Source organism: Limnohabitans sp., assembly GCF_031539105.1.
GTDB lineage: Bacteria > Pseudomonadota > Gammaproteobacteria > Burkholderiales > Burkholderiaceae_C > Limnohabitans.
This window is the reverse complement of the sequence record NZ_JAVKLM010000013.1, coordinates 1-56,877: the sequence shown is the minus strand read 5'-3', so window position 1 is coordinate 56,877 and position 56,877 is coordinate 1. Positions and strand designations below refer to the sequence as shown.

The 56,877-nt window shown below is 54.2% G+C and carries 56 protein-coding genes and 1 tRNA gene (1 of these 57 only partly in view); 39 read left to right on the top strand and 18 right to left on the bottom strand.

Annotated elements, in window-relative coordinates; all coding sequences use genetic code 11:
- The 11 genes in view from RMR24_RS03625 to RMR24_RS03575 are tightly spaced (at most 14 nt apart) and all read left to right on the top strand, a layout consistent with a single transcriptional unit that may run on beyond the window.
- On the top strand, positions 1–853 hold the 3' portion of the coding sequence (locus RMR24_RS03625; RefSeq protein WP_310613731.1) for a DUF2163 domain-containing protein. Its footprint begins 50 nt before the window's first position; only the last 853 of its 903 coding nucleotides appear in the window; its start codon lies beyond the left edge, outside the window; it ends in the stop codon at positions 851–853.
- On the top strand, positions 850–1,290 hold the full coding sequence (locus tag RMR24_RS03620; protein WP_310613730.1) for a hypothetical protein: 441 nt from the start codon (positions 850–852) through the stop codon (positions 1,288–1,290). The genes RMR24_RS03625 and RMR24_RS03620 overlap by 4 nt, the downstream gene beginning before the upstream one ends.
- A gap of 2 nt (positions 1,291–1,292) precedes the next feature.
- A complete protein-coding gene (locus RMR24_RS03615; RefSeq protein ID WP_310613729.1) occupies positions 1,293–4,532 on the top strand; it encodes a phage tail protein in 3,240 nt (1,079 codons plus the stop codon).
- Positions 4,533–4,546: 14 nt separating this feature from the next.
- Positions 4,547–5,107 carry a hypothetical protein gene (locus RMR24_RS03610; RefSeq protein WP_310613728.1) on the top strand — a complete coding sequence of 187 codons (561 nt, stop codon included), beginning with the start codon at positions 4,547–4,549 and terminating at the stop codon, positions 5,105–5,107.
- Positions 5,061–6,437 carry a hypothetical protein gene (locus RMR24_RS03605; RefSeq protein ID WP_310613727.1) on the top strand — a complete coding sequence of 459 codons (1,377 nt, stop codon included), beginning with the start codon at positions 5,061–5,063 and terminating at the stop codon, positions 6,435–6,437. The genes RMR24_RS03610 and RMR24_RS03605 overlap by 47 nt, the downstream gene beginning before the upstream one ends.
- Positions 6,434–7,003 carry a hypothetical protein gene (locus RMR24_RS03600; protein ID WP_310613726.1) on the top strand — a complete coding sequence of 190 codons (570 nt, stop codon included), beginning with the start codon at positions 6,434–6,436 and terminating at the stop codon, positions 7,001–7,003. The genes RMR24_RS03605 and RMR24_RS03600 overlap by 4 nt, the downstream gene beginning before the upstream one ends.
- Before the next feature lie 11 nt (positions 7,004–7,014).
- Positions 7,015–7,320, top strand: coding sequence for a hypothetical protein (locus RMR24_RS03595; RefSeq protein WP_310613725.1), 306 nt, complete (start codon positions 7,015–7,017; stop codon positions 7,318–7,320).
- Positions 7,313–7,720, top strand: a complete 408-nt coding sequence (locus tag RMR24_RS03590; protein ID WP_310613724.1) for a hypothetical protein — start codon at positions 7,313–7,315, stop codon at positions 7,718–7,720. Before RMR24_RS03595 ends, RMR24_RS03590 begins: the two co-directional genes overlap by 8 nt.
- The gene (locus RMR24_RS03585; protein ID WP_310613723.1) at positions 7,717–8,037 is read left to right on the top strand and encodes a hypothetical protein; all 321 of its coding nucleotides are present in this window, start codon (positions 7,717–7,719) and stop codon (positions 8,035–8,037) included. Before RMR24_RS03590 ends, RMR24_RS03585 begins: the two co-directional genes overlap by 4 nt.
- A gap of 2 nt (positions 8,038–8,039) precedes the next feature.
- On the top strand, positions 8,040–8,498 hold the full coding sequence (locus RMR24_RS03580; RefSeq protein ID WP_310613722.1) for a DUF5675 family protein: 459 nt from the start codon (positions 8,040–8,042) through the stop codon (positions 8,496–8,498).
- Complete coding sequence (locus RMR24_RS03575; RefSeq protein ID WP_310613721.1) at positions 8,495–8,971, top strand: hypothetical protein; 477 nt, start codon at positions 8,495–8,497, stop codon at positions 8,969–8,971. The genes RMR24_RS03580 and RMR24_RS03575 overlap by 4 nt, the downstream gene beginning before the upstream one ends.
- 47 nt (positions 8,972–9,018) lie before the next feature.
- On the opposite strand, the gene RMR24_RS03570 is transcribed toward RMR24_RS03575, so the two are convergent.
- From RMR24_RS03570 to RMR24_RS03555, 4 genes are all read right to left on the bottom strand, one after another.
- Positions 9,019–9,318 (bottom strand): hypothetical protein, encoded by a 300-nt coding sequence (locus RMR24_RS03570; protein ID WP_310613720.1) that lies wholly within the window; start codon positions 9,316–9,318, stop codon positions 9,019–9,021.
- Positions 9,319–10,199: 881 nt separating this feature from the next.
- Positions 10,200–10,391 carry a hypothetical protein gene (locus RMR24_RS03565; protein ID WP_310613719.1) on the bottom strand — a complete coding sequence of 64 codons (192 nt, stop codon included), beginning with the start codon at positions 10,389–10,391 and terminating at the stop codon, positions 10,200–10,202.
- A 154-nt stretch (positions 10,392–10,545) separates the two neighbouring features.
- The gene (locus tag RMR24_RS03560) at positions 10,546–11,523 is read right to left on the bottom strand and encodes a site-specific integrase (protein WP_310613718.1); all 978 of its coding nucleotides are present in this window, start codon (positions 11,521–11,523) and stop codon (positions 10,546–10,548) included.
- Positions 11,524–11,650: 127 nt separating this feature from the next.
- Positions 11,651–11,735, bottom strand: a tRNA-Leu gene (locus RMR24_RS03555).
- A gap of 22 nt (positions 11,736–11,757) precedes the next feature.
- Between RMR24_RS03555 and rnr the strand changes: the two genes are divergently transcribed.
- On the top strand, positions 11,758–14,004 hold the full coding sequence (gene rnr, locus RMR24_RS03550; protein WP_310613749.1) for a ribonuclease R: 2,247 nt from the start codon (positions 11,758–11,760) through the stop codon (positions 14,002–14,004).
- A gap of 23 nt (positions 14,005–14,027) precedes the next feature.
- Here rnr and RMR24_RS03545 read toward each other — a convergent pair whose 3' ends face one another.
- Positions 14,028–15,530, bottom strand: a complete 1,503-nt coding sequence (locus RMR24_RS03545; RefSeq protein WP_310613717.1) for an NAD(P)H-hydrate dehydratase — start codon at positions 15,528–15,530, stop codon at positions 14,028–14,030.
- Positions 15,527–16,783, bottom strand: a complete 1,257-nt coding sequence (locus RMR24_RS03540) for a D-amino acid dehydrogenase (protein ID WP_310613716.1) — start codon at positions 16,781–16,783, stop codon at positions 15,527–15,529. Before RMR24_RS03540 ends, RMR24_RS03545 begins: the two co-directional genes overlap by 4 nt.
- A gap of 215 nt (positions 16,784–16,998) precedes the next feature.
- On the opposite strand from RMR24_RS03540, the gene rpsB reads away from it, so the two are divergent.
- From rpsB to RMR24_RS03445, 19 genes are all read left to right on the top strand, one after another.
- Positions 16,999–17,739, top strand: a complete 741-nt coding sequence (gene rpsB / locus RMR24_RS03535; protein WP_310613715.1) for a 30S ribosomal protein S2 — start codon at positions 16,999–17,001, stop codon at positions 17,737–17,739.
- An 83-nt stretch (positions 17,740–17,822) separates the two neighbouring features.
- Entirely contained in the window at positions 17,823–18,716 is an 894-nt protein-coding gene (gene tsf, locus RMR24_RS03530) for a translation elongation factor Ts (protein ID WP_310613714.1), read from the top strand.
- 75 nt (positions 18,717–18,791) lie between these two features.
- Positions 18,792–19,514 (top strand): UMP kinase, encoded by a 723-nt coding sequence (pyrH, locus tag RMR24_RS03525; protein WP_310613713.1) that lies wholly within the window; start codon positions 18,792–18,794, stop codon positions 19,512–19,514.
- 48 nt (positions 19,515–19,562) lie between these two features.
- Complete coding sequence (gene frr / locus RMR24_RS03520; protein ID WP_310613712.1) at positions 19,563–20,123, top strand: ribosome recycling factor; 561 nt, start codon at positions 19,563–19,565, stop codon at positions 20,121–20,123.
- 5 nt (positions 20,124–20,128) lie between these two features.
- Complete coding sequence (locus tag RMR24_RS03515; RefSeq protein ID WP_310613711.1) at positions 20,129–20,965, top strand: phosphatidate cytidylyltransferase; 837 nt, start codon at positions 20,129–20,131, stop codon at positions 20,963–20,965.
- Between the two features lie 5 nt (positions 20,966–20,970).
- Positions 20,971–22,188 (top strand): 1-deoxy-D-xylulose-5-phosphate reductoisomerase, encoded by a 1,218-nt coding sequence (gene ispC / locus RMR24_RS03510; RefSeq protein WP_310613748.1) that lies wholly within the window; start codon positions 20,971–20,973, stop codon positions 22,186–22,188.
- 3 nt (positions 22,189–22,191) lie between these two features.
- Complete coding sequence (gene rseP / locus RMR24_RS03505; protein WP_310613710.1) at positions 22,192–23,562, top strand: RIP metalloprotease RseP; 1,371 nt, start codon at positions 22,192–22,194, stop codon at positions 23,560–23,562.
- A 23-nt stretch (positions 23,563–23,585) separates the two neighbouring features.
- Positions 23,586–25,886 carry an outer membrane protein assembly factor BamA gene (bamA, locus tag RMR24_RS03500; RefSeq protein ID WP_405023303.1) on the top strand — a complete coding sequence of 767 codons (2,301 nt, stop codon included), beginning with the start codon at positions 23,586–23,588 and terminating at the stop codon, positions 25,884–25,886.
- Entirely contained in the window at positions 25,886–26,392 is a 507-nt protein-coding gene (locus tag RMR24_RS03495; protein WP_310613709.1) for an OmpH family outer membrane protein, read from the top strand. Before bamA ends, RMR24_RS03495 begins: the two co-directional genes overlap by 1 nt.
- Before the next feature lie 6 nt (positions 26,393–26,398).
- Positions 26,399–27,382, top strand: a complete 984-nt coding sequence (gene lpxD, locus RMR24_RS03490; RefSeq protein ID WP_310613708.1) for a UDP-3-O-(3-hydroxymyristoyl)glucosamine N-acyltransferase — start codon at positions 26,399–26,401, stop codon at positions 27,380–27,382.
- 2 nt (positions 27,383–27,384) lie between these two features.
- Complete coding sequence (fabZ, locus tag RMR24_RS03485) at positions 27,385–27,822, top strand: 3-hydroxyacyl-ACP dehydratase FabZ (protein WP_310613707.1); 438 nt, start codon at positions 27,385–27,387, stop codon at positions 27,820–27,822.
- 32 nt (positions 27,823–27,854) lie between these two features.
- Positions 27,855–28,649: an acyl-ACP--UDP-N-acetylglucosamine O-acyltransferase gene (lpxA, locus tag RMR24_RS03480; protein WP_310613706.1), complete on the top strand. Its 795-nt coding sequence runs from the start codon at positions 27,855–27,857 to the stop codon at positions 28,647–28,649.
- Positions 28,650–28,654: 5 nt separating this feature from the next.
- Positions 28,655–29,797 (top strand): lipid-A-disaccharide synthase, encoded by a 1,143-nt coding sequence (gene lpxB, locus RMR24_RS03475; protein ID WP_310613705.1) that lies wholly within the window; start codon positions 28,655–28,657, stop codon positions 29,795–29,797.
- Positions 29,769–30,386: a ribonuclease HII gene (gene rnhB, locus RMR24_RS03470; protein ID WP_310613704.1), complete on the top strand. Its 618-nt coding sequence runs from the start codon at positions 29,769–29,771 to the stop codon at positions 30,384–30,386. The genes lpxB and rnhB overlap by 29 nt, the downstream gene beginning before the upstream one ends.
- Positions 30,383–31,159 carry an RNA methyltransferase gene (locus tag RMR24_RS03465; protein ID WP_310613703.1) on the top strand — a complete coding sequence of 259 codons (777 nt, stop codon included), beginning with the start codon at positions 30,383–30,385 and terminating at the stop codon, positions 31,157–31,159. Before rnhB ends, RMR24_RS03465 begins: the two co-directional genes overlap by 4 nt.
- 170 nt (positions 31,160–31,329) lie before the next feature.
- The gene (carA, locus tag RMR24_RS03460) at positions 31,330–32,493 is read left to right on the top strand and encodes a glutamine-hydrolyzing carbamoyl-phosphate synthase small subunit (protein WP_310613702.1); all 1,164 of its coding nucleotides are present in this window, start codon (positions 31,330–31,332) and stop codon (positions 32,491–32,493) included.
- Between the two features lie 2 nt (positions 32,494–32,495).
- Complete coding sequence (carB, locus tag RMR24_RS03455; protein ID WP_310613701.1) at positions 32,496–35,759, top strand: carbamoyl-phosphate synthase large subunit; 3,264 nt, start codon at positions 32,496–32,498, stop codon at positions 35,757–35,759.
- 19 nt (positions 35,760–35,778) lie between these two features.
- Entirely contained in the window at positions 35,779–36,255 is a 477-nt protein-coding gene (greA, locus tag RMR24_RS03450) for a transcription elongation factor GreA (protein WP_310613700.1), read from the top strand.
- Between the two features lie 9 nt (positions 36,256–36,264).
- Positions 36,265–36,699: a DUF4149 domain-containing protein gene (locus RMR24_RS03445; RefSeq protein ID WP_310613699.1), complete on the top strand. Its 435-nt coding sequence runs from the start codon at positions 36,265–36,267 to the stop codon at positions 36,697–36,699.
- On the opposite strand, the gene RMR24_RS03440 is transcribed toward RMR24_RS03445, so the two are convergent.
- On the bottom strand, positions 36,696–37,169 hold the full coding sequence (locus RMR24_RS03440) for a YhbY family RNA-binding protein (RefSeq protein ID WP_310613698.1): 474 nt from the start codon (positions 37,167–37,169) through the stop codon (positions 36,696–36,698). The genes RMR24_RS03445 and RMR24_RS03440 overlap by 4 nt on opposite strands.
- A gap of 34 nt (positions 37,170–37,203) precedes the next feature.
- Between RMR24_RS03440 and RMR24_RS03435 the strand changes: the two genes are divergently transcribed.
- The 4 genes from RMR24_RS03435 (at position 37,204) to glmM (ending at position 42,165) form a co-directional block, all read left to right on the top strand.
- Positions 37,204–37,878, top strand: coding sequence for an RlmE family RNA methyltransferase (locus tag RMR24_RS03435; protein WP_310613697.1), 675 nt, complete (start codon positions 37,204–37,206; stop codon positions 37,876–37,878).
- A 106-nt stretch (positions 37,879–37,984) separates the two neighbouring features.
- A complete protein-coding gene (gene ftsH, locus RMR24_RS03430) occupies positions 37,985–39,898 on the top strand; it encodes an ATP-dependent zinc metalloprotease FtsH (protein ID WP_310613696.1) in 1,914 nt (637 codons plus the stop codon).
- A gap of 57 nt (positions 39,899–39,955) precedes the next feature.
- Positions 39,956–40,780: a dihydropteroate synthase gene (gene folP, locus RMR24_RS03425; RefSeq protein WP_310613695.1), complete on the top strand. Its 825-nt coding sequence runs from the start codon at positions 39,956–39,958 to the stop codon at positions 40,778–40,780.
- A gap of 53 nt (positions 40,781–40,833) precedes the next feature.
- Positions 40,834–42,165 (top strand): phosphoglucosamine mutase, encoded by a 1,332-nt coding sequence (glmM, locus tag RMR24_RS03420; protein ID WP_310613694.1) that lies wholly within the window; start codon positions 40,834–40,836, stop codon positions 42,163–42,165.
- Positions 42,166–42,173: 8 nt separating this feature from the next.
- On the opposite strand, the gene RMR24_RS03415 is transcribed toward glmM, so the two are convergent.
- From RMR24_RS03415 to RMR24_RS03400, 4 genes are all read right to left on the bottom strand, one after another.
- A complete protein-coding gene (locus RMR24_RS03415) occupies positions 42,174–43,553 on the bottom strand; it encodes an MATE family efflux transporter (protein WP_310613693.1) in 1,380 nt (459 codons plus the stop codon).
- Positions 43,554–43,560: 7 nt separating this feature from the next.
- Positions 43,561–45,291 (bottom strand): hypothetical protein, encoded by a 1,731-nt coding sequence (locus RMR24_RS03410; protein WP_310613692.1) that lies wholly within the window; start codon positions 45,289–45,291, stop codon positions 43,561–43,563.
- A gap of 63 nt (positions 45,292–45,354) precedes the next feature.
- Complete coding sequence (locus RMR24_RS03405) at positions 45,355–45,612, bottom strand: type B 50S ribosomal protein L31 (RefSeq protein ID WP_310613691.1); 258 nt, start codon at positions 45,610–45,612, stop codon at positions 45,355–45,357.
- Positions 45,613–45,703: 91 nt separating this feature from the next.
- Positions 45,704–46,609 carry an AEC family transporter gene (locus tag RMR24_RS03400; protein WP_310613690.1) on the bottom strand — a complete coding sequence of 302 codons (906 nt, stop codon included), beginning with the start codon at positions 46,607–46,609 and terminating at the stop codon, positions 45,704–45,706.
- Between the two features lie 64 nt (positions 46,610–46,673).
- Here RMR24_RS03400 and xerD point away from each other — a divergent pair, with 64 nt between their 5' ends.
- Positions 46,674–47,600, top strand: coding sequence for a site-specific tyrosine recombinase XerD (gene xerD / locus RMR24_RS03395; protein WP_310613689.1), 927 nt, complete (start codon positions 46,674–46,676; stop codon positions 47,598–47,600).
- A 7-nt stretch (positions 47,601–47,607) separates the two neighbouring features.
- Here the strand turns inward: xerD and RMR24_RS03390 are convergent, their stop codons facing one another.
- Complete coding sequence (locus tag RMR24_RS03390; protein WP_310613688.1) at positions 47,608–48,411, bottom strand: ferritin-like domain-containing protein; 804 nt, start codon at positions 48,409–48,411, stop codon at positions 47,608–47,610.
- 39 nt (positions 48,412–48,450) lie between these two features.
- On the opposite strand from RMR24_RS03390, the gene RMR24_RS03385 reads away from it, so the two are divergent.
- Together RMR24_RS03385 and RMR24_RS03380 are read left to right on the top strand one after the other, a co-directional pair.
- On the top strand, positions 48,451–48,975 hold the full coding sequence (locus RMR24_RS03385; protein WP_310613687.1) for a gamma carbonic anhydrase family protein: 525 nt from the start codon (positions 48,451–48,453) through the stop codon (positions 48,973–48,975).
- Positions 48,975–49,949, top strand: a complete 975-nt coding sequence (locus RMR24_RS03380; protein ID WP_310613686.1) for an Hsp33 family molecular chaperone HslO — start codon at positions 48,975–48,977, stop codon at positions 49,947–49,949. Before RMR24_RS03385 ends, RMR24_RS03380 begins: the two co-directional genes overlap by 1 nt.
- Positions 49,950–49,955: 6 nt before the next feature.
- On the opposite strand, the gene RMR24_RS03375 is transcribed toward RMR24_RS03380, so the two are convergent.
- The 6 genes from RMR24_RS03375 to RMR24_RS03350 are packed head-to-tail and all read right to left on the bottom strand — an operon-like array spanning position 49,956 to position 55,361.
- Positions 49,956–50,591 (bottom strand): ATP-binding protein, encoded by a 636-nt coding sequence (locus RMR24_RS03375; protein ID WP_310613685.1) that lies wholly within the window; start codon positions 50,589–50,591, stop codon positions 49,956–49,958.
- On the bottom strand, positions 50,588–51,199 hold the full coding sequence (gene pnuC, locus RMR24_RS03370) for a nicotinamide riboside transporter PnuC (RefSeq protein WP_310613684.1): 612 nt from the start codon (positions 51,197–51,199) through the stop codon (positions 50,588–50,590). Before pnuC ends, RMR24_RS03375 begins: the two co-directional genes overlap by 4 nt.
- Positions 51,196–51,468: a cell division protein FtsB gene (gene ftsB / locus RMR24_RS03365; RefSeq protein WP_108282486.1), complete on the bottom strand. Its 273-nt coding sequence runs from the start codon at positions 51,466–51,468 to the stop codon at positions 51,196–51,198. Before ftsB ends, pnuC begins: the two co-directional genes overlap by 4 nt.
- A gap of 24 nt (positions 51,469–51,492) precedes the next feature.
- Positions 51,493–52,776 carry a phosphopyruvate hydratase gene (eno, locus tag RMR24_RS03360; protein ID WP_310613683.1) on the bottom strand — a complete coding sequence of 428 codons (1,284 nt, stop codon included), beginning with the start codon at positions 52,774–52,776 and terminating at the stop codon, positions 51,493–51,495.
- Between the two features lie 55 nt (positions 52,777–52,831).
- Entirely contained in the window at positions 52,832–53,689 is an 858-nt protein-coding gene (kdsA, locus tag RMR24_RS03355; protein WP_310613682.1) for a 3-deoxy-8-phosphooctulonate synthase, read from the bottom strand.
- Positions 53,690–53,714: 25 nt separating this feature from the next.
- Entirely contained in the window at positions 53,715–55,361 is a 1,647-nt protein-coding gene (locus RMR24_RS03350; protein ID WP_310613681.1) for a CTP synthase, read from the bottom strand.
- A gap of 69 nt (positions 55,362–55,430) precedes the next feature.
- Here RMR24_RS03350 and coaBC point away from each other — a divergent pair, with 69 nt between their 5' ends.
- Positions 55,431–56,660, top strand: coding sequence for a bifunctional phosphopantothenoylcysteine decarboxylase/phosphopantothenate--cysteine ligase CoaBC (gene coaBC, locus RMR24_RS03345; RefSeq protein WP_310613680.1), 1,230 nt, complete (start codon positions 55,431–55,433; stop codon positions 56,658–56,660).
- Positions 56,661–56,877: the final 217 nt, after the last annotated feature.

The following is a 56,877-nucleotide window of genomic DNA, read 5'->3' as shown; positions in this document are numbered from 1 at the left end:
ATTGGTGGTGGTCGATTGCTACGACATTACGCTGCAAGATGGCACCGTCATTCGCTGGACCAGTGCCGATGCGCCTGTTGCAGTAGACATTGCAGGCGTGCGCACGCTGTTCAGTGTGGGCCCGCTCATCACGCGCAACAACATCAAGTTGGTCATTGGTGTGCAAGTCGACAGCCTCACGCTCACGCTGACCGCAGATGATGCAGTCACCATTGGCTCTGTGCCTCTCATCAAGGCGGCAGTATCGGGCAGGCTAGATGGTGCCACTGTGCGCTTGTACCGCGCCTATGCAGCCGACTGGACCAGCGGCTGGGTGGGCGTACTCACACGTTTTGCTGGCACCGTAGCCGATGTGTCAGGCGGTCGTTCGCAGTTGGAAATCAAGGTCAACAACCATTTGCAGCTACTTAACACGCAGCAGCCTGTGCGCTCGTATCAAGCTGGGTGCACGTGGACCTTGTATGACACTAGCTGCGCTGCTTCAAAACACACGAGTATCGGCACCGTGGTGTCGGTCGCGCAGCGGTGGGAGTTTCAAACATCTATTGACTCAGGGGCTACAAACCTTGGCACCAGCATGTTGCCTATTTCTTTAGGAGTTGTGTTGCAAGGCGGCCAACTCAAGTTTACAAGTGGAAAAAATTCTGGTTTTACTTACCCTGTGAAAACGTGGTCTGGTTCTACAGCTACGTTGCTGCGTCCTGCCGGTTTAGAGATTGCGGTGGGTGATTCTTTTCAAGTCACATGGGGCTGCAACAAGACCATTCAGGTGTGTGACTTTGTGTATGCCAACAAGGCTAATTACGGTGGTTTCCCATTCATCCCAGCCGCAGAAACGGCGGTGCCTGTATGACGCATTCCCCCGTTCATATTGCCGCCTTGCGTCAACAGATTTGTGTGGAGGCTCGCTCATGGTTAGGTACGCCTTACCACCACATGGCCCGCATCAAAGGCGTGGGTGTGGACTGCTTGCAAATTCTCATTGCTGTGTATAGCGCGGTGGGCTTAATGGAGGCATTTGACCCCGGCTACTACCCCAACGACTGGATGCTTCACCGCGATGAGGAGCGCTACTTGGCTGGCGTGCTAGAGCATGCACACCCAGTAGACACCCCCAGCGTAGGCGATATGGCGTTGTACCGATTTGGCCGCACCTACAGCCACTCGGCCATCTTGGTTGATGGGGGCTTGTCTGTGCACAGCTACATGGGTCTTGGCGTCGTGCTGACAGACCCTTGTGCGCCGCCTTTGGGTAGCCGCGTCGTTCAATATTTTTCATTCTTTAACTGACCATGGGCGGCAACTCAAGCATCACTCCCGAGGCACGCATTGGCGGTGTGCCCATTCAGCAAAGTGCCGAAGGTACACCCGTGGCTTTGCTTTATGGCCGAAACAGGCTACCTGTCAATTTGGTGTGGTACGGAGATTTCGAGTCGGTCGAAAAGAGCACTAGCCAAGGCGGTGGCAAAGGCGGTGGCGTGGACACCATCACGTATGACTACTACGCCAGCCTTATCTCGAGCATTGGGCAGGGGCCTATGTCGCTCATCAATGTGTGGCGAGGAAAAAGCAAATACAGCGCAGCCGATGCATCGAGCAAATTGGGCATTGGCTTTATGTCTGGCCAGCAAGGGCAGGCCACATGGTCACACTTGAGTGCTTTGCCGTACACCACGCAAGTTGATGAAGACGGTAACTCGTATCAAGTGTCAACTGGTCATGATCATCTTACGCAAGCTATTGGCTATAGTGGCACCAGCTACTTGTATGCCCAGCGATATGCCCTAGATCAAGGCGCTCAAATACCCAACCACAATGTTGAAGTAGAAAACACACAGTTTGGGTCTACCCCGTCGCCTATGACGATTGCGGTTGATTTGCTCAAGCGCTCTGGCGTGCCTGCTAGTGCAATAGGGGCGACAGCTGATGCATTGGCATACGCTGCGGGTGTCGGCTTGTATGCATGTCCCGTCTACACCAGCTTGTCGGCCTGTGCTGACATGGTGAATGACTTGGCCACGATTGGCAATGTGGGCTTGGTGTCAAGTGAAGGCCTGTTGAAATTCTTACCTTATGGCGCATCAGCCGTGGGTGCGTATGTTCCCAACACCACACCTGCCTACAACTTGACCGACGATGACTTCATCAGCAGTCAGGATGAAGACCCCATCAAAGTCACCCGCAAAAGCGAGGCAGACACCTACAACCACGTCAAGGTGCAATACGCGGATGCCAATCGTGAATACAACACTGCTATCAGTGAGGCCAAGGACGACGAAAGCATCGCTCGCTCGGGCCTGCGTACCAAAGATAGCATCACACTCAATGGCATCACCGATGCCAACGTGGCGCGTCTGGTAGCACAGCAAATTCTTCAACGCGAAATTGCTTTGCGCAACACCTACGAGTTCACCTTGGGCGCCCGCTACGCACGCCTTGAGCCCATGGACTACGTGACCCTCACCGACAGCTATCTTGGCCTAGACAAGTTGGTGGTGCGCATCATTGAAATTGAAGACCAAGATGATCGGTTTGTGATCAAGGCTGAAGACGCACCTATGGCGGCCTTCACACCTGCTGCCTATGCATTTCAAAAATCGGCAGGGTTTGTAGGCAACTACAACGCAGCACCTAAAAATGTAACGCCACCTATCTTTTTTCAGCGCCCTATTAAATATGAGGGGGGCATTGGGATTGTGGTGCGCATAGCCGTTACAGGCCCCGATGCCACATGGGGCGGCTGTGCTGTGTGGATGAGCGTGGATGGAAATAACTACCGGCAGCTCGGACAGACTAAAACGCGGGCTCGATATGGTCACCTTAAGACATCTATTGATACAACCAGCACCAGTCTTTCTGCGGTGTTGCATGGTGTTGGCGGGCAGTTGCTCTCAGGCTCTGCAGTAGATGCTGATAGTGGGTCTACGCTGTGCTGGGTGGGTGCCAATGGCCGTGGCGAGTATTTGAGCTACCAAGCATCTACGCTTCAGGCGGCAAATACTTACACGCTCGCCAGTCTGCGCCGGGGTCAGCTCAACAGTACAGCCAAAGCGTACGAAGCTGGAGCTGGTTTTGTCCGTGTGGACAATAACATTTTTGAGACAGAAACATTGCCGCGCGGATGGAATAGCAAGATTGTTTATTTCAAATTCACATCTCTCAATGAATATGGCGGCAGCATCCAGTCTTTAGCCGATGTCATTGCATACCCCTACGTTTTGCAGCATGAGCCCCCCAGTGATGTAAGTGGTTTGGGCATATCGGTAGCAAACAACGGTATCTTAGTGACATGGGATAAGTCGTTTGATGCAGATTACTTAGACACTGAGTTACGTATAGGTGTCTCATGGGAAGCTGGCACGTTTGTTACCCGCAAGGCTAGCGCATCGCATTTGTTAAGTTGGCAATTAGCGACTTCACCGCTCACCTTGTGGGCGCGTCACCGTGATACGTCGTTAAGCTACAGCACCACTGCTGCCACATGCAGCCTTGCCATTTCAGGTCCTTCGCCTGTGGTCATCTTGCGTTCAGATACTCAGGTCAATACCGTCGCACTCGGTTGGAATGATGCGAAGACCAGCCAGCCTATCAAGAGCTACAGCATCTATACCGGCGCCTCTGGCGCAGCGCTTGAAGACTGTGCACTTTATGGTAAGGCTGGTGCAGATTCGCGCAGCGATGTGGTGATTTTTAGAAGCGCAGGGGCTAAGCGTATTTATTTGGTGGCTGAGGATGTGGCCGGCAACTTAAGCGTTCCGACCCCTCTTGATGTCAATGTCACCCTACCTGTCAACTTTGTGCTGTCGAGTGAGTGGGATGAAAACTGGACAGGTACTAAGACTAATGCGTATGTGGATGGTGACGCAATCTATTTACCGGTACTTGACGGCGAGACATGGAGCACCCATTTTTCAACGCGTGCTTGGTCTAATACCGACGCACAAGTGGCAGCTGGCTACCCCTTGGTTTTTGAGCCATCAGCGTTGAGCGGTAGCTATGTAGAGCTTCACGATATTGGCAAGTTGATGCCGAGCGCCAAGGTGTCGGTAGCGGTGCAAAGCATGACCTTGGTTGGATCAGTGCTGCCCGCCGTTCTGATTGAATGGAGTGCAGACGCCAGTACATGGAAAGCAGGCCCTTCGGGTGTCACTGAGGTACAGGTGTCCCAAGTCCGCTATGTGCGGGTGACCTACAGCGTTACCGCTGTCGGTGGTGATGACCTTGTAAAGCTGCAGCGTGTGCATGTGGTGGTGAGCAGCGAAGAGAAAAGCGAATTCGCAGCGATCACTTTGCAAAGTACTGATGCCAGCGGCACTGCGTACACCACCACTAAAAACTTCTTTGATGTCGTTACAGCAGTGTTCTCGCCGACCCCTGCTGCGCTGGGTGGGGCGTCGCCTATTGCGAGGTGGAGCGTGTACATCGATGACAGTGCGACTCCTGCTACACCCGCCAAGGTATATGTGATGGCATGGGATGCATCTAACAACCGTGTGGGTGGAATGGGGTCGCTGCAAATTGGCGGCTATTAATATTTGGAGGGTAGATGGCAGATCAAAATGACTTAAGTAAACCGGATGGGACGAGTAGTTACCAGACTGAGGTTTGGCAGACTGTACGTGGACATATTGCGCGACTATGGTCAGGCGACTACGCAGGCATGGGCGGCCTTATTACAGGCATGCGCCGCTGGGTCATATCGAGCGGCAGCAATGTCAAGCTGCTGCAACGCAATGCGTCAGGCACAGAAGACGTATTGTTTGATAGCGCCAACAAAGTAGACACCTCTGCCATCAATAGTTTGGTGACCACGGCGACGGTGAATACGGTGACGGGCAACTCGATCGACTGCTCAAAAGGTATTTTCTTTACAAAATCCATTTCGGCTTCAACAGGGCTTTCATTCACTAATGTGCCAACCGGTACGGCCTATGGTTTTGTATTGGTTGTATCGCTAAATGGCGGTCCAGCCATCACTTGGCCCTCAAGCGTTTCATGGCCTAGCTCGGTCGCGCCCACCCTGCTGTCCAATAAGAAAAATATTTTTCAATTCCTCACGAATGATGGTGGCGCAAACTGGTTTGGCGCATCGCAAACAAACTATTGATATGCATAACATCGTCAAAAACGCCTGGCTTTGCAGCGGCGGTAAACAAAAAATTCCGCTTGGGTATCTTTGGTCCTCAACAAGCGGGACCACTTCCACCATAGATGACTATGTAGATCAATCACGTCCTATAGTGCAACTTGGTGGCCGCTGGTTTGCCTATTCGCGAGATTGCACATGGGTCAGTAATGATGGTAATACGTTTGCAAAACTAAGTTTAAATTTTGCTCGAATTGTTTACGGTAATAGCATTTATGTGGGAGTTGCCTCAGGCGCGATTTACTCAAGTTCTGATGGGTTGAGCTGGACGCTTAGAAAGTCATCGTTTGCTTATGCAGGCCTAGAGTTCAACAGTGGCGTATTTATCGCCGCAGATAGAGCTGTTGGATTATTTCGATCAATCGATGGTATTGCTTGGATTTCAGTTGGCGCTTCTGTTATTGGTGGAAATTGGGTTTTTAATACAACCAGGCAGCTTCCATTTAAAGCTATTTATTTTAAAAATGTTTGGTACGTTCAGGCTCGCGTTTCGGGTGCACCGAATGATCCTCTTGGCACTGTTGGAATCTTCTCAAGCGGTGATGGTGTGTCTTGGGTTCTTGCCTATTCTTTCAAACCTCAGTATCTCAACTTTGGTTTTTATGCAGCTGGCGACGCCTTGGTGGTGAGAAGTAAAAATACTTCTGGTATCAAAGTGGCGTCCAGCACGACCAATGGCTTTTCGTGGACTGAGGTTGCAACGACGATTACAGAAATAGACAGCACCACTTATGGCAATGGCTGTCTTATTGCTATAGGCAGCGATGGCGTCGTCTATGACTCTAGTGATGGCTCAAATTTAAGGGTGGTGCAGCGCTCCAGCTATCCATTTGGTGGGAGTGTTAATTTATCGGTAAACACTGGTGCCATCCTTCGGTTTTTGAATGGTGTATTTTTTCTGTGCAATGGCAGCAATTTGTATATCAACAGCAGTTCCAATGGGCGTGGTGATTGGTATTTGGCTGATAGTTTTGCGTCTTCAGTGCTTTCCATTTTTTATGACGACGGTCGTTATTTCTTGATGTCGGCAAGCACGTGCAACACCCTAACTTTTTCTCGGCTGACCTCTTACGATTCGACCACTGGATTCCCAAGCATCACTCAAGCACCCGTCTTTACCGAATCAAATATTTATATTGGAGCAACAGGCGATAACACAGCAGCACTAGGTGATCGTGCTGATGGCCTTGGTAAATGCTTGGTGTGCTGCGCTATTGACACAAATGCAAACTATTCCAAGCCCAGTCCGCCCTATACCGTCAACTTCACTTATAGCGAGGAAAAGAAATGATGTTTGCAAAAATTGATGTGACGCAAAACAAACTGCTGGAGTATCCATGCCTTAACTGGACAGATGCCTACAAGCACGTGAGCTTCCCGCTTGATTTAAGTTTGATGAGTGATGAAGACCTGCTGAGTTTTTCGATGGTGCATGTCGCAACGTCTGCAAAGCCTAGCATCACTGACGCGCAAATTGTGAATGAGTGCGGACCTCGATTGCAAAACGGCGTATGGACACAGCAGTGGGTGGTAAGTGATATTCCGGCCAGCGTTTTACAGCAGCGCATTGACAGTGCAAAAGCTCAGTTGAAAGAGCAAATGCTGGAGGCAATCCAACAGCGACTGGATGCTTTTGCTAAGCAGCGTGGTTACGACGGCATATTGAGCGCTTGTACATATGCCACAAGCGCAGTTGCAAAATTTAAAGTCGAAGGCCAGCGCTGCGTTGATCTGCGTGATGCTACTTGGGCTGCTTCCTATGACATTTTGGCAAAGGTACAGGCAGGTCAAAGGTCAATGCCATCGGGTTTTTCAGAAATTGAATCAGAGCTTCCAGCTTTGACTTGGCCAGCGTAGGCGGGGTAGAAATGAAAAGAATACAAACAATTTTTCTTTGCCTAGTCTGCATAGTCTTAATGCCGATTCTTCTGTCAGCCATGCTTTTGCAGGCCTTGTTTGGCAGCACACAACGTGCACACAACATGGCTATATCAGTAGATGAGCAGGGAAATAGTCTCTTCGGCGGTGAGCCAACCGACACTATCTCTGCACGCACGGGTAGAGCTTATTTAGCAGGTAAGCGATGGGGGCTTTGTCTTGCGCCTGTTATTGATTTTTTCTTTGGCAAAGGGCACTGCATTGCCAATGCACGCGAGGGGAGATTGAATGGCTGAGCCAACTTCAACAACAGCGGCGGTGGCCACCTATGCTGCTGCGGGTATTTCAGTGCCCATGCTCACCGCATTTGGCGTGCCATTAGGTCTACGCGCCGATGTGCTAGTGGCTGGTTTTTTTGGTGGACTTGTGGCCATCATCTTGCTCAACAGCGTGCCTAGCGAGGGGGACACCTGGCAACACTTGGTGGCCACCACGCTTGAGCGCATGTTTGTCGCCATCGCCAGCAGTCTTACCGCAGGCTACCTCACGCCACTGTTATTGCTGATGGCTAGCCTACCGGACGCACTCTTGCTGAGTGTGGCGTTTGGTGTGGGCGGTGGGGCCCAGCGTGTATTTGCACGCGTGATTTCAAAGCTCGGCGATGCACCAGTTGCTGACGATGGGAGTGCCAAGTGAACTCAACCATTCAAACTTTGCACTTTATCGGGGGCTTTATCGTGCTGGCCGAAGCGCTCAATAAGCTGGAGCGCACCAACCCCTGCGCATGCAGCCTAGACGCCCGAGAGCGCGTCACTGAATGGCTCAAAGCCCTTGCTTGGCTGCTGCTTGCAATAGGCGCGGGCGGTGCATTGGCCACGCCTGTGCTTTTGCTGTGTGGTGTGCAAAGTGCTGAGGCTCCGCTGCTTCGACTTGAGCCACCAACTATTGCCGAAACCGCAGTGCTTTTGGGTTTTGCGACTTTGATTGTGCGCACGCGTATTAAAGAGGGCTGACAATGAAACTTACCTTACAACGCACCCATGCCAATGAACTGCGCACATGGGGAAAATTATTTTTAGATGGCGTGTTTGTTTGCTACACCCTAGAAGACGCCATGCGAGAGGTGCGCAGCCAGTCGGTGAGTGTGTGGAAAGTGCAGGGGGCCACGGCTATCCCCAGCACCACATTCACCGAGCGGCCCTACATCGTCACGCTGGAAAACTCGCCACGCTTTGGTCCTGATACGCTGACCATCAATGATGTGCCTGGCTACTCAGGTGTGCGCATGCACGCAGGCAATACCGAGGCCGACACCGAGGGCTGCGTGCTGCTTGGCCAAGCCATCAATGCAGCAGGTATTACGGGCGGCACCAGCCGACCAGCGGTGGAGCAGGTGAAAAAAATCGTCAAGCAGGCGAGGGATTTGCACCGTGTGGTGCAACTTGAAATTTTGAATACCACGGAGGTGGCATGACGTCACTACTCACACGCATCACGATTGCACTTTTGACATGTGGTGGCATTGCGCTGGGCTTGTATCAGCTTGAGCAGCACATCGAGCAAAAAGGCTACGACCGCCGCGACCGCGAATACCAAGCCGCCGAACTCGCCGCCGAGCGAGAGGCTCGTGCTACCGAACAACGACAAGCCGAACAACTGACAGGAGCTATCAATGCACGCACGCAAACTACATCGATCAATCAAGCCTATGCTGCTGCCACTCATCTTGAGCGTGAGCGCATGCGGGACGCTTTCGCCCAGCGGGCTAGAGACTTGCCCGCGCCCAGTGCAGATGCCTGCACCGTCGACCGCGCAGCCGAGCGAGAGCTACTCACGGCAATTGGTAAAGCCGTTGACGAGCTTGCAGAAGTCGCTGAACGCATCGCCTCCGACGCAGACGGTCACGCTGCCGATTCGCTGATGTATCAACAGGCTTGGCCTAAATGAAAAGCCCACCACTCCTTCGGTAGTGGTGGCGGCTTGCACTTGTATTGCTACGCGTCTTCTTCGAGAATAGCGATTGCACCGCAAAATCCAGCGACTGCAAGAGTGATGGAGCTTGATTCGACTAGGCTGTCAAGTAGTGCGGAAGAGACTGCTGACCCGACCATGATTAGCAGAGGAAAAATGGCTACACCGCTGCCAAAATCTAAGCTGGTCTTTTTAGATATTAATTTATATCTTTTCGCATTTGGATTGAGATTTTCGCAGCGTCTTCGATAGTAGATATAGACAAATCCGGAAATGATCGAGCAAATGTCTACCCAGCTGCCATCAATAGCAGAAAAGTCCATAGCGATAAATCAGGCGATCAAATGGAATTTGACTGTGGCCCAAATTGCACCGACAGTAGCCCCGCCTATACGTGGGTCAAAAGGCAAATCCATCCAGCCAAAGATAACCCCCGCAATGGCGCATCCAGCCATCGCTGCGGCTGATATGAGTCTGAGGTTATAAATGATTTTTCTCTTCATTTTTTGATTTTATGGCTTGTTGGTTAAGTGGCGATCAGAAGATTTAATTGACCTCATAAAGTCAATTGGCTTTTGCTATATCAGCCCTATATCAAGCATGATATTTAGATCGACGCTAATTTTGGCATCTAAGTATTTAATTGATAATAACAAATAGATGCTATTTATGCAGAGTTATATAGTTTGTTTTAGGTGGTATTTAGATTTTGAAGTTGCCCGTGGTCAAATCACTTGTGCTCAATTAGGGTCGATTTCATCCTAAATAGCTCCCAAAAGGCGGGGTGCATTTGTCGATCCCCAGCCTCCCACTGTTGCCAGGTGCGCAGAGCAGAGTAGACGATCCGAGCTGCCTGAGTCTGAGTCAAGCGAAATTTCTTGCGCACCAAGCGAATCTCTTCTGGGCTTGGAGATTCGATAGTCAAGGTGCAGCCTTTGAAAAATCAATCTTGTCAGTACGCCCACGCCACCACTTTTGCGGATCAAGACCATCAAAGCGATGGTGTGCGATGGGCTTTCCACCATGATTTAGCACGGCGAGAATTGATGTGCCGTCAAGGTCAGATCGCTCAGTCAGAGACTTGAAGGCTGCGATAGCGGCCTGTGGGTCTCCTGTCACGGTCTTGTCGCTTACGGATTGGTCTTGATGCCGTAAATAAATTCTGAATGTCATATGAAAAAGGGGCTGTAGCCCCTGATTTTTATTAGTCAGCCCACTTCACTTCGATAGCGCATGTGATCCCGTCAAGCTCAAAAGTGTCGAAGTGGGAATTCTCAGTGTCTGTCTTTGCATGCCACTGCGATGCAGTGACCTCACCTACGCGCATTGGATCGGTCATCCACTCGCCTGTGATGGGGTCAGCTTGGACTTCGTATTGGGTAAGTGTCTTTGTCATTTCATTCTCCTGATTGAGACCCAGAAGCCGCTGGGGCGGTGGACCGCTTTGCTGCTGTCCATGGGATGTACTATAGCACAAATGCGCGCAATGAGCGCATTATTTTTCAGGTGTTTACCCTAAAGCAATGTCGAGATCTCGAATGCCAATATTTTCAGAGTAAGTCAGCCAAATCCTTCGCGGTGGGATTGAAGTACACCATAGCCATTTTGGGGTCGGACCAGCCAAAGACCTTGCACAGGGTCAGCACATCAAACACACGGCTCTTGGCCAGCCGTGTTGCCGCTGTGTGTCGAGCATCGTGAAAAGTAAATCCGTCCACCTTGGCTGTGGCCTTGGCCCTGCGAAAAAGCGCATCTCGGGTTGACGATGTGAGGCCAAATACCAACGACTCATCAAACCCGCGTTGATGGTCGATGATGCGACGTGCCGTTTTGGACAGGGGCACATCGCGCCCCTTGCCGGTCTTGCTGGTAGAGAGCACGATGTGCTTTTCTTTGACCTGTGGCCATGTGAGGGCGGTGATTTCGCCCGAGCGCATGCCGGTGATAAGGGCTAGCAAAAAGCAGTTGCCAAGCGAGTGGGTGATGCTTTTGGATGGCCCACGCGTCCACTTGGTGGCTCTAAGCACTTTGCGAATTTCAGGGCCCGCAATCACTCTGTCTCGGTGGTCGGGGGTGGCTGGTTTGCGCACGTCTTTGACGGGATTGGTTGTTATCCAGCACCAGTCGCGTCTTGCATGTTCAAAAATGGAACTCAACAACTTAAATTCACGCAGCACAGTGGCGGGTGACACATTGGTCAAGCGCTTGTCGCGCCACTCGGTCAGGTCTTTGGTGGTGACTTGGCCAATTTTTGAATTGACAGGCAGGGTGCGCTCAAAGGCTTTGAGGCGGGTAAGTTCCCATACCTCACCTTTGTGGGTAGGCGCAATTTCCTCCCCAAATTTGCGCATGGCGTCCCCAAGTGTGTAAATTGACTCGGGTGTATCTGCCTTTGCTCGGAGTTCAATTTCGCGTTCGGCAGCCCATTGCGCGGCTTCTCGGCGGGTTGGAAATACCTTGCTGTCTCTAGTGCCGCGCACGTAGACTTGCGCTCTGTAGCCGCCAGAGTTTTTGGTGATACTTGCCATGGGGAGTTTTGTGGGGAATGAATGGGGAGTAGGTGTCCACATTTTCCACAAAATACCGTTAGTTCCTGTTAACGGTGTTACATTTTGAACGGGATTTAACAGCTTTTGTTAAATCCCGTAAATATTTTGGTGCCCAGGAAGGGACTCGAACCCCCACGATGTTACTCGCTAGTACCTGAAACTAGTGCGTCTACCAATTCCGCCACCTGGGCATTTCAGGAAAGAGAGCATTGTATCAAGAATTCCGTTCAGACCAGTGGATTACTGGAAGAGTTTGTCGGCACCGTCTCGGGTCACCGTGATGGACATGGGTTTGTGCAGCGAGACGATGGCTCGCCAGACATCTTTTTGCCACCCAACGAAATGCGCGCGGTGTTGCACCGTGATCGCGTCAAAGCACGGGTTGTTCGCTTAGACCGAAAAGGTCGCCCAGAGGGGCGCGTGGTTGAAATTTTGGAGCGTTCCAAGCAACCCATCATTGGTCGCTTGTTGCAAGAGAGCGGCGTGTGGTTGGTGGCGCCTGAAGACAAGCGCTATGGTCAAGATGTGTTGATCAACAAAGGTGCCACAGCCAAAGCGATGGTGGGCCAAGTGGTGGTGGTTGAACTGACCGAGCCACCCAGCTTGTACGGCCAACCTGTGGGCCGCATCAAAGAAGTGTTAGGCGAGGTAGATGACCCCGGCATGGAAATCGAAATTGCTGTTCGCAAATATGGCGTGCCGCATGAGTTCTCAGATGCCTGCTTGGCCATGGCGCGTAGCTTGCCCGACAAGGTGCGTCCACAAGACAAAAAAGACCGTGTTGATTTAACGGATGTGCCTTTGGTCACCATTGATGGTGAAGACGCGCGCGACTTTGACGACGCTGTTTATTGCGAACCCGCCAAAGTGGGTAAGGGTAAAGGCTGGCGTTTGTTGGTGGCGATTGCTGATGTGAGCAACTATGTGGAAACTGGCAGCGCAATTGACGTGGACGCGTATGACCGCGCGACCAGCGTGTACTTCCCGCGCCGCGTAATCCCCATGTTGCCAGAGAAGCTCTCAAATGGTCTGTGTTCACTGAACCCAGACGTTGAGCGCTTGTGCATGGTCTGCGACATGATGGTGAATGCCTCGGGTGATGTGGAGGCATATCAGTTTTATCCAGCGGTGATGTTCAGCCACGCGCGCTTCACATATACCGAAGTGGCGGCGATTTTGTCGAATACGCGTGGGCCAGAAGCGGCCAAGCGCAAAGACCGCATCGACGACTTGATCAATTTGCACGATGTGTATGGGGCTTTGCTCAAAGCCCGTCATGTGCGTGGCGCCGTCGACTTTGAAACCACTGAGACACAAATCGTGTGTGACGAAAGTGGCCGCATCGACAAGATCGTGCCGCGTGTGCGCAACGATGCGCACAAATTGATTGAAGAGGCCATGTTGGCTGCCAACGTGTGTAGCGCTGACTTTATTTTGCAAAGCAAGCACCCTGGCTTATTCCGTGTGCACGAAGGCCCATCAGCGATGAAGATTGATGTGCTGCGGGGCTACCTCAAAGCCACAGGTGTGGGTTTGACGGTGGGCGACAACCCTAAGCCTGCCGAATTTCAAGCCATCGCAGAGGCCACCAAAGAGCGCCCCGATGCACAACAGATTCATTCGATGTTGCTGCGCTCGATGTCGCAAGCGGTTTATACGCCCGACAACAACGGCCACTTTGGTTTGGCGTTTGAGGCCTACACCCACTTCACCAGCCCGATTCGTCGTTATCCCGATTTGTTGGTGCATCGCGTTATCAAAGCCATTCTGACGAAGCGCAAATACACCTTGCCAGCCTTGCCAACACCCGGAGAGGCGCATGCCAAGTTGGCGCGCCGTTTGGCTTCCCGTGTGCGTGAGCCAGAAAACAAGCTGATTGAAAAAGTTAAACCGTCGATAGACCTGCAAGCATGGGAAGCCGCAGGTTTGCATTGCAGCGCCAACGAGCGCCGCGCCGATGAGGCGAGCCGCGATGTGGAAGCTTGGCTCAAGTGCAAGTACATGCGTGAGCATTTGGGTGAAGAGTATGGCGGCGTCGTCACCTCGGCCACGAGCTTTGGTTTGTTCGTGACTCTGGATGCCATGTATGTCGAAGGTTTGGTGCACATCACCGAGCTGGGTGGCGAATATTTCCGCTTTGATGAGATGCGCCAAGAGTTGCGTGGCGAGCGCACGGGTATCCGCTACGGCATTGGCTCGCGCGTGCGCATTCAGGTGAGTCGCGTGGATCTAGATGGCCGCAAGATTGATTTCCGCTTGGTGCGAGAAGCCGATGAGTTGCTGCCCCGCAATGGCAAAGATGTATCTGGTTCGCCCATGCAAAATTTCAAAAGCGCAGTCAAAAAAGCCTTCACCAAAATTGGTGGTAAGGATGTTCGTGGCGAGGCTAAATCAGCGCCTGCACCGCGTAAATCGAGCGATAAAAAAGCCGCAGCCAAGAGCCGCCGCTCTCGCAAGTGAGTCTGAGCTAAGGTTGTTTTGGTTCAACGCACCGATGCCGCAAGAGACGCCGCATCGAGTGCAGGCCCGACGCTCGGCCAAGCATCGGCCGCATGGCCGTGAGCGAATACGGCTTGGCAGGTTGCTTTAAACACATCGTCATGGCGCGCAATGTACGCACCCACTAAGCCCGCCAGCACATCTCCCGTTCCTGCGGTGGCCAGCAAGGCATTGCCAGAGCCGTTGATGACTGGTGTGCACTGCGGGCTGGCAATGATGCTTCCCGAGCCTTTGAGCACCACCACGCATTGAAACGTATCAGCCAGTTGTTGCGCAGCATGCACGCGGTTTTGCTGCACATCTTTGGTGGTGCAGTTCAACAGCCGCGCGGCCTCTAATGGGTGTGGCGTTAGCACGGTAGGTTTTTGGCGTGCATGGCGTTTTTTCAGCAAGGTTTGCAGCGATGTGTCACGCGCAATGGCATTCAGCGCATCGGCATCTAGCACCAACTGCTTCGAAGTTGACAGCGCTTGGTGCAGCACGGCGTGAATGCCATCACCCGCGCCGCAACCGCACACCACAGTGGAGGTATCGAGGTTCAGCTCAGAAGGCCTGCGAACCATCAAGGCTGGGTGCGCTGCTGTAACCGTAGGATGCGCTGCTTCATCCATCAGCCCCACCAACACGCGGCCTGCGCCGCCATGAAGAGCGGCTAAGCCCGCCAGCATGGCCGCGCCAGCCATGCCGGGAGCACCGCCCAAGACAGACACATCGCCAAAACTGCCTTTGTGGCTGTTGTGTGGTCGGTCTATCGGCGCTGCGCCGTGTTGTTGCAGCCAAGCGGCTGGTGTTGGCGAGGGTTTCACGCCTAAGTCGTTGAACCATACTTGGCCTGCAGCATCTTGGCCGTCAGCGGTGAACAAACCCGGCTTTAGGGTGAGTAGGCTTAAGGTGTGGCGATGATTGTGGCGATGAGTGCGGGTGTTGGCAGTTGTGCGATGTGGCTGCGTTGCACCTAACCATTCGCCTGTGTCTGCCAGCAAACCGGTGGGTATGTCCACGCACAGCACAGGCCCCGTGTTAGCTTGGATGACGCCTAGCCATTGCGCCATCAAACCTTCGGGGGCGCGTTGTGCGCCAATGCCGAGAAGGGCGTCGATGACGAGTTCAAACTGTTGGGGAGGTTGCTCTGCAAAGGTCACACCAGCAGCTTTGGCGCGTTGCCAAGCTCGCAGGGTATCTTCTGGGGCTTTGGCCTCGCTGCCCAGCCAAGTGACGATGGGTTGTTTGCCGCGGGCTTGCAAATGAACGGCGGCTTCAAGCCCGTCACCACCGTTGTTGCCTGGGCCGCAGGCAATCCAGACGGTGCGAGCATGAGGTGCCACAGCCATGGCCAATTGCGCAGTTGCTAAACCCGCGCGTTGCATCAAGGTATTGGCAGGAAGTAGGGCTTGTGACTGATATTCTAAGGCGAGGGTCTGCGCAACGCTATGCAGTGGCCAATTTGCTTGGCTGCTGATGTGTTGCGTCACGGCTAAGGTGTTCATCGTTGCAAATGCAAGCGTTCAAGGCCCAAGCCTTGCAAATCGATGTCTGGACTTTTGCCGTTGATGCTGTCTGCCACTACGCGTGCGCTGCCGCAGGCCAAAGCCCAGCCGCTCGCGCCATGCCCTAGGTTGAGCCACACGCCAGACACGCCGCTAGCTCCTACAAGGGGTGGGCCATCTGGCAGCATAGGGCGTGAGCCTTTCCACACTTGCACGTTGTCTTGCGTGCGCGCTGCGCCAGGGAACCAGTTGTCGAGTACGCGGTACAGCGTTTTGACGCTGTTGGGGTCGTGACGCTTGGCATTGCCGCCAATTTCAGAGCCGCCCGATACACGCACGCGTTGGCCTAAGCGGCTGATCGCTACTTTGTATTGTTCATCGATGACACCGCTGCGGGGGGCATCTAGCGGTTCACGAACTGCTGCGCTGATTGCGTAGCCATGCACGGCTGCCAAAGGAATGCGCAGCCCCAGAGGGCGCAGCAGCTGTGCGCTGGCTAAGCCTGCACATACGACCACTGCATCAAATTTTTCACCCATGTCTTGATGAGTGGTGCGAATGGTTTTGGGTTGAGCGCTAGAGAGCGGTAATACGCCCGAGTTGAAGTGAAATTCCACACCCAAGCTCTCGGCTTCGCTTTTGAGCAGCAGTGTGAATTGGCGGCAGTTGCCCACTTCATCTTCTGGGAAGTGAATGGCTTGCGCCATAGCCGTTTCGGGGTTGAGCGCAGGCTCAATGCCACGGGCTTCTTCTGCACTCAGTGTTTTGAAGCTCAGCCCCGCATCGCGCATGACTTGCAAGCTATCTTGCATCAGCTTGATGTCACGTTCAGTTCGCAGCAGCAACATGAGTCCTTTGCTGCGCTCATGCTCCAAGCTCAAGGTGTCGGTCAGGGTGCGCATGCGGTGGCTGCTGTATTCGGCCAAGCGCAACATGCTGCCGCGGTTGCGGGCAAAGGTGGTGGGGTTGCAGGCCTTGCGCATTTGCCACAACCAACGCCAGTCGGCCATGCTGGGGCTAGAAATTCGCAAGGGGGTGTCGCGTTGCCAAAGATGGGCGAGCACATGCTTAACCATGCCTGGCCGAGCCCATGGTGCGGCATAGCCTACCGATGCGATGCCTGTGTTGGCGAAGCTGCACTCTTCGGCTGCGGCGCCATTGCGCTCAAACACGCTGACTTGGTGGCCAAGCGTTGCAAGTTCGTAGGCTGTGGTGATGCCAATCACACCTGCGCCGATCACGGCGACCTTCATGGTTGAGTCCTTGCTGAAGGCTGCTGGGTAGGGGTTAGGGCCATGTATTGCTGTGCTAGAATCATTGGGTTTTTCCGAGGTTGAGGCTTTGTCTCAAATTCGGACAAACATCACTCGCAAACCAGTCCAATCAAGGTGTTGCCAAAGGTTTTTCAAGAATGAAAACTGGCGGTGATGATGGGCTGGATTTTAGACCCAACCTTTGGAGTATCTCTATGTCAGTCACTATGCGCGATATGCTGGAAGCCGGCGTCCACTTTGGTCACCAAACTCGCTTCTGGAACCCTAAGATGGCCCCGTTCATCTTCGGTCACCGCAACAAAATTCACATCATCAACTTGGAAAAATCGTTGCCGATGTTCCAAGACGCCCTCAAGTTCGTCAAGCAGTTGTCTGCGAACCGTGGCAATGTGTTGATGATCGGTACAAAGCGTCAATCACGCGAAATCGTTGCTGCTGAAGCGCAACGTGCTGGCGTGCCTTATGTTGACCAACGTTGGTTGGGCGGCATGTTGACGAACTTCAAAACGGTCAAGACATCGATCAAGCGTTTGAAAGACATGAAAATCCAGCAAGAAGCTGGTTTGGACGCTTTGTCTAAAAAAGAACAGCTGATGTTCAAGCGCGAAATGGAAAAGCTTGAGAAAGACATCGGCGGCATTCAAGATATGGCTGTGTTGCCTGATGCGATTTTTGTGATCGACGTCGGCTACCACAAAATCGCCATCGCTGAAGCCAAGAAATTGGGCATCCCATTGATCGGTGTGGTGGACTCTAACCATTCACCAGAAGGCATCGACTACATCATCCCAGGTAACGACGACTCGTCTAAGGCTGTGACTTTGTACGCCCGCGGTATCGCTGACGCGATCATCGAAGGCCGTGCGAATGCCACCAACGACTTGGTCAAAGCTGTGACCGAAGGTAGCGAAGAGTTTGTTGAAGTCGCTGCTTAATCACGCAGCCCAAACTTGAAAAGGGGCTTGTGAGGCCCCTTTTTCACACCCAAATTGTTTTGAATTGATTACGGAGAATTTAAATGGCTGCAATTACCGCAAGCATGGTCGCTGAACTGCGCGCAAAAACCGACGCCCCCATGATGGAGTGCAAAAAAGCTTTGACTGAAGCCGAAGGCGACATGGCCAAAGCCGAAGAGTTGCTGCGCGTCAAGCTCGGTAGCAAAGCAGGCAAGGCCTCTAGCCGCGTGACCGCTGAAGGCGTGGTGACCAGCTTTATCAGTGGCAACACTGGCGCTTTGTTGGAAGTGAACTGCGAAACCGACTTTGTGACCAAGAACGACAGTTTCTTGGCTTTGGCTCAAGCGGCTGCCAAGTTGGTGGCTGAGCACAACCCAGCTTCAATCGAAGCCTTAGGCGCTTTGGCTTACGAGCAAGACAGCTTTGGCCCCACGCTTGAAGACGTGCGTAAAGGCTTGATCGGCAAGATCGGCGAGAACATGAGCTTCCGTCGCTTCAAGCGTTTTGACGGCGCACACAAGTTGGCTTCTTACTTGCACGGCACCCGTATTGGCGTGTTGGTCGAGTTCGATGGCGACGAAACTGCTGCTAAAGATGTGGCCATGCATGTGGCTGCGATGAAGCCAGTGGCTTTGACCAGCGCGGACGTGCCTGCTGACTTGATCGAAAAAGAGCGTTCAGTCGCTGCAGCCAAGGCTGCTGAATCTGGCAAGCCTGCCGACATCGCCACCAAGATGGTGGAAGGTTCTGTGCAAAAGTACCTCAAAGAAGTGTCTTTGTTCAACCAAACTTTCGTCAAGAACGACAAGCAAACCGTTGAACAAATGCTCAAGGCCGCTAACACCAACGTGGCTTCCTTCACCCTGTACGTTGTGGGTGAGGGTATTGAGAAGAAGGTCGACGACTTTGCAGCCGAAGTGGCCGCCCAAGTCGCTGCCGCCAAGCAGTCTGCTTAAAACAAAGGGGGGCTTAGGCTCCCCTTTTGATATCCCCGTACACAAATTTCATCACACACATCAAGGAGCCTTTTCATGACCTCACCAAAGCCAGCCTACAAGCGTATTTTGCTCAAGCTGTCGGGGGAGGCCTTGATGGGCGATGATGCGTTTGGTATCAACCGCGCCACCATCGTTCGCATCGTGGATGAGGTGGCTGAGGTCATCCACCTCGGCGTTGAAGTGGCCATCGTCATTGGCGGCGGCAACATCTTCCGCGGTGTGGCGGGGGGATCTGTGGGCATGGACCGTGCCACAGCTGACTACATGGGCATGTTGGCCACCGTGATGAACTCACTGGCCTTGGCTGATGCTATGAACAAAGCCGGTTTAACCGCACGCGTCATGTCTGCCATTGCGATTGACCAAGTGGTCGAGCCCTATGTGCGTCCCAAAGCTTTGCAATACCTCGAAGAGGGCAAAGTGGTGGTGTTTGCAGCCGGTACTGGCAACCCCTTCTTCACCACCGACACGGCTGCTGCGTTGCGTGGCGCGGAGATTGGCGCTGAAATGGTGCTCAAAGCCACCAAGGTGGATGGCGTTTACTCAGCTGACCCTAAGAAAGACCCCAATGCCACGCGTTACACAGAGCTCAGCTTTGATGATGCCATTGGCCAAAACTTGGGCATCATGGACGCCACTGCCTTTGCGTTGTGCCGCGATCAAAAGTTGCCCATCAAGGTGTTCTCTATTTTCAAGAACGGTGCGCTCAAGCGCGTCGTCATGGGCGAGGACGAAGGCACATTGGTGCACGCGTAATTCCTCAGTTTTTTCGAACCTCACACTGCGCTGCCTCAGGAGCACAACATGACCATCGCTGACATCAAGAAAACCACAGAAACAAAAATGGGCCAGTCCATTGCGGCCTTCAGCAACAGCTTGACCAAAATTCGCACCGGCCGTCCCAGCCCTGCCTTGCTCGACACGGTACAAGTGGATTACTACGGCTCTATGGTGCCGATCAGTCAAGTGGCCAACGTGTCCTTGTTGGATGCCCGCACCTTGAGTGTGCAACCTTGGGAAAAGCCCATGGGCGCCAAGATTGAAAAAGCCATTCGCGACAGCGATTTAGGTTTGAACCCTTCTTCTATGGGCGAGCTGATTCGCGTGCCCATGCCTCCGATGTCCGAAGAGCGTCGCAAAGAGTTGACCAAAGTGGTTCGCACCGAAGGTGAGAACGCCAAAGTCGCCGTGCGCAACTTGCGCCGTGATGCCAACGAGTCGGTGAAGAAATTAGTGAAAGACAAACTCGCTTCTGAAGACGATCAAAAACGCGCAGAAGCCGATACTCAAAAAGTGACCGACAGCCACATTGCTGAGATTGACAAACTCATCGCCAGCAAAGAACACGAAATCATGGCGGTCTAAGCCGGATGTTGAAGCAACGCGTCATCACTGCGCTGGTTTTGTTGGCACTTTTGCTGCCAGCTTTGTTGGCCAGTTCAGCCGAGCCTTTGGCTGGATTGACACTGGTATTGATTGCTGCCGGTGCATGGGAGTGGGGACGTTTGAATGGCTTTGCCATGCGCGGTTCTTTGCGCGTGGCTGCTGTGTGTGTGACGCTGTGCTTGTATGCATGGTCAGCACGTTGGGCATATGACGCTCCCGCCAATATTTGGCCCCTCACAGGTGCTGCTTGGGTGTTGGCAGCTGCTTGGTTGCTTCGCCATGGCGTAGAACGCTGGGTCAGCATTTCGCGTGCATTGCGTTTGGTGGTGGGTGTGTTGGCTTTGTGGCTGACATGGCTGGCCATGTATCAAGCTAAAGTCATCGGCGTGAACTTCTTGTTATCGGTGTTGTTTCTGGTTTGGATGGCTGACGTTGCCGCTTATTTCTCTGGTCGTGCGTTTGGCCGTCGCAAGCTGGCACCCGCCATCAGCCCCGGCAAAAGCTGGGAAGGTGTGTGGGGCGGCATGGTGGGGGTGTTGGTCATGGCCTGTGTTTGGATTTGGGTAGATACGCAATACGCGGTGGACAGCGAAAGTTTGTACACGCGGCTATACAGCCGTGGTGCGCCGTTCTTGGTGTTGGCCGTTCTGTTCTTAACCCTGATGAGTGTGGTCGGCGATTTGGTCGAGTCTTTGGTCAAACGCAGTGCCGGCATGAAAGACAGCAGCCAGCTGTTGCCAGGTCACGGCGGTGTGCTCGACCGTGTCGATGCATTGCTGCCCGCTTTGCCATTGGCCATGATGCTGGCGCAATCGGTGTGACCCATATGCACACAGGCATGCAAACTGACTTCAAGCTGCAACGTATCACGGTGCTGGGCTCTACAGGCTCAATAGGCACGAACACATTGGACGTCATCGCACGTCACCCCGAGCGCTTTCAAGTGTTTGCACTCACGGGCGCAACCCAAGTGGATTTGATGCTGCGCCAATGCGCACAGTTCAAACCTCGCTTTGCCGTGATGGTGCACGCAGATGCTGCAAAGCGACTGAAAGACAAAATCCATGCCGAAGGTTTGCTGACCGAGGTGCTCAGCGGAGCGGCCGCACTAGACGAGGTCTCAGCGCATCCCGATGTGGATGCTGTCATGGCTGCCATCGTGGGAGCCGCAGGCTTATCGCCTTGTTTGGCTGCGGCGCGCACGGGTAAGCGTTTGTTGCTCGCCAACAAAGAAGCTTTGGTGGTGGGAGCGGAGGTGTTTTTGGATGCTGTCAAGCAAGGCGGCGCGACGCTGCTTCCGATTGACAGCGAGCATTCGGCCATTTTTCAGTCGCTGCCAGAAGATGCAACGACCTGGGACACCCGTGTGGAAAAAATCATACTCACCGCTTCGGGCGGGCCGTTTCGCACGCGCGATTTAGCCTCCTTGAAAGACGTCACACCAGAACAAGCGTGCGCGCACCCCAACTGGGTGATGGGTCGCAAAATTTCTGTGGATTCAGCCACCATGATGAACAAAGCGCTGGAAGTGATTGAAGCGCGTTATTTGTTTGGCTTGCCGCCCGAGCGTTTAGAGGTGGTGATTCACCCGCAAAGCATCATTCATTCGATGGTTCAGTACCGCGACATGTCTGTGGTGGCTCAACTGGGCACACCCGACATGCGTGTGCCCATTGCTTATGGTTTGAGTTGGCCTGAACGCATGGCATCTGGCGCAAAGGCATTGGACTTTCATGCCTTGTCTGCCATGACGTTTGAAGCGTTGGATGACCACGGTCACCCAGAGCGTTTTGCAGGCATTCATTTGGCTTGGGATGCGCTGCGTGGCCCCCGTGGTACGACCGCTGTGCTCAATGCTGCTAATGAAATTGCAGTGGCCGCATTTTTAGAATGCCGCATTCGCTTTGACCAAATTCATGCAGTCAACCAAAGCTGTATCGCGCACATGTCGCTGACTGCTCCCCACAGCTTAGAAGACTTGTTGGCTTTAGACGCGCAAGCCCGCGCAGTGGCTGAAGATGCCGTGCGCCTGTTGGCCAAATAAGCCATGACACTTGTAGCCTTTTTGCTCGCACTCGGTGTGCTCATCACCGTGCACGAGTGGGGTCACTACCGCGTGGCCGTGGCATGTGGTGTGAAGGTACTCAGATTTTCTATTGGTTTTGGTCAGCCGTTGCTGCGTTGGAAGTCACGCAAACCCCACGCCGGCCAAGACACCGAGTTTTGTATCAGCCTCATTCCTCTGGGGGGCTACGTCAAGATGCTCGACGAGAGCGAGGCAGATGTGTTGCCGCATGATGCTCCCATGGCGTTTAACTGCCAGCCTTTGTGGGCGAGGGCGGCGATTGTGTCGGCTGGCCCTGTGGCCAATCTGCTCTTGGCTGTGTGTTTGTATGCGGCCACCTTTTGGATTGGTCAATACGAAACACAGGCGACTTTGTCTGCGCCTGTTGCTGGCTCTGTGGCTGAAGCCGCTGGCCTGCATAGCGGTGACACTGTGTTGCGGGCTGGCACGTCTGCGGATGATTTGCAAGAGATGGCTTCGCTCGATGTCTTGCGTTGGTGGCTGCTTCAGCAAGATGCAAGCGCTGTTTACCTAGACGTGCAGTCGCAAGGCAAACAAAGTTCACGCGTCGTGAGTTTGCCTGCGCTTGAGAAAGAGGCACTCTCTCCAGATGTCAATGCTTGGCAAGCGCGTGGTTTCACAGGAGCTTGGAGCCGAGCTGTACTGGGTGAAGTTCAAAAAGGGAGAGCCGCTGATTTGGCCGGCTTGCAGCGAGGCGATGAGGTCTTACGTATCGATGGCAAAGTGCTAACGGATGCCAGCGCTTTGCGAGCTGCCGTGCGTGCCAGCGGTCAACATCAATCACCTGTGACGCAGGTGTGGGATATCTCACGCCATGGCCAATTGCTACACATCGATGTGACACCTGAGCGCGTGGCAGACGGTGCGCAGCACATAGGGCGCATCGGCGCTCAAGTTGGCGAGCCGCCAGTCAAGGTTTGGGTTCAGTACGATTTTTTTGATGGGCTTCAACAAGCATGCGTCAAGACATGGGATGTCATTGTCATGACGCTCGATATGTTGTGGCGTTTGCTGGCGGGTCATGCATCACTTGACAACCTCAGTGGCCCACTCACGATGGCTGACTATGCAGGGCGTTCAGCTAGCCTTGGTTTGGGTGCGTATTTGAGCTATTTGGCGCTGGTTAGCGTCAGCCTTGGTGTGTTTAACCTACTGCCTGTGCCAATGCTCGATGGCGGGCACCTGTTGTATTATCTTTATGAGGCTTGTACAGGCAATCCTCCTTCGCCCCAATGGCTTGAAGCTATGCAACGCGTTGGATTGGCAACACTTGTGGCACTGATGGTTTTTTCTCTTTTTAACGATGTGGTTCGCCTGGGTTGGCTTCCATGAGTCTTCCGATACATCCCATGACTATGCAAACTTCACAATTTCGTCGCACCACCTTGTCCCACGCTGCCGCATTCATTGCAGGAACCGTGATGGCATTCAATGCAATCGCGGCAGACCCTTTCAATGTGCGAGACATTCGCGTGGAAGGTTTGCAACGTGTAGAGCCCGGTACTGTGTTTGCATCTATTCCGTTTCGCGTCGGAGATGACTACACCGATGAAAAAGGTGCGGCAGCGATTCGCAGTTTGTTCGCCTTAGGTTTGTTCAAAGACGTGCGCATTGAAGTCAATGGCAATGTGTTGGTGTTGATCGTTGAAGAGCGCCCCAATATTGCAGCTGTCGAATTCATCGGTACCAAAGAGTTCGACAAAGATACGTTGAAAAAAGCGCTCAAAGACATCGGCTTGGCCGAAGGCCGTCCCTTTGACAAAGCCTTGGCCGATCGTGCCGAGCAAGAATTGAAGCGTCAGTATGTGAACCGCAGTTTGTATGGTGCTGAAATCATCACCACCATCACCCCTGCTGAGCGAAACCGTGTGAACTTGTCATTCACCGTGGTGGAAGGTGATTTAGCCAAGATCAAAGAAATGCGTGTGGTGGGTAGTAAGGCATTTGATGAATCCAAACTGTTAGACCAATTCGATCAAGGCACGGGCAACTGGTTGAGCTGGTACACCAAGTCAGACCGGTATTCGCGCACCAAACTCAATGCCGATTTGGAAACCTTGCGTGCTTGGTATTTGGCGCGTGGTTACTTGGAGTTCCGCATTGATTCGACGCAGGTGGCAATTTCTCCCAACAAGCAAGACATCAGTATCACCATCAACGTCACAGAAGGTGACCGCTTTGTGGTGTCGGAGGTTGTCATGGAAGGTTATTACCTTGGCAAAGATGACGAATTTAAATCGTTGGTAGAAATTCAAGCCGGCAAGGCATACAACGCTGATGAAGTGACACGAACCACCAAAGCTTTCAATGAGTACTTTGGTAATTTTGGTTTTGCGTTTGCACGCACCGATGTGCGTCCTGAAATTGACCGCACAACCAACCGTGTGAAGCTGGTGCTGGTAGCCGATCCTGCGCGCCGTGCCTATGTACGCCGTATCAACATTGTTGGTAACAACCGCACACGTGACCAGATCGTGCGCCGTGAATTTCGTCAAACCGAATCATCTTGGTATGACGGCGAAAAAATTCGATTGTCACGTGACCGTGTGAATCGCTTGGGTTATTTCAAAGATGTTGAAGTTGACACGCAAGAAGTACCGTCTACCCAAGATCAAGTGGACTTGAATGTCAACGTGGTTGAAAAACCTACGGGTATGTTGACCTTGGGTGCTGGATTTTCAAGCGCCGAAAAAGTCACACTGTCATTTGGTATTCAGCAAGACAACGTGTTTGGTTCAGGTCACAACCTCGGTTTACAGGTCAGCACCAGTAAATTCAACCAATACTATGTCTTGAACACCACAGACCCTTACTTCACCGAAGATGGCGTGTCGAGAACGTTTGAGTTGTATCACCGTTCGAGTAAGCCTTACATTCAGCAGGGCGGTAACTACCGCATGATCACATCAGGTTTGGGCGTGCGTTTTGGCTTGCCTTTCAGTGAGTTAGATCGTGTTTTTGTGGGCTCAGCTGCAGAACGAACGGAACTTGTTCCAGGCACCAATATGTTGGGTGTCCATGCGCACTTGTGTCAGCAGTTTGGCTGCGTTGCGCAAAACGTGCCTGTGACTGCTGGTTGGGCGCGTGACAGCCGCGACAGTTACTTGAATCCCAACAATGGCAAGTTGGTTCGTTTGAACAGTGAGTTGGGTGCCTTTGGCGATGCACGATATACAAAGTTCGGCGGACAGTATCAGCAGTACGTGCCAATCACCAAGCAATACACCTTCGCTTTCAATGCGGATTTGGGCTTGGGTAAAGGCTTGAATGGGCAAGCTTTGCCTTTCTATAAAAACTATTACTCTGGCGGCCTAGGTTCTGTGCGGGGTTTTGAACAAGGGACATTGGGCCCTCGTGACATCACAGGTCCGGTCATCGGCGGTGCCAAAAAGGTCACGATCAACACCGAGTTTCTCGTGCCTTTCCCAGGCGCCGGAAATGATCGATCACTTCGTCTTTATGGCTTTTACGACATGGGTAACGTGTACGGAGAGTTTGAGAAAATTGATATCGCTCAATTGCGCAGCGCCTATGGCGTTGGTTTGAGTTGGGTCTCACCTATGGGCCCCTTGCGTTTTGCTTGGGCGCGTCCGATCCGTTCATTCCCAGGCGATAGAATCCAACAATTGCAATTCCAAATCGGGACATCCTTCTGATGACTATGTTTACTCGTCAAATTTTCTTAGCTGTTGTGTTGGGCTTGGCTGCGTTTTGCGCACAAGCAGAAGAGATCCGCATTGGCTTCATCAACACAGACCGCATCTTTAAAGAAGCGAATACAGCCAAGCAAGCGCAAGTTAAGTTGGAGCAAGAGTTCTCTAAGCGCGAAAAAGACTTAGAGGGTTCAGGTACTTCGTTGAAGTCTGCCGTTGAGAAGTTCGAGCGTGAAGCGCCGACTTTGTCAGAGTCGCAACGGATGTCTCGCCAAAAGCAACTGGGTGAGCAAGACCGCGAGTTTCAGCGCAAACGCCGTGAGTTCCAAGAAGAACTCAATGCCCGTAAAAACGAAGAGTTTCAACAAGTGCTTGAACGCGCCAATCGCGTGATCAAGCAAGTGGCTGAAGCTGAAAAATACGACCTGGTGTTGCAAGAAGCTGTCTATATCAACCCCAAGCACGACATCACCGACAAAGTGCTCAAGGTCATCAACGCCGCTAAATAATCTGCCGTGGCACTGAGTCTCGGCCAGATCATTGAGAGCTTGGGTGGTTGCCTTGTTGGCGACCCCAAGCATCTGATTCAAAAACTTGCCCCGCTTGACACTGCTCAGGCCGACGCGCTGAGTTTTTTAAGCAACCCCAAATATCAATCTCAACTTGCCACTACGCAGGCGGGTTGTGTCATTGTGTCGCCCGCAGTGGCTGAGGCAACTGACACACACTCGGCCTTGATCGTGGCTGATCACCCTTATCACTACTTTGCTCGGTTGACGCAGCTTTGGCGTCAACACACGCGTTTGACCGACGAGCCCTTGGTTCATGCCAGTGCCGTGATTCACCCGCTAGCGCACGTGCATGCTTCCGCGCGCATTGGCCCTTTGTGTGTGATCGAACGTGGTGCGCAGATCGGTGCGAATACTTGGCTCAAATCCGGTGTTACTGTGGGTGAAGATTGCCACATTGGTGAGCGTTGCATCGTGCATGCGGGCGTGGTCATTGGTGCCGATGGATTTGGTTTTGCTTTGTTTGAAGGACGCTGGGAAAAGATTGAACAACTTGGGGCTGTTCGCATTGGTCATGATGTGGAAATTGGTGCCAACTCATGCATCGACCGAGGCGCCTTGGATGACACTGTGATTGAAGACGGCGTGAAGCTCGACAACTTGGTACAAATTGGCCACAACGTACATGTGGGTGCCAATTCGGCCATGGCAGGTTGTGCCGGCGTGGCGGGCAGTGCGCGCATTGGCGCCAACTGCACGGTAGGTGGCGGCGCGATTGTTTTGGGTCATTTGGAACTCGCCGATGGCGTGCATATCTCTGCCGCGTCGGTGGTGATGCGCTCCATTCGTCAGCCTGGCCAGTACAGCGGTGTGTTCCCGATCGACGACAATGCGTCATGGGAGAAAAACGCAGCCACACTGCGCCAATTGCATCGCTTGCGCGACCGTATTAAATCTCTCGAATCCGTTTTAGAAAGTCAAAAAAAATGAGCATGGACATTCACCAAATCTTGAAGCAGTTGCCTCACCGTTATCCATTTTTATTGGTGGACCGTGTGATGGAATTGGAAAAAGGCAAAAGCATCAAGGCGCTCAAAAATGTGACCATGAATGAGCCCTTCTTTGGTGGCCATTTTCCGCATCACCCTGTGATGCCAGGGGTGTTGATTTTGGAAGCCTTGGCCCAAGCGGCTGCCTTGTTGGCGTTTGACACCTTGGGCGCGGCGCCTGATGACAAGACTGTGTATTACTTCGCAGGTATTGATGGTGCGCGTTTCAAGCGTCCCGTAGAGCCAGGTGATCAGCTCATTTTGGAAGTTGAGTTGGACCGTATGAAGGCCGGTATTTTCAAATTCAAAGCTCGCGCCAAAGTGGGCGATGTGGTGGCCACGGAAGCCGACCTGATGTGCACCATGCGCTCGATCGCCTAAAGTCCAACCACCCACAAGCCAAACAGCAGACGATGAGCCTCATTCACGCCACCGCCATTGTGGACCCCAAGGCCGAGCTCGACAGCTCGGTGCAGGTCGGGCCTTACACCATCATCGGTCCGCATGTTCGCATTGGTGCGGGCACTACCGTGGGCCCGCATTGCGTGATCGAAGGTCACACCACAATTGGTAACGACAACCGTATTTTTCAGTTCAACTCTCTCGGCGCGATTCCGCAAGACAAGAAGTATGCGGGTGAGCCTTGCCAGCTGATCATTGGCGACCGCAATACCATCCGCGAATTTTGTACCTTCAACATCGGCTCGCCCGGTGACACGGGCGTGACCCAAGTTGGCAATGACAACTGGATCATGGCTTACGTGCATTTGGCCCATGACTGTGTGGTGGGCAATCACACCATCTTCGCCAACAGCGCACAGCTGGCTGGTCATGTGCATGTCGGTGATTGGGTCATTCTGGGAGGCTTTACCGTGGTGCACCAGTTTGTGCGCATCGGCGCTCACAGTTTCACGGCCATGCATTCACTTTTGTTTGCCGATGTGCCGCCGTTTGTCATGTGTCAAGGCCAGCCCGCAGAGCCGCGCTCAATGAACTTTGAAGGCTTACGCCGTCGTGGCTTCTCTGCCGAACGCATCAGCGCGGTGAAGGCCATGCACAAAGCTTTGTATCGAGATGACTTGACGTTAGAGCAAGCCAAAGAGCGCATTGCCGCCTTGACCCAAGAAAAACCAGAAGCCGCACCCGATGTTGCCATGATGCTGGATTTCTTGAACCACACCTCGCCGCAACGCGGCATCATTCGTTAAACACTATGGCTGGGGCCCTGTCTTTCTCGCTTGTCGCAGGCGAGGCCTCGGGCGATTTGCTTGCAGGCCTTTTGTTGGGTGGTATGCGCGACAAATGGCCTGACATGCACAGCGCGGGCATTGGTGGTCCACGCATGTCGGCCCAAGGCTTCGAGCCTTGGTGGCCTTACGAGAAACTCGCGGTGCGCGGCTATGTCGAAGTATTGCGCCACTACCGTGAAATTGTGGGAATTCGTCATCAGCTGCGTGAACGCTTGCTGGCCAATCCCCCAAGTGCTTTCATTGGCGTGGATGCGCCAGACTTCAACCTCGACTTAGAGCGCAACCTCAAAGCCCAAGGCGTTCCCACGATCCACTTTGTGTGCCCATCAATTTGGGCGTGGCGCGCAGATCGTGTCGAGAAGATTCGCCAAAGCGTGGACCATGTGTTGTGCATCTTCCCGTTCGAAACCGACTTGCTCGCGCAGCACGGCATTGAAGCTACCTACGTGGGCCACCCTTTGGCCAAAAATATTCCCGATGTGCCTGACCGTGCTGCTGCACGCGCAGCACTTGGTTTGCCGCTAGACGCGACAGTCGTGGCCTTGCTGCCGGGCAGCCGCAGTTCTGAAATTGAGTATTTAGCGCAGCGCTTTTTGCAAGCCGCACAACGCATGGCCAAGCTGCAACCCGGTTTGCACTTTGTATTACCGGCCATGCCTGCTTTGCGTGCGCGTATCGAATCCATCGCAAGTGAAGTGGGCGAGGTGCCCAACCTCTTGGTACTCAACGGTCAATCGCATACCGCGCTGGCAGCTTGTGATGTCACGCTGATTGCCAGTGGTACAGCCACACTAGAAGCGGCCTTGTTCAAGCGCCCCATGGTGATTGCGTACAACATGAACTGGTTGAGTTGGCAAATCATGCGCCGCAAAAAGTTGCAACCTTGGGTGGGCTTGCCCAACATCTTGTGTCAAGACTTTGTGGTGCCCGAGCTGCTGCAAGACGCGGCTACACCTGATGCTTTGGCTCATGAAGTGCTGCAATGGCTGACCAACCCTGCGGCGGTTGCCGCAGTCCAACAACGCTTTGCTGCGCTGCACGACACGCTGCGCCGTGACACCCCTTTATTGGCGGCCGATGCGATCGAAAAAGTTCTTGCGCGCTGAACAAGTCGCCCTCGTTTGGGACGCGCCAGGCTTAGTTGCTGGCGTGGATGAGGCTGGTCGTGGGCCGCTGGCGGGACCTGTGGTAGCTGCCGCCGTCATCTTGGATGACTTGAACCCCATTGCCGGTTTGGCTGATTCCAAAAAACTCACCGCGTTGAAGCGCGAGCGTTTGTATGACGAAATTCGCGCCAAGGCACTGTGTTGTTCCATCGCTGAAGCGACAGTGGAAGAAATCGACGAACTGAATATTTTGCAAGCCACCATGCTCGCCATGCGCCGCGCGGTGGAAGGTTTACGCCTCAAGCCCACCAAGGTGTTGGTGGATGGCAATCGCTTGCCCGTGCTCGATGTGTTGGCCGAAGCCATCGTCAAAGGCGACAGCAAAGTGCAGGCCATTTCAGCAGCATCTATTTTGGCCAAAGTGCACCGTGACCGTTGGTGTCAAGAGTTGCACGCGCAGTACCCGCAATACGGTTTTGATGCACACAAGGGCTATGGCACAGCCGCCCATTTGCAAGCGCTCAAAGAATACGGCGCTACACCTTGGCATCGCACATCTTTCTCGCCCGTTGCAGAGGTTTTGAAATGAACTTGATAACCTCTCGTGACAACCCCTTGGTCAAAGACTTGCGACGTTTGTCGCAAGACAGCACGGCTTACCGAAAGCTGGGCCGTGTGTGGTTAGAGGGCGATCACCTGTGTCGTGCTGCACTCACGCGTGGTGTGAAGCCCGAGCATGCGGTGTTTGCAGAATCACTTTGGGCCACTGCGCCACGTGAGTGGACCCAGGCAGCAGAACGCAACACCGTTTTGCCTGATGCTTTGTTTGCAGAAATTAGCAGCTTAGAGTCGCCCGCAAAGATGGGCTTTGTGTTGGCTGCACCCACCCTGCAAGAAGTGCAAACCACCACGCCCACCGTCGTGCTCGACCGCGTGCAAGACGCAGGCAACGTAGGCGCGATTTTGCGAAGTGCCTCGGCTTTTGGTTTCAAACAAGTCTTGGCCATCAAAGGTTCGGCCGCTCTGTGGTCGCCTAAAGTATTGCGTGCCGGTATGGGCGCGCATTTTGGGTTGCATTTGGTGGAAGGCTTGAGCATCGACGACTTGAATCCGTTGGATATGCCGTGGGTGGCTACCAGCTCTCACCAAGGGCCGTTTTTGCACACTTTGTTAGCCAAAGCTCAATTGCCGATGCCTTGCGCGTGGCTCATGGGCCACGAAGGGCAGGGCGTGTCACAAGTCTTAGCCGAACGTGCCATGCTGCATGTACGCATTGCTCAGCCTGGCGGCGAGGAGTCGCTCAACGTGGCTTCGGCTGCTGCTATTTGCTTACACGCCAGCGCTACCTGCCATTTGCAGTAATTCACGCGCGTTCATTCGGGAAAACCAGTGCCTCGGATATAATGGGAGGCTTTCCCGCATCAACCTGTACGTCCCAGCCAAAACTAGGCAAATTCCTCGAACAAAGTAGCCAAAGAGAAGACATTCTCTTGTGAGTGCTGAGGCGTACCCGAACTATTCCGGAGAACCCAGTGCTTTTGTCTCTTCAGGGAACCTTCCCCCCCGCCATCTTGGCGCTCGCAGACGGCACGGTCTTTATCGGCAACTCGATCGGAGCCTCTGGCTCTACAGTCGGCGAAGTGGTGTTCAACACCTCACTCACCGGCTATCAGGAAATTCTCACTGACCCCAGTTACTGCCAGCAGATCGTCACTTTGACGTACCCGCACATTGGTAACTACGGCGTTAACGTGGAAGACATCGAAGCTGACAAAGTCCATGCTGCTGGCTTGATCATCAAAGACTTGCCTTTGATCGCAAGCAACTTCCGCTCACACCAAACCTTGTCGGCCTATTTGGTCGATGCAGGTACCGTGGCCATTGCCAACATCGACACCCGTCAACTCACACGCATCTTGCGCACCAAGGGTGCGCAAAACGGCGCGATTGTGGGATTGGCCAAAGGTCAAGAAGTCACACAAACGTTGATCGATCAAGCGGTAGCAGCCGCCAAAGGCGCGCCCAATATGGCGGGCCTCGATTTGGCGCAAAAAGTCACGGTGTCCAAGTCGTATGAGTGGACCCAAACCGAGTGGACTTTGGGCGAAGGCTACGGCGACTTGACCGCGCCAAAGTTCCATGTGGTCGCTTACGACTTTGGCGTGAAGAAAAATATCTTGCGCATGTTGGCCGAGCGCGGCTGCAAGGTCACCGTGGTACCTGCTAAAACGCCCGCTGCTGAAGTGCTCAAGCACAAGCCTGACGGAATCTTCTTGTCCAACGGCCCAGGAGACCCTCAGCCATGCGACTACGCGATTGCGGCCGCTGCTGAGTTGATTGAAACAGGCATTCCTACATTCGGTATTTGCTTGGGTCACCAAATCATGGCATTGGCCAGTGGCGCTAAAACTTTCAAGATGAAGTTTGGCCACCACGGCGCGAACCACCCCGTGAAAGACCTCGACTCAGGTCGTGTGTCCATCACCAGCCAAAACCACGGTTTTGCAGTGGATGAAAAATCATTGCCTGCCAACTTGCGTGCCACCCACGTGTCTTTGTTTGACGGCACTTTGCAGGGCTTGGCCCGCACCGACAAGCCCGCGTTTTGCTTCCAAGGCCACCCTGAAGCATCGCCCGGCCCGCACGACATTGCTTACCTCTTTGACCGCTTCATCAAACTGATGGAGGCGAAATAATCATGCCAAAGCGCACCGACCTAAAAAGCATCCTCATCATTGGCGCAGGCCCGATCATCATTGGTCAGGCGTGTGAGTTCGATTACTCTGGCGTGCAAGCTTGTAAAGCTTTGCGTGAAGAGGGCTACAAAGTCATCTTGATCAATAGCAATCCTGCCACGATCATGACCGACCCTGCCACGGCAGACGTCACTTACATCGAACCCATCACTTGGCAAACGGTTGAGAAGATTATTGCCAAAGAGCGTCCAGACGCCATCCTGCCCACCATGGGCGGCCAAACAGCGCTCAACTGTGCATTGGACTTGTGGCACCACGGCGTGTTGGCCAAGTACAAGGTTGAGCTGATTGGTGCAACCCCTGAGGCCATCGACAAAGCCGAAGACCGCTTGAAGTTCAAAGATGCCATGACCAAGATTGGTCTGGGTTCAGCGCGTTCAGGCATTGCCCACAGCATGGAAGAAGCGTGGGATGTGCAAAAGAGTTTGGGTTTCCCCACCGTCATTCGCCCCAGCTTCACGCTGGGCGGCACGGGCGGCGGTATTGCCTACAACCCCGAAGAGTTCGAAATCATCTGTAAGCGCGGCTTAGAAGCTTCGCCCACCAACGAGTTGTTGATTGAAGAGTCCTTGCTCGGCTGGAAAGAATACGAGATGGAAGTGGTGCGCGACAAGGCGGACAACTGCATCATCATTTGCTCGATCGAAAACTTGGACCCCATGGGCGTGCACACCGGTGACTCCATCACCGTGGCGCCCGCACAAACCTTGACCGACAAGGAATACCAAATTTTGCGTAACGCCTCTTTGGCTGTGTTGCGTGAAATCGGTGTGGACACTGGCGGCTCAAACGTGCAGTTCTCGATCAATCCCAAAGACGGCCGCATGGTCGTCATTGAGATGAACCCACGCGTGTCGCGTTCATCGGCGTTGGCTTCTAAGGCCACGGGTTTCCCCATCGCGAAAGTCGCAGCCAAGTTGGCTGTGGGTTACACACTCGACGAGCTGCGCAACGACATCACAGGCGGTGCCACCCCCGCATCGTTCGAGCCTTCGATCGACTACGTGGTGACCAAGATTCCGCGTTTCGCGTTTGAGAAATTTCCGACGGCTGACAGCCGCTTGACCACCCAAATGAAATCGGTGGGCGAGGTCATGGCCATGGGCCGTACCTTCCAAGAGTCCTTCCAAAAAGCCCTGCGCGGTTTGGAAGTTGGCGTGGATGGCATGAACGAAAAAACCCAAGACCGCGAAGTCCTCGAGAAAGAACTGGGTGAGCCCGGACCCGAACGCATTTGGTACGTGGGCGATGCATTCGCCATGGGCTTGAGCGTGGACGAGGTGTTTGCCTTGACCAAGATTGACCCTTGGTTCTTGGTGCAAATTGAAGAAATCGTGAAGATTGAACTCGAAGTTGAAACCACGACGCTCGAAGCCATCACCGCCGAAGAGTTGCGCGCCTTGAAGAAGAAGGGCTTCTCCGACCGTCGTTTGGCCAAGTTGCTCAAAACCACCGAGCACGTGGTGCGTGCACGCCGCCATGAACTCAACATTCGCCCTGTCTACAAGCGTGTGGACACCTGTGCGGCTGAGTTCTCAACCGACACCGCCTACATGTACTCATGCTATGAAGGCCATGGTGACGGTGAGTGCGAAGCTGAACCCACCAACAACAAAAAAATCATGGTGCTCGGCGGCGGTCCTAACCGCATCGGCCAAGGTATTGAGTTTGACTATTGCTGTGTGCACGCCGCACTCGCCATGCGCGAAGACGGCTATGAAACCATCATGGTCAACTGCAACCCAGAAACTGTATCGACCGACTACGACACCTCCGACCGTTTGTACTTCGAGCCATTGACGCTGGAAGACGTGTTGGAGATCGTCGACAAAGAAAAGCCAACGGGCGTCATCGTGCAATACGGCGGTCAAACGCCTTTGAAGTTAGCGCTCGATTTGGAAGCAGCTGGCGTGCCCATCATTGGCACCAGCCCTGACATGATTGACGCGGCTGAAGACCGCGAGCGTTTCCAAAAGTTGTTGCACGACCTCGGTCTGCGTCAACCACCGAACGCGACAGCTCGTACCGAGCCAGAAGCTTTAGAAAAAGCAGCAGCCTTGGGTTACCCCTTGGTGGTGCGCCCCAGCTATGTGCTGGGTGGCCGAGCCATGGAAATCGTGCACGAGCAACGCGACCTTGAGCGCTACATGCGCGAAGCCGTCAAGGTGTCGCACGACTCGCCTGTGTTGCTCGACCGCTTCTTGAACGACGCGATTGAGTGCGATGTGGACTGCTTGCGTGACCCTGAAGGTAAAACCTTCATTGGTGGCGTGATGGAACACATCGAGCAAGCGGGCGTTCACAGCGGCGACTCGGCTTGCTCGTTGCCCCCTTATTCGTTATCGACTGAGACCGTCAACGAACTCAAGCGCCAATCCGCCGCGATGGCGGGTGCGTTGAATGTCGTTGGCTTGATGAACGTGCAGTTCGCCATTCAACATGTGGACGGTAAAGACGTCATCTATGTGTTGGAAGTGAATCCTCGTGCCTCACGCACCGTGCCTTATGTGTCTAAAGCCACAGGCATTCAGTTGGCCAAGGTCGCAGCTCGTTGTATGGCGGGTCAAACCCTCGCGTCGCAAGGCATTACCAAAGAAGTCACGCCCCCATATTTCAGCGTCAAAGAAGCTGTATTCCCCTTTGTGAAGTTCCCAGGGGTTGACACCATCCTCGGCCCAGAGATGAAGTCCACGGGCGAAGTCATGGGTGTTGGCAAAACATTCGGCGAAGCCTTTGTGAAGAGCCAATTGGGCGCAGGCACCAAGTTGCCACGTCCACGTGATGCCGATGGCCGCTCCACAGGTAAGGTCTTCATTTCTGTGAAGAACAACGACAAGCCTCGCGTCATCGAAGTGGCACGTCAATTGGCCGCTTTGGGCTTTGAGATGATGGCCACCAAGGGCACAGCGGCTGCGATTGTTGAAGCTGGTGTGGCTTGCGATGTGGTGAATAAAGTGACCGAAGGTCGCCCACACATTGTGGACAGCATCAAGAACAACGAAGTGGTGTTGGTCATCAATACCGTGGAAGAGCGTCGTAACGCGATTGCTGACTCACGTCACATTCGCACCTCGGCATTGCTCAACCGTGTGACCACCTTCACGACCATTGCAGGCGCAGAAGCGGCTGTGGAAGGCATGAAGTACATGGATACCTTGGATGTCATTTCTGTGCAGGAAATGCACGCCCAATTAGCCGCCAATTAAGGTCGCTGAAAGATATACGATGAGCACAGTTCCAATTACCAAGCGTGGTGCAGAGAAGCTGAAGGACGAGTTGCACAAACTCAAGACCGTTGAGCGCCCGTCCGTCATCGCCGCGATTGCCGAAGCCCGCGCACAAGGAGACTTGAGCGAGAACGCAGAGTACGACGCGGCCAAAGACCGTCAAGGCTTCATCGAAGGACGCATTCAAGAAATTGAAGGCAAGTTGTCGGTAGCCAAAATCATTGACCCGACTGAACTGGATGCGGGCGGACGTGCGGTGTTTGGTGCCACGGTTGAGTTGGAAGAGGAAGAAACAGGTGACAAAGTCACCTATCAAATCGTGGGCGAGGACGAAGCCGATTTGAAGTTTGGCCTCATCAACATCAGCAGCCCAATTGCCCGCGCCTTGATTGGCAAGGAAGAGGGCGATGTGGCCGAAGTGCAAGCGCCAGGTGGTGTGAAGCGCTACGAAGTGGTCAAGGTCTCATACCTCTAAACCTCACGCATGGCACGGTTACAAATCTTTTTGGCCGCGCTGTGGTGGGGCAGTCTTACCGCTGTCGGTTTCATGGTGGTGCCCATGTTGTTTGTGCATCTGGAAACGCCGGCTATCGCGGGGCAAATGGCTGCCAAATTATTCAGTGCTCAAACATGGTTGGCATTGGCTTGCGGCATTTTGTTGCTATTGGCGGCCAAACGCGAAGGCGCTGATCGAACTAACACACCATCACCTTGGGTGATTGCCGGCATGTTGTTGGCTTTGCTGATTGAGTTGGCTGTCAAGCCCCACATCATGGCTAGAGACAACATGGCTTTGTGGCACAACCTAGGATCTGCGTTTTATGTGTTGCAGTATTTTTGTGCTGGCAAGGTGCTGTGGGCGCTATGCCCTGCGAGGCCAGAGACTGCCATTGCAGCAGGCCCCGCGCAAATCGATTAACCCAGTGTGCGTTTTTTGACCGAAATCTTTTTCGGTTTGGCGCGTTTGACTTGACCACCAGAGGTCAGGCGTTGGTTGCCCAACACGCGCAAGGTTTTCACTTCCGGGCGTTGACCGCCACGGCTGCTGTACTTGAGTACTTTGACATCGCGTGGGCCCGCCATGCGGTCTTCGTCGGCGGTGCGTTCTTTTTCAGCGCGTGGACGCCACAACACAAACAGCTTGCCGATGTGTTGAATGGGTGCTGCGCTGAGTTGGTCAGCTAAAGCTGCAAACATGGTTTCGCGTGCTTGGCGGTCGTCGCCCAGTACACGGATTTTGATGAGGCCGTGCGCGTTGAGCGCCATCTCGGCTTCTTTGATGACGGCGGGTGTTAAACCGTCGTTGCCAATCATCACGACGGGGTCTAAATGGTGCGCTTCGGCACGGTGAATTTTGCGTTGAGCAGGTGTGAGTTGTATTGCGGACATGCGGGTATTATCCCCGCTCCCTCAAAGGTATGAATTGAAAGCTAAAACTAAAAGCAAAAAAGTTAACAAAACATGGTTGAACGACCATGTGAACGACACCTACGTCAAGTTGGCCCAAAAAGAGGGCTATCGCGCACGTGCGGCCTACAAGCTGAAAGAAATTGACGAGCAGCTCAGCTTGGTCAAACCCGGCAACGTGGTGGTTGACCTGGGTTGCGCCCCCGGTGCATGGTGTCAATACCTGCGTCGCCGCATGTCGCCCACAGGCGCGGCCGTGGGGACTTTGAATGGCACCATCATTGGTTTGGATATTTTGACCATGGAACCCGTAGAGGGTGTCACCTTCATTCAAGGCGACTTCCGTGAAGAAGAGGTCTTGGCTCAGCTGGAAGCGGCCTTAGGAGGCCGTATCGTCGACGTGGTGGTGTCAGACATGGCGCCCAATCTGAGTGGTATCGAGTCGACAGATGCCACACGCATTGCCCATTTGATTGAGCTGGCCGTAGACTTTTCACAAAAACACCTCAAAGACGATGGCGCTTTGGTGGTCAAACTCTTTCACGGCAGTGGTTACAGCGATTTAGTCACTCTTTTTAAAAACACCTTTCGTGTGGTCAAACCCATCAAGCCCAAGGCCAGCCGTGACAAATCAAGTGAAACCTTTTTGGTCGGCATGGGCGTGAAAAGTCGCGTTTGCGCAAATCCTTGAGTTTCATAAGGCCTGAGCGCGTAAATAAAGCGTGCTCAGCGCTTGAAAGGCCTAAAATCGGGACCATCTCAGTACATCTCGTACTCTTTTTATTTCGGAGCCCACATTGAATAATCAATGGTTCTCAAAAGTCGCTGTTTGGTTGGTCATCGCTTTGGTGATGTTTACCGTGTTCAAACAGTTTGAAACACGTCCAGGTGCAGGTTCTGGCTATCTTGGTTATTCGGACTTCCTCGAGGAAGTTCGTGCCAAGCGTATCAAAACCGCCACCATTCAAGAAGGTCAGGGCGGCACTGAAATTTCAGCGGTCACCAATGACGAGCGCAAGATTCGCACAACGGCCACTTATCTCGACCGTGGTTTGGTCGGCGATCTGATTGCCAACGGTGTGAAGTTTGACGTCAAGCCCCGCGAAGAAGGCTCGCTCCTCATGACTTTGCTGGTCAGCTGGGGCCCCATGTTGCTCCTGATCGGTGTGTGGGTGTACTTCATGCGCCAGATGCAAGGCGGCGGCAAGGGCGGGGCATTCAGCTTCGGCAAGAGCAAAGCGCGCATGCTGGACGAGAACAACAACCAAGTCACCTTTGCTGACGTTGCAGGCTGCGATGAAGCCAAAGAAGAAGTGAAAGAAGTCGTGGACTTCTTGAAAGATCCACAACGATTCCAAAAACTGGGTGGTCGTATCCCACGCGGTCTGTTATTGGTTGGCCCTCCTGGTACCGGCAAAACATTGCTGGCCAAAGGTATTGCTGGCGAAGCCAAAGTACCGTTTTTCAGCATCTCTGGTTCAGACTTCGTTGAAATGTTTGTGGGCGTGGGCGCAGCCCGCGTGCGCGACATGTTTGAGAACGCCAAAAAGAATGCACCTTGCATCATCTTCATAGATGAGATTGATGCCGTGGGTCGTCAACGTGGTGCCGGTGTAGGCGGCGGTAATGACGAACGCGAACAAACCTTGAACCAAATGTTGGTTGAGATGGATGGCTTTGAGACCAACCTCGGCGTGATTGTGGTGGCTGCTACCAATCGCCCTGACATTTTGGATGCCGCATTGTTGCGCCCAGGTCGCTTTGACCGTCAGGTGTATGTGACCTTGCCCGATATTCGTGGTCGCGAGCAAATCTTGAACGTGCACATGCGTAAAGTGCCGATTGGCCAAGACGTCAACGCCAGTGTCATCGCACGCGGCACACCCGGCATGAGCGGTGCAGATTTGGCCAACTTGTGTAACGAAGCCGCCTTGATGGCGGCGCGTCGCAACGCCCGCGTGGTGGAGATGGTCGACTTTGAAAAAGCCAAAGACAAAATCTTGATGGGCCCTGAGCGCAAGAGCATGGTCATGCCAGAGGATGAGCGTCGCAACACCGCGTATCACGAGTCTGGCCACGCTTTGATTGGCAAGCTCTTGCCCAAGTGCGATCCTGTGCACAAAGTGACCATCATTCCTCGTGGTCGCGCTTTGGGTGTGACCATGAGCCTGCCCGAGAAAGACCGCTACAGCTACGACAAAGAATTCATGTTGAACCAAATCAGCATGTTGTTCGGTGGCCGTATTGCCGAAGAAGTGTTCATGAACCAAATGACCACCGGCGCGAGTAACGACTTTGAGCGTGCTACCTCCATCGCGCGTGACATGGTGACCCGCTACGGCATGACCGAGGCCTTGGGCCCCATGGTTTACGCCGAGAACGAAGGCGAAGTGTTTTTGGGCCGATCGGTCACCAAGACCACTAGCATGTCCGAAGCCACCATGCAAAAGGTAGATGTCGAAGTGCGCCGCATCATTGATGTGCAATACAACTTGGCCCGTCGTTTGATTGAAGAAAACTCAGACAAGATGCACACCATGGCCAAGGCTTTGCTTGAGTGGGAAACCATCGACAAAGACCAAATTGACGACATCATGGCTGGGCGTGAGCCACGCCCGCCCAAAGACTGGACACCACGCACGCCAACAGGTGGAGACAGCGGTGGCGGCACACCAGCGGTGCAGCCAGACCCAGCACCCACGGCCGCTTAAGGCAGTCGGGGACTGACACAGAGACGGGGCGAAAGCCCCGTTTTTCATGGAGCATTTATGTTTTGGCAAACCACACGTTTTCGCATTGACCTGAGCCAGCCGCAGGTGATGGGCATTGTCAATGTCACCCCTGACTCGTTCTCAGACGGCGGCCTTCACGCGAACACGCGCGCTGCTTTGGCTCACTGCGAGCGGTTACTCAAAGAGGGCGCAAGCATTTTGGACATTGGTGGCGAGTCCACCCGCCCCGGTGCACCCGCTGTCTCGCTGAAAGACGAATTGGCACGTGTGCTGCCCGTGGTGCGCGAAGCGTTGCGTTTGAATGTGCCTATCTCTGTGGACACCTACAAGGCGCAAGTGATGCAAGCGGTATTGGATGCGGGGGCTGACATCATCAACGATGTGTGGGCCTTGCGACAGGCTGACGCGCAGCACGTGGTGGCATCTCATGCCCAATGTGGTGTGTGCCTGATGCACATGCACGGTGAGCCACAAACCATGCAGACCTTGCCTATGCATGGCAGTTCAATTCAGCCGGTGGCTGATTTCTTGAAAAGCCATGCGCAAGCGTTGCAATCCATGGGCGTGGCGCAGGGTCGCATTGCGTTAGACCCCGGTGTGGGCTTTGGCAAAACTGTGGTGCAAAACTTTGAGTTGCTTGCACATCAAGACCTGTTGCTGGCCTTGGGTTACCCCTTGTTGGTGGGATGGTCACGCAAATCTTCCATCGGTGCAGTCACGGGTTGCGAGTTGGATCAACGCATGGTGCCCAGCGTGGCTGCTGCCGTGTTGGCTGTGGAGCGTGGGGCTCGGATCGTGCGTGTGCATGATGTGGCGCAAACGGTGCAGGCACTCAAAGTTTGGCAGGCCGCACAAGTTTGAGACAATGGTCTCAAACCGATAACAAACAAAAAGAACGATCAAGGTAAAACAACATGACACGCAAATATTTCGGCACAGACGGCATTCGGGGCACCGTTGGCCAAGCTCCTATCACTCCAGATTTTGTGTTGCGTTTGGCGCATGCTGTAGGGCGTGTGCTGAAACAAACCGAAGCGCACCCCACCGTGTTGATTGGCAAAGATACGCGTATCTCTGGCTATATGTTGGAGTCAGCTCTGGAGTCTGGTTTCAACTCGGCGGGCGTGAACGTAGTGCTTCTTGGGCCTTTGCCTACACCTGGTGTGGCCTACCTCACACGCGCTCAGCGTGCGAGCCTTGGCGTGGTCATCAGTGCCAGCCACAACCCGTTTGCCGATAACGGCATTAAGTTTTTCAGTGCCCAAGGCAACAAGCTCAGCGATGCTTGGGAGTTGGCGGTAGAGGCTGCGTTAGACGAAGCGCCCGTATGGGCAGACTCAGCCAACCTCGGTAAAACCAAGCGTTTGGATGATGCCGCAGGTCGTTACATCGAGTTTTGCAAAAGCACGTTCTCGAATGACCTCACGCTCAAAGGATTGAAAATCGTGGTGGATGCTGCGCATGGTGCCGCGTATCACATTGCGCCTAAGGTCTTCCATGAGCTGGGTGCCGAAGTGATTGCCATTGGTTGTAGCCCTGACGGTTTGAACATCAACCACGAGGTGGGGGCGACCCATCCCGATGCCTTGGTGCGCTCAGTCAAAGCCAACCACGCTGATTTCGGTGTCGCGTTAGATGGCGATGCGGATCGCTTGCAAATGGTGGACGCCCAAGGCCGCTTGTACAACGGCGACGAGCTGCTGTATTTGATGGCGGACGACCGCCTAGCCAATGACGAAGTCGTGCCCGGTGTGGTGGGTACCTTGATGACCAACATGGCTGTGGAAGTAGCCCTGAAAAAACGTGGCGTGCAGTTTGTCCGTGCCAAGGTGGGGGATCGTTATGTGTTGGAAGAGCTCGCCAAAAATAAATGGATTTTGGGTGGCGAAGGCTCAGGCCATTTGCTGGCCTTGGACAAGCACACCACGGGCGATGGCTTGGTGAGCGCTTTGCAGATTCTGCAAACTTGTGTGCGCAGTGGCAAAGCCATGGTAGAGCTGCTCAAAGGCGTGACCCTGTTTCCACAAACTTTGCTCAATGTGCGTTTGCGTCCTGGCCAAGACTGGCAGTCGAATGCCCGCATGAAAGAAGAAGTGCAAAAAGCAGAGGCAGAGTTGGGCGATAGCGGTCGTGTATTGATTCGCGCCAGTGGCACCGAGCCTTTGGTACGTGTGATGGTCGAAGCGCGTGATGAAGCGCAAGCCAACGCGTGTGCCAAGCGCATTGCCGACACCTTGTCGGCTTAAGGCAGAGGTCAGCCCCTTAATTGAGTGGGTTTGCTTTGACGATATGCCGCACGCCACAGCACGGGCAGTAAAACGGCTGTGGTGATGTACAAAGCCAAACTGCCGGTTTGCCAAAACGCAATCGGGGATTGAGGTGTGAGCCAAGTTAAGCTCGACAAATCAAATCCAGCGCCATAGGCCACCACGTAGCCGCCAGCCAAACCTAAGCCCCAAAGTAAGACGGTGTAAGTGATGAGTGGCAACAGCGTGATGCCATAGCAGCGCAAGGTGAACACGCAAAACACCTGCACCGCGTCAGCCACGTGATAGAGCATCAGCCACAGCAGCAAGGTCGCTGCCAGCGTTGCCACTTCAGGTGACTGGGTATACAGCTGTGCAATCGCTTGGTGCTGCCAGCCAATCAGCGCAGCCAAACTCAAGCTCAGCAACAAGACCAAACTCAAACCCGTTCGAAGCGCTTGACGCGCACGATGAATTTGCCCTGCACCAATCCAATAACTCACGCGCGAACTGCTGGCAATCGACAGCGATAAAGGAATCATGTAGAGCACGGCTGTCATGTTGGACACGATTTGATGGCTAGCGGTGGCCACCACGCCTAAACGTGCAATGAACAAAGACATGAGGGTGAAGGAGGTGACTTCCACACCAATGGCCAAGCCGCTGGGCAGGCCCAAACGCACGAAGTGAAGCAGGGTCGCTGCATGCGGCTTTTCCATCGGTGCCCAGATGCGGTAAGGCTTGTAAAAGTCTTGTGTGCTTAGCAGCCACAGCGCCAAGCTGATCATCATCAGTGTGACAACCAACGTGGCCCATGCACAACCCGCTAGGCCTAGGGGTGGCAGCACATTGGGAATGCCTAAAACCAGCACGATAGACAGTGGTACTTTCACGATCAGTGCGCCCACTTGCACCCATGTCACCAGCTTAGGTTTGCCCAAACTTTGGTTCAGCGTGCTGTACATACGAAACAGCAAAGACGCCGGCAGCCCAAAAGCCACGATGTTGAGATAGTTGCGTACGTCCGCCTGTAAATCAAGTGGAACCTGCGTCCAGTTCAGCAAGAGATCGGGGCACACCAAGGCCCAAATGCCCAAACTGGCGGTGATGGCGCACAGGTACAGCGCTTGTCGCACCGAACGCCCCACCTCGGCGTGTCGTTGTGCGCCATGCAGCTCGGCCCAGACGGGCAGCAAGGCTTGCAGCATGCCCATGAGCGAGATGTGGATCGTGACATACGTGGCGGACGCCACAGCCAATGCCGCCAGGGCTGTGTCGGCAAAGTGGCCAGCGATCAGTGTGTCAGCGATGCTGAAAGCCATCACGGCGACTTGCCCGACCATCACGGTGCCGGCGTGCCGCATGATGGTGGCGCGTTCGCTACTCATAACTGCATCAAGGTTGACGGCGGTGATACAAGGTCACGTTTTCTTTTTTATCGGCAGGGCGATAAATGCTGCGCACGCGGGTCCATTCGTTCAACCGAACCACTTGCGCCAATTCGGGGCGTAAATCGTTGTCAACAACGAGCCACGGGCAAGCGTGTTGTTGATCGGCGCTTGTCAGCTCAACAGGCTTCACATCAAAACCACCGTGGTAGTGAAAGGCTGTCATTTGGCTCGTATTCAAACCATAGCTGAGCAAGCAAACGCCTTGTGTTTTGTTTGCATCTTGCTTGGACATCACGCTTTGAATTTGTTGGACCCAAGGTTTGTAGCTGAATGCGAAATCTAAAAGGGGCAGCCACAGGGTGAGCAGCAGCAGCCAGCATAACGCTGCACCGCCAGCGGGTAGCACCAAACTTTTCCATAAGGGATGACGATGTTTGGCAGAGCGCCAACTTACCAGCCAACCCCACACGGCAGTGGCCGCCAATGCCAAGCCAAAGGCAAACCACCCAAAGCTAGGTTCAAAGCCCGGTGCTAATCGCGCCACATTTTTTGCTGGAGCAGCCGGCCAGCCTGTTTGCATGGCAATCCAAATGATCCAGATGATCAGTGCAGAGCCTGAGAAAAATAGCAGGGTGAACCAGTCAATCAAAGCTGCGACGCTGCGTCGCAATGTGGGCAGTGCGAAGGCTGCCAGTGTTGCAAACGCTGGAAGTGCCAGCAGCAAAGTTCGGCTTGATGAGTGCGTCAGCAGCGCCGTGCTGACGGTGAGCGCTGCGAACCACATGGGTAGCACCAAGTGGCGACTCCAGTGCAGCGAGGCCCATTGACGGCGCCAACGCCACAGCGTCCATACAGTCAACGGCCAAGCGGGCCAAGTGAACCAGACCAACAAACGCAACAAGTTGCGCCAGGCTTGCGGATCGTCATGCAAGGGCAGCAAGCGCCAATGCCAAATATTCAAGACATAAGCCAAAGCCGCGACAAGAATGCCCATAAGCAAAAGCCACAGCGCGTGTAAACGAGCCGTTTGTGTCGATGTACTCTGTCGATCCAACAAGCACAAAAGACCACTGCCGACAGCCATCAAAACGGCAAAACTGGGTGCACCACTCAGGCACAAACCCAACAAACCGATGGTCACCGCTGTCAAGCTGTAGCGGGGGTGATAGGGCAGTGCCGCTACGCCGTAAAACACAAAGCTGACCAGCGCCAGTTGCGTCAAGATGGGGCTAACTTCATGCGACAGCAGCGCCAATCCTAGGCAGGCGATGAGTGCCAGCACTGCGCCATCAGCGATCGTGCGCGCATAGTCTTTGGGCTTGGCTTCACCCCCAAAGGCAAATGGCACGGGCTGCGCTTGAGGGCTCAATGCCAAGTAATACACGCCATGCCAAGTGCTGGCCAAGGTGAGGGCTAGAAGCATTGCAAACGGAATTCGCACGGCTAAGCCCGCAGATATCCAAGAGGGTGCGATTTGAATGGCCCATCCGCCCAGCCAATAAGGCAGCAAGGCATCGAGTTCGGGCAGTTTTCCCCAGATGCTCGGGTTCAACCAATCGCTTGTACCTTCCGCAAGCGCCAACATGTAGCTGAAGGTGTTGAACTCATTGCCTTTCCAAGGTTCACGGCCAAACAGGCCCGGTAAGACATAAGCAGCGCAAAACAGCCACAGTGCAATTCGCGGCAAACGACGCACAGCACTTTGAGGAACGATGGCGGGGGTGGGTTGGGACACTTTTTTTAAATAAAAAAGGCAGCGCGGAGTGCCGGGCTGCCTTGTTTGAAGTGAGCGCGGGGCTTACTTGGCGATGGTCTTGCCGTACTTGTTGCGGAAGCGCTCGACGCGGCCGCCCATGTTGTCGACAGACTTTTGTGTGCCAGTGTAGAAAGGGTGTGACTCGCTGGTGGTATCCAACTTGTACAACGGCAACTCGCGGCCGTCTTCCATTTTGATCATTTCTTTTGTGCTGGCGCATGAGCGCGTCACAAATTTGAAACCGTTAGACATGTCCATGAAACAGATTTCACGGTAGTTGGGGTGAATGCCTTCTTTCATCGCTTTTCCTTGAGCAGCTGCGGTAGCCACGCCGACCTATTTCGACACACTTTCCGCAAAACGCGTCATTATGCCATGGATAAGAAACCTTTTATCGCAAAACCCCTAAGGCGAATGGCAGACTGAGCATGCCCAACACCGTCGAAAGCGTGACCAAACCTGCCACATATGCCCCGTTGTAACCCATGCGGGCTGCCAGCACATAGCAGGTAGAGGCTGTGGGTAAGGCCGAAAAGGCCAGTAGCACACTGGTTTGTGTGTGGTCGAGTTCGAAGGCACGGGCTAGGCCGTAGGCCAGTAACGGCGTGATGAGATGTCGGATGGCCAAGAGTGACATGGCCAAGGTTTTGCCCTTCATCAAATGTCCAAACTCCATGCCCGCGCCTGCTGCCATCAGGCCCAAGGCTAAAGAGGCGGCGCCAATGCGCTGCAGGGTCGGCTCGGTCCAGCTGGGAATGTGCAAGCCTGCCATGTTGGCCAGCAAACCAGACACAGTGGCCAAGATGAGGGGGTTACGAATGAGTTCACGGCCCAAATGACGTTGGCCATGTCGCGCCATGGGCCATACAGCCGCCACGTTAAACATGGGCACGCACACGCCAATCAGCACCGCAATCAGCAGCAAGGCTTGCGATCCAGCAATACGCTCTGCCAAGGCCAGCGCGATGAAGGAGTTAAACCGAAACGCCACTTGTGCGCTGGCTGCATGCAAGCGGGTGTCAATGTGTTTGCGAAGAAATGGCAGTTTGGGCAGCGCATAAGACAGGCCAATGCTGCTGGCGCCCAAAACTAAACCCGCCATGATGAGGTGTGAGGCCGCTTTCAAATCCAAAGGTGTCCGCACGATGGAGTGAAACAGCAAGATCGGAAATAGAAAGAAGTAAACCAAGCTCTCGACCTGCTCCCATACTGTGCGGTTGAGGGCGGTGTATCTACAAACGAGGTAACCACATAGGATGAGCGAGAAGTCGGGAAAGAGGAGTTGGGCGTAATTCACTCGCAGAGAATAACCGCACTCGACGTGCCTGAGCGAGTCTTTAGCCTTTACGATTGACGCTCGCATGACATATCCCACGCCACTTCAAGTCGCAGCACCTGACGCCAACATCGACATCTTCGTTGATGCGTTGTGGCTTGAGCAGGGCTTGGCCCCCAACAGCTTGGCGGCCTATCGGCGTGATTTGAATTTGCTGTCTGCGTGGCTGAACACGCAGGGGACGCATTTGCTTGCTGCGCAAGAGTCGGACTTGCAGCAGTACTTTGCACACCGACATGCACAGACCAAAGCCACCAGTGCCAATCGCCGCTTGACGGTATTCAAACGGTTTTACCGCTGGGCACTTCGTGAACGCATGTTGGTGACCGACCCCACGTTGAAGCTGCTCACCGCCAAGCAACCTGTGCGTGCGCCCAAAAGTTTGACCGAGGCGCAAGTGGAGAGTTTGCTCAACGCGCCCGATGTATCCACCGGTCTAGGCATGCGCGACCGCGCCATGTTGGAGTTGATTTATGCCAGCGGCTTGCGTGTGAGCGAGTTGGTGGACCTCAAAACTTTGCATGTGAGTTTGAACGACGGCGTGCTGCGCATCATGGGTAAGGGCAGCAAAGAGCGCTTGGTGCCGTTTGGCGAAGTCGCGCGTGATTGGTTGCAGCGCTATTTGAATGAGGCGCGCCCTGCGTTACTGGCAGGCCACCAAACCGAAGCTTTGTTTGTGACGGTGCGCGGCAAAAACGCAGGTGAGTCTATGACACGTGCCATGTTTTGGCAGCTGATCAAACGCTACGCTTTGCAAGCCCAAATCCATGTGCCGATTTCACCGCACACCTTGCGCCATGCATTCGCCACGCATTTACTCAACCACGGTGCCGATTTGCGTGCGGTGCAAATGCTGCTGGGCCATGCCGATATTTCGACCACCACCATCTACACCCACATTGCGCGTGAGCGCTTGAAGAGCTTGCACGGTCAGCATCACCCGCGTGGCTGATTTGAGATCAGACGCCTAGCAAATAGTCCAACTCAGCCTCGGTAAAGCCGGCACGTTTGCGGGCTTCTTTGTTGAACGGTGGGCGCAGTTTTGGCGCTTCATAACGCTTGGCCAGTTCGCTGTAAAACCCCACAGGATCAAGGCCGCGCTGTTCGCACAACCAGCGGTACCAGTGGTTGCCAATGGCCACATGACCCACTTCTTCGCGCAAGATGATGTCCAGCAAATCTGCAGCTTTTAAGGCGCTCGGCGTGGCGGCTTTGCGCAGCTTGGTTTGAATCAGGGGCGTGGCGTCCAGACCGCGTGCTTCGAGTGTGCGGGGTACCAGTGCCATACGGGCCAGCACATCGTTGGCTGTCTTTTGGCACATGTGCCACATGCCATCGTGTGCATCAAAGTCACCGTAACGGTAGCCTAGGCTTTGCAGGTGGGTGTGCAGCATTTCAAAGTGCTGCGATTCTTCGTAGGCCACGCGCAGCCAGTCTGTGTAATAGCGATCGGGCATGTTGGGGAAGCGCCAAACGGCATCCAAGGCGAGGTTGATGGCATTGAATTCGATGTGGCACACCGCGTGCATCAATGCGGCCAAGCCCTCGGGCGTGAAGGGCGTGCGCGTGGGCACTTGTTGGGCTGGAATCAGCCGCGGCAGCTCAGGGCGTCCGGGCAGCACAAGGCTTGCATCGCTGGCGATCGCTTCATACGCAAATAGCCCCACATTTTTTTGCTCGGCCCACAGCGACTGCACGGCTTGAACTTTCGCAACGGGGTCGCATATACAAAGGGCGGTCAAGGCTAAAGGGCGTAGGCTCATCCTTACAATTGTAGAAAATCAAAATCGCAGGAGACTTTCATGGCTGTTTACCAACTCGATACGCTGACCCCTGATATTGCCGAGTCGGCTTGGGTCGCTGACAACGCCCAAGTGATGGGTGATGTGCACATGGCTGCTGACAGCAGCGTGTGGTTCAGCAGCGTGGTGCGAGGTGACTCTGCCACCATCCACATTGGTGAAGGCACCAACATCCAAGACGGCAGTGTGTTGCATGCCGATGTGGGCATTCCACTCACCATTGGCAAGCATGTGACGGTGGGCCATATGGTTCAGCTGCATGGCTGCACGGTGGGCGACGAGTCGCTGATTGGCATTGGTGCCATAGTGCTCAACGGCGCAAAGATTGGTAAAAACTGTTTGGTGGGTGCTGGTTCGCTGGTGACCGAGGGCAAAGAGTTTCCGGATGGCTCCATGATTTTGGGCACGCCCGCCAAGGTGGTGCGTCAGCTCACGCCAGAACAAATCGAAGGGTTGCGCCGCAGTGCTCAGCACTATGTGAATAACAAGAACCGTTTCAAAGCGGGTTTAAAGAAGTTGGCTTGATGTCTCAGTTGCATAAATTTTTGTTCGATGGTTTGCCCGTGCGGGGCATGTTGGTGCAGCTCACCGATGTGTGGCAAGAGGTGCTCAAGCGCCGTGCAGCCAATGTGGAAACCGGCCCCTATGCTGAGCCCGTGCGCCATTTGTTGGGTGAGATGACGGCAGCGTCTGTGTTGATGCAATCGAACATCAAATTCAACGGCGCTTTGGTGATGCAAATTTTTGGTGACGGCCCTTTGAAGCTGGCGGTCGTTGAAGTCAATCCAAACCTCAGCTTGCGAGCCACGGCCAAAGTGGTGGGTGAGTTGGGCGACGCCAGCACCTTGTCAGAGATGGTCAATGTCAACAATGAGGGTAAATGTGCCATCACGCTCGACCCACTCAACAAAATGCCGGGCCAGCAGGCGTATCAAGGCGTGGTGCCCTTGTTTGACGACCATCGCAATAAACTCGATAAGTTCAGCGACGTGCTGCAGCACTACATGCTGCAAAGCGAGCAGCTCGACACCACTTTGGTGCTGGCCGCGAATGACACCACAGCAGCTGGCTTGTTGATCCAACGCCTGCCCATCAAAGGCGAGGGTAACTTGGCCGCCAAAGCCACGCTAGAAGACGAGGATGAAATTGGCCGCAACGAAGACTACAACCGCATCTCTATCTTGGCCTCTAGCTTGACGTCCGATGAGTTGCTGAACTTGGATGTTGAAACGATTTTGCGCCGCTTGTTCTGGGAAGAAAAATTAGTGCGCTTCGAGCCACTCACCCCCAGCTTTGCCTGCTCATGCAGCCGCGAACGTGTGAGCAACATGATTCGCAGCTTGGGGACCGAAGAGGTGGAAAGCATCTTGGCCGAGCGCGGCGATGTGGAAGTGGGTTGCGATTTTTGTGGCGAGCAATACCGCTATGACGCGGTCGATGCCGCGCAAATCTTTACTGGCACACCAACACCCCCACCCGCGCCCTCATCTCTGCAATAAGGCCGTTCAGCCTTTGACTAGGCTGGTGAACAAGCGGTGTTCGCAGTCGCCGTCGCCACAGGTTTCGCAGGGGCCGCTCCAGCGTATGGGCGGCTCGGGGCGCTGCAGCTGTTTGGCCAAATGTGGCGCTTGGCGTGCAATACAAAACAAAGCGTTTTCTAAACGTTGTTCACCCGAACCGTAAACCACTTGAAATGGCAAATTGGCCTGAGAGAGAAGTTGTCTGATCTTTTGGTCCACGGGTTCTCGCACATGCACCCCCACGCGCTGCAACCCGTCGCTGACCCATTCAAGGTCAAGTCCCGTGAGCAAGGTGATGTCGAACCGTGCGTGTTGCTGTAAGGCGTAGGCGTCTAGGCTGTGGTCGTCAAACACCATTTGGCTATACACCGCTGTCATAAGAGGCGTCGTGTCTGCAATCACGATCGACCCCTCCGGTGCAGCCAGCACGCGGTCCATTTGCGTTTGGGCAATGTGGCGTTGCTCTTCGCGCTTGGGGGTGCGGTTTTCGATATCGCACCATTCACGCAAGTATTCGTCAACGCGGTGCACGGCCAAGTCTGATTGCTGTAACCGTGTACTCAGGGCCAAAGCCAGTTGCGACTTGCCTGTGCTTTCAGCGCCGAGCAGTGCAATTTTCATGTGGCTTTCACTTCGATGTGTTTAAGCCATGTGTGCCAACCCACGGCACTCAGCACAATGAACATGAGATAGAGCAGCGTGGTGAGCCACAAGCCTTTCCAAGCAAAAAGTCCAGCGGCCACGATGTTGACGATGATCCAAATCGCCCAATTTTCTAGGCGTTTGTGCGCTAGCAAATATTGGCCAATCAAGCTGAATGCAGTGGGGAACGCATCCCACCCAGGTACATCGGTGTCGGTGAAGTTCCGCAGCAAACTACCCGTGGCCAGCCACAGCACTGTCCCGCTGACGGCCAATTTCAGCCGTTGGTCTAAGGGCATGCGTGTGACGGGCAACGGTGCACCTTCTTCGCCAAGCAACCACACCGACCAACCCCAAAGTGCTAAAACCACGAACAGCACTTGCAGCAGCGCATCGCCGTACAGACGTTGGCTCCAAAACAAAAAGAAATACAGCACCGAGCTGATCGCAGCCAAAGGCCAGCCCCAATGCAACTCAACGATGTTGCACAGAATCATCGCGAAGGCCAGTAGCACCGCGATGAGTTCAAGCCAAGAAGTCTCAAGGCCCCAGAGGGTGAATGCGGTCGAGAAAAGGAGTTCGGTCACTTCGCAATTTGCACGAAGACTTCGTTGGGCTTGACCATGCCGATCTCAGAGCGGGCACGCTCTTCGACCATTTCCAGACCATCTTTGAGATCATGGAGTTCCGCACTGAGGCGATCGTTGGCCAGTTGCGCGGCAGCGTTTTGCTGCTTTTGGTCTTTCAACACCTCGCGCAGACGAATCACGTCAGGCAAGCTGCCACGACCAAACCACAGCTGGCCCTGCAGCACAAGCAGCAGGGCAATCAGTACGAGGTGGAGTGGACGCAGCATCTGTAGGCTCAGAAAGCGTAGCTGTTAACGCAAGTTGTAAAAGGCAGAACGGCCTGGGTACACAGCCACATCACCCAAATCTTCTTCGATGCGCAAGAGTTGGTTGTACTTGGCCATGCGGTCAGAACGGCTCATAGAACCGGTTTTGATTTGACCCGCATTCAAGCCCACTGCGATGTCAGCGATGGTGCTGTCTTCGGTTTCGCCAGAGCGGTGGCTGATCACGGCGGTGTAGCCCGCGCGCTTGGCCATCTCAATGGCTGCAAAGGTTTCCGTCAAGGTACCGATTTGGTTGATCTTGATGAGGATCGAGTTGGCGATGCCTTTGTCGATGCCTTCTTTGAAGATCTTGGTATTGGTCACGAACAAGTCGTCACCCACGATTTGCACTTTCTTGGCTAAACGGTCGGTCAGTACTTTCCAGCCATCCCAATCGCCTTCAGACATGCCGTCTTCGATGCTGATGATGGGGTACTTGTCGCACCAAGTGGCGAGCATGTCGGTCCATTGCTGGGCCGTCAATTGCAAGCCTTCGCCAGACAAGTGGTACTTGCCGTCTTTGTAGAACTCGCTGGCCGCGCAGTCCAAGCCGATGGCGATTTGCTCGCCGGCGGTGTAGCCCGCAGCGGCAATGGCATCCAAGATCATCTGGATAGCGGCTTCGTGGCTGGTGACGTTGGGCGCAAAGCCACCTTCGTCGCCCACGGCAATGCTCATGCCTTTGTCATGGATGATTTTCTTCAGAGCGTGGAACACCTCAGCGCCCCAGCGCACAGCTTCGCGGAAAGTGGGTGCGCCGACGGGGATGATCATGAACTCTTGCAAGTCCAAGTTGTTGTTGGCGTGTGCGCCGCCATTGATGACGTTCATCATGGGCACAGGCAGTTGGTTGGCGTTCATGCCGCCAAAGTAACGGTACAAAGGCAAGCCAGACTCTTCAGCGGCAGCGCGGGCCACAGCCATGGACACGGCCAACATGGCGTTGGCGCCTAAGCGGCTTTTGTTGTCTGTGCCGTCGAGGTCGATCAAAGTTTTATCAAGGAAGGCTTGCTCGGAAGCGTCCAAGCCCAAAATCGCTTCGGAAATTTCGGTGTTGATGTGCTCAACCGCTTTCAACACGCCTTTGCCGAGGTAGCGGCTCTTGTCGCCGTCGCGCAGCTCGATCGCTTCACGGCTGCCGGTGGATGCACCGGATGGCACAGCGGCACGGCCCATGGTGCCGGATTCCAGCAACACATCACATTCCACGGTAGGGTTGCCACGGCTGTCCAAAATTTCACGGGCGACGATGTCGACGATAGCGCTCATTTGTGTTTTCCTATTTCAAGTTTTTAAAAATTATTTCAGGCTGCGTGCGTGGCACTCAGGCCTCAAAGTTGTTTTCTAAGAGAGGGTGTTTTTTGGTCACGGCATCAAGCTCGACCAAGGTTTCCAGCAAAGCCTTCATTTTGTTCAAGGGCACAGCATTGGGGCCGTCTGACCAAGCCTCTGAGGGGCAAGGATGGGTTTCCATGAACAAACCAGCCACGCCTACGGCCACGCCAGCGCGGGCCAACACGGGCACCATCTCGCGAGCGCCGCCACTGACCGTGCCTTGGCCACCCGGCTTTTGCACAGAGTGGGTCACGTCAAACACCACAGGCGCGCCAGATTTACGCATCTCTGCCAAGCTGGTCATGTCGGCCACGAGGTTGTTGTAGCCAAAGCTCACGCCGCGTTCGCAGGCCAAGAAGTTGTCTTCTGGCAAGCCGGCTTCGCGTGCAGCGTCGCGGGCTTTGTCGATGACGTTTTTCATATCCCAAGGCGCCAAGAACTGACCCTTCTTGATGTTCACAGGCTTTCCCGATTGCGCCATGGCACGGATGAAGTCAGTTTGGCGGCACAAGAAGGCGGGCGTTTGCAACACGTCGACCACGCTGGCCACAGTGGCAACTTGCGACGCCTCATGTACATCGGTGAGGATGGGCAAATGCAATTGGCGACGCACTTCGTCGAGGATCTTCAAACCTGCATCCATGCCCACGCCGCGCTTGGTGCTGCCGGACGAGCGGTTGGCTTTGTCAAACGAGCCTTTGTAGATCAATGGGATACCCAAACCAGAGCAGATTTCTTTGAGCTGGCCAGCTACATCGATGGACATTTCCAAGCCTTCGATGGAGCAGGTGCCTGCGATCAAAAAGAAAGGCTTGTCGAGACCAACGTCGAATCCGCAAAGTTTCATGGCTTGTTCCGTTTCTAAAAAAGGTTTAGGCCTTCGCCTTGTGCTCAAGCGCCGCTTTCACGAAGGCGTTGAACAACGGGTGACCATCCCATGGGGTGGATTTGAACTCGGGGTGGAACTGCACGCCCATGTACCAAGGGTGCACGGTTTGTGGCAACTCAATGATTTCGGTCAGGTGCTCGCGTTGTGTGAGCGCGGAAATGACCAAGCCCGCTTTGCGTAAAGCGTCGAGGTAGTTCACATTGGCTTCGTAGCGGTGGCGATGACGCTCTGTCACCACGTCGCCGTAAATTTTGTGGGCCAAGGTGCCGGGGGCCACATCTGAACTTTGAGCGCCCAAGCGCATGGTGCCGCCAAGGTTGGAGTCAGCCGTGCGGGTTTGGATGCTGCCGTCTGCGTCTTTCCACTCGTTGATGAGGGCGATGACGGGGTAAGGGCCGTCTGGCACAAACTCAGTGCTGTTGGCGTCTTTCAGGCCAGCCATGTGGCGGGCGTATTCGATGGTCGCCACTTGCATGCCTAAGCAAATGCCGAGGTATGGCACTTTGTTTTCGCGTGCAAATTGGGCAGAAGAAATTTTGCCTTCCACGCCGCGAATGCCAAAGCCGCCGGGCACCAAAATAGCGTCGAATTTGCCGAGGTCTTTGACGTTCTCTGGCGTGATGAACTCAGAGTCCACGTACTCGATTTTTACGCGCGCATGGTTCTTCATGCCAGCGTGGCGCAGAGCTTCGTTGAGTGATTTGTAGCTGTCAGACAGATCTACGTACTTACCCACCATCGCAATGGTGACTTCTTCTTTGGGGTTGGCCACTTCGTGGACCAAGTCGTCCCAGCGTTGCAAGTTGGCCGGTTTGGCGTTGATGCGCAACTTGTCGCACACCAAGTTGTCCAGTCCTTGCTCATGCAACATGCGTGGTACTTTGTAGATAGTGTCCACATCCCACATGGAGATCACACCCGACTCATGCACGTTCGAAAACAGGCTGATTTTTTGGCGTTCTTCTTCAGGAATTGGGCGGTCAGCACGGCACAGCAGCGCATCGGCTTGGATACCGATTTCGCGCAGTTTTTGTGCGGTGTGTTGGGTGGGCTTGGTTTTGAGTTCGCCAGCGGCGGCGATCCAAGGCACGTAGCTGAGGTGCACAAACGCGGTGTTGTGCGCGCCCATCTTCAGGCTCATTTGACGAGCGGCTTCGAGGAAAGGCAGGGACTCGATGTCACCCACGGTGCCGCCGATTTCAACGATCGCCACATCCACGGCTTCAGGCGTGTCATACGCGGCGCCGCGCTTCACGAACTCTTGAATTTCGTTGGTGATATGCGGGATAACTTGCACCGTTTTGCCTAGGTAGTCACCACGGCGCTCTTTGTCGAGCACGCTCTGATAAATCTGACCTGTCGTGAAGTTATTGGCCTTTTTCATGCGCGTCGTGATGAAGCGCTCGTAATGGCCTAAATCGAGGTCGGTTTCTGCACCGTCTTCGGTGACGAAAACCTCGCCGTGCTGCAGCGGCGACATGGTGCCTGGGTCTACGTTGATGTAGGGGTCCAGTTTGATGAGGGTGACTTTGAGGCCGCGGGACTCAAGCAAAGCGGCGAGTGAGGCGGCTGCAATTCCCTTACCAAGGGAAGAGACAACACCGCCGGTGACGAATACAAATTGGGTCATGCCAGATCGGGAGATAACCTCCCGGTAGGTGGAAATCGAAATTATAGGCGCTCTGCTACATTGCGAGTCATGTCTGATCTGTCAAAAAAGCACATTGTTTTGGGTTTGAGTGGTGGCATTGCGTGCTACAAAGCGGCGGAACTCTGCCGTGCTTTGGTCAAAGCTGGAGCCACGGTTCAAGTGGTCATGACTGAGTCAGCGGCTCAGTTCATGACACCCGTGACCATGCAGGCCTTGTCGAACCGCTCGGTGTACGTTTCGCAATGGGATGCCCGTGAACCCAACAACATGGCGCACATCAATTTGAGTCGTGAGGCTGATGCAATTCTTGTTGCGCCCGCCAGCGCCGACTTCATGGCCAAACTCTTGCACGGTCGTGCTGACGACTTGTTGAGCCTCATGTGCTTGGCCCGCCCGATTGCAAGCGTGCCCCTGATCTTGGCCCCCGCGATGAACCGCGAAATGTGGCAACACCCCGCGACCCAGCGCAACATGGCGCAACTCATGGCGGATGGCGCGCATGTGCTGGATGTGGGCCAAGGCGAGCAAGCCTGCGGCGAAAGCGGTGACGGTCGCATGTTGGAGCCCGAAGAGATTTTGGAAGACCTCATTGCGTTCTTTCAACCCAAAGTCTTGACGGGGCAGCATGTGCTGGTCACAGCAGGCCCGACCTACGAAGCGATGGATCCTGTGCGTGGCATCACCAATTTGTCGAGCGGCAAGATGGGTTTCTCGATTGCCCGCGCTGCGCGTGAAGCCGGTGCTCAAGTGACGTTGGTCGCTGGCCCCGTGCATCTACCCACACCGCGAGGTGTACAGCGCGTGGATGTGCGATCGGCTTTGGATATGCAAGCTGTTGTCGCAAAGCATGTGGATGCAGCTTCGGTATTTGTGGCGACAGCGGCCGTTGCTGATTGGCGTGTGGCGGATGTGGCTCAGCAAAAAATCAAAAAAGACGGTTCCAGCGGTTCAGCGAGTTTGGGGCCTCAACTCAATTTTGTAGAAAACCCAGACATCTTGGCCGCTGTGGCGCAATCAGCCCGTGCCAAAAACGGTGATTTGTATTGTGTGGGTTTCGCGGCGGAAAGCCATGATTTACTCAAGCACGCCACTGCCAAACGCGAGCGCAAAGGCGTGCCGTTGTTGGTGGGCAATATCGGTCCTGCGACGTTTGGGTTGGATGACAACGCGTTGCTCTTGGTCGATGCACAAGGCAGCCAAGAGTTGCCGCATGGCAGCAAGCTGACCTTGGCCCGCCAGTTGGTGGGTGAGATTGCGCAGCGTATGAAGGTCGCTTGATTTCAGCGGCCCGATTCGACCCAGCGCCTGCTGCCAAGATTCATATTTAAATTTTCAACATCCATTTATTTCATCTGAGGCGGATTCAAGGACGAAGTGCAACACGCTTTAACGAGGCATGGAATACCTCGTGAGGTGTCTTGAATCCTAGTCGCTTTCTGGGGCGGTGATTCAATCGGTTTTCAATCATAGTCAATTCCTCATCCGTCACGGTTTC

Excerpts from the sequence above, each read along its gene's own strand:
- RMR24_RS03620 (WP_310613730.1), top strand. The coding sequence starts at position 850 with ATGACGCATTCCCCCGTTCATATTGCCGCCTTGCGTCAACAGATTTGT.
- RMR24_RS03615 (WP_310613729.1), top strand. The coding sequence starts at position 1,293 with ATGGGCGGCAACTCAAGCATCACTCCCGAGGCACGCATTGGCGGTGTG.
- RMR24_RS03610 (WP_310613728.1), top strand. The coding sequence starts at position 4,547 with ATGGCAGATCAAAATGACTTAAGTAAACCGGATGGGACGAGTAGTTAC.
- RMR24_RS03605 (WP_310613727.1), top strand. The coding sequence starts at position 5,061 with ATGATGGTGGCGCAAACTGGTTTGGCGCATCGCAAACAAACTATTGAT.
- RMR24_RS03600 (WP_310613726.1), top strand. The coding sequence starts at position 6,434 with ATGATGTTTGCAAAAATTGATGTGACGCAAAACAAACTGCTGGAGTAT.
- RMR24_RS03595 (WP_310613725.1), top strand. The coding sequence starts at position 7,015 with ATGAAAAGAATACAAACAATTTTTCTTTGCCTAGTCTGCATAGTCTTA.
- RMR24_RS03590 (WP_310613724.1), top strand. The coding sequence starts at position 7,313 with ATGGCTGAGCCAACTTCAACAACAGCGGCGGTGGCCACCTATGCTGCT.
- RMR24_RS03580 (WP_310613722.1), top strand. The coding sequence starts at position 8,040 with ATGAAACTTACCTTACAACGCACCCATGCCAATGAACTGCGCACATGG.
- RMR24_RS03575 (WP_310613721.1), top strand. The coding sequence starts at position 8,495 with ATGACGTCACTACTCACACGCATCACGATTGCACTTTTGACATGTGGT.
- RMR24_RS03570 (WP_310613720.1), bottom strand. The coding sequence starts at position 9,318 with ATGGACTTTTCTGCTATTGATGGCAGCTGGGTAGACATTTGCTCGATC.
- RMR24_RS03565 (WP_310613719.1), bottom strand. The coding sequence starts at position 10,391 with ATGACAAAGACACTTACCCAATACGAAGTCCAAGCTGACCCCATCACA.
- RMR24_RS03560 (WP_310613718.1), bottom strand. The coding sequence starts at position 11,523 with ATGGCAAGTATCACCAAAAACTCTGGCGGCTACAGAGCGCAAGTCTAC.
- RMR24_RS03545 (WP_310613717.1), bottom strand. The coding sequence starts at position 15,530 with ATGAACACCTTAGCCGTGACGCAACACATCAGCAGCCAAGCAAATTGG.
- RMR24_RS03540 (WP_310613716.1), bottom strand. The coding sequence starts at position 16,783 with ATGAAGGTCGCCGTGATCGGCGCAGGTGTGATTGGCATCACCACAGCC.
- rpsB (WP_310613715.1), top strand. The coding sequence starts at position 16,999 with ATGTCAGTCACTATGCGCGATATGCTGGAAGCCGGCGTCCACTTTGGT.
- tsf (WP_310613714.1), top strand. The coding sequence starts at position 17,823 with ATGGCTGCAATTACCGCAAGCATGGTCGCTGAACTGCGCGCAAAAACC.
- pyrH (WP_310613713.1), top strand. The coding sequence starts at position 18,792 with ATGACCTCACCAAAGCCAGCCTACAAGCGTATTTTGCTCAAGCTGTCG.
- frr (WP_310613712.1), top strand. The coding sequence starts at position 19,563 with ATGACCATCGCTGACATCAAGAAAACCACAGAAACAAAAATGGGCCAG.
- RMR24_RS03515 (WP_310613711.1), top strand. The coding sequence starts at position 20,129 with ATGTTGAAGCAACGCGTCATCACTGCGCTGGTTTTGTTGGCACTTTTG.
- ispC (WP_310613748.1), top strand. The coding sequence starts at position 20,971 with ATGCACACAGGCATGCAAACTGACTTCAAGCTGCAACGTATCACGGTG.
- rseP (WP_310613710.1), top strand. The coding sequence starts at position 22,192 with ATGACACTTGTAGCCTTTTTGCTCGCACTCGGTGTGCTCATCACCGTG.
- bamA (WP_405023303.1), top strand. The coding sequence starts at position 23,586 with ATGCAAACTTCACAATTTCGTCGCACCACCTTGTCCCACGCTGCCGCA.
- RMR24_RS03495 (WP_310613709.1), top strand. The coding sequence starts at position 25,886 with ATGACTATGTTTACTCGTCAAATTTTCTTAGCTGTTGTGTTGGGCTTG.
- fabZ (WP_310613707.1), top strand. The coding sequence starts at position 27,385 with ATGGACATTCACCAAATCTTGAAGCAGTTGCCTCACCGTTATCCATTT.
- lpxA (WP_310613706.1), top strand. The coding sequence starts at position 27,855 with ATGAGCCTCATTCACGCCACCGCCATTGTGGACCCCAAGGCCGAGCTC.
- lpxB (WP_310613705.1), top strand. The coding sequence starts at position 28,655 with ATGGCTGGGGCCCTGTCTTTCTCGCTTGTCGCAGGCGAGGCCTCGGGC.
- rnhB (WP_310613704.1), top strand. The coding sequence starts at position 29,769 with ATGCGATCGAAAAAGTTCTTGCGCGCTGAACAAGTCGCCCTCGTTTGG.
- RMR24_RS03465 (WP_310613703.1), top strand. The coding sequence starts at position 30,383 with ATGAACTTGATAACCTCTCGTGACAACCCCTTGGTCAAAGACTTGCGA.
- carB (WP_310613701.1), top strand. The coding sequence starts at position 32,496 with ATGCCAAAGCGCACCGACCTAAAAAGCATCCTCATCATTGGCGCAGGC.
- greA (WP_310613700.1), top strand. The coding sequence starts at position 35,779 with ATGAGCACAGTTCCAATTACCAAGCGTGGTGCAGAGAAGCTGAAGGAC.
- RMR24_RS03445 (WP_310613699.1), top strand. The coding sequence starts at position 36,265 with ATGGCACGGTTACAAATCTTTTTGGCCGCGCTGTGGTGGGGCAGTCTT.
- RMR24_RS03440 (WP_310613698.1), bottom strand. The coding sequence starts at position 37,169 with ATGTCCGCAATACAACTCACACCTGCTCAACGCAAAATTCACCGTGCC.
- folP (WP_310613695.1), top strand. The coding sequence starts at position 39,956 with ATGTTTTGGCAAACCACACGTTTTCGCATTGACCTGAGCCAGCCGCAG.
- glmM (WP_310613694.1), top strand. The coding sequence starts at position 40,834 with ATGACACGCAAATATTTCGGCACAGACGGCATTCGGGGCACCGTTGGC.
- RMR24_RS03415 (WP_310613693.1), bottom strand. The coding sequence starts at position 43,553 with ATGAGTAGCGAACGCGCCACCATCATGCGGCACGCCGGCACCGTGATG.
- RMR24_RS03405 (WP_310613691.1), bottom strand. The coding sequence starts at position 45,612 with ATGAAAGAAGGCATTCACCCCAACTACCGTGAAATCTGTTTCATGGAC.
- xerD (WP_310613689.1), top strand. The coding sequence starts at position 46,674 with ATGACATATCCCACGCCACTTCAAGTCGCAGCACCTGACGCCAACATC.
- RMR24_RS03390 (WP_310613688.1), bottom strand. The coding sequence starts at position 48,411 with ATGAGCCTACGCCCTTTAGCCTTGACCGCCCTTTGTATATGCGACCCC.
- RMR24_RS03385 (WP_310613687.1), top strand. The coding sequence starts at position 48,451 with ATGGCTGTTTACCAACTCGATACGCTGACCCCTGATATTGCCGAGTCG.
- RMR24_RS03380 (WP_310613686.1), top strand. The coding sequence starts at position 48,975 with ATGTCTCAGTTGCATAAATTTTTGTTCGATGGTTTGCCCGTGCGGGGC.
- RMR24_RS03375 (WP_310613685.1), bottom strand. The coding sequence starts at position 50,591 with ATGAAAATTGCACTGCTCGGCGCTGAAAGCACAGGCAAGTCGCAACTG.
- ftsB (WP_108282486.1), bottom strand. The coding sequence starts at position 51,468 with ATGCTGCGTCCACTCCACCTCGTACTGATTGCCCTGCTGCTTGTGCTG.
- eno (WP_310613683.1), bottom strand. The coding sequence starts at position 52,776 with ATGAGCGCTATCGTCGACATCGTCGCCCGTGAAATTTTGGACAGCCGT.
- kdsA (WP_310613682.1), bottom strand. The coding sequence starts at position 53,689 with ATGAAACTTTGCGGATTCGACGTTGGTCTCGACAAGCCTTTCTTTTTG.
- RMR24_RS03350 (WP_310613681.1), bottom strand. The coding sequence starts at position 55,361 with ATGACCCAATTTGTATTCGTCACCGGCGGTGTTGTCTCTTCCCTTGGT.
- coaBC (WP_310613680.1), top strand. The coding sequence starts at position 55,431 with ATGTCTGATCTGTCAAAAAAGCACATTGTTTTGGGTTTGAGTGGTGGC.